The sequence below is a fragment of the Paenibacillus humicus NBRC 102415 genome, from assembly GCF_004000905.1.
GTDB lineage: Bacteria > Bacillota > Bacilli > Paenibacillales > Paenibacillaceae > Paenibacillus_O > Paenibacillus_O humicus.
Window position 1 is genome coordinate 1 of sequence record NZ_BIMD01000010.1, and the last position, 57,671, is coordinate 57,671.

Annotated in this window: 48 protein-coding genes (1 of these 48 running past the window's edge); 29 read left to right on the plus strand and 19 right to left on the minus strand. The window is 61.2% G+C overall.

Annotation, left to right across the window (positions count from 1 at the left end):
• Positions 1-503 precede the first annotated feature (503 nt).
• Complete coding sequence (locus tag PHU01S_RS26875; protein ID WP_373864531.1) at positions 504-692, plus strand: kinase/pyrophosphorylase; 189 nt, start codon at positions 504-506, stop codon at positions 690-692.
• Between the two features lie 851 nt (positions 693-1,543).
• Here PHU01S_RS26875 and PHU01S_RS08825 read toward each other — a convergent pair.
• The 3 genes from PHU01S_RS08825 to ilvA form a co-directional block, all read right to left on the minus strand.
• Complete coding sequence (locus tag PHU01S_RS08825) at positions 1,544-1,831, minus strand: hypothetical protein (protein WP_127507197.1); 288 nt, start codon at positions 1,829-1,831, stop codon at positions 1,544-1,546.
• 104 nt (positions 1,832-1,935) lie between these two features.
• Positions 1,936-2,166, minus strand: coding sequence for a hypothetical protein (locus PHU01S_RS08830; protein ID WP_021881793.1), 231 nt, complete (start codon positions 2,164-2,166; stop codon positions 1,936-1,938).
• A gap of 171 nt (positions 2,167-2,337) precedes the next feature.
• Positions 2,338-3,648, minus strand: coding sequence for a threonine ammonia-lyase IlvA (ilvA, locus tag PHU01S_RS08835; RefSeq protein ID WP_127507199.1), 1,311 nt, complete (start codon positions 3,646-3,648; stop codon positions 2,338-2,340).
• Positions 3,649-3,984: 336 nt separating this feature from the next.
• Here ilvA and PHU01S_RS08840 point away from each other — a divergent pair, with 336 nt between their 5' ends.
• Complete coding sequence (locus tag PHU01S_RS08840) at positions 3,985-4,524, plus strand: hypothetical protein (protein ID WP_021881795.1); 540 nt, start codon at positions 3,985-3,987, stop codon at positions 4,522-4,524.
• On the opposite strand, the gene PHU01S_RS26260 is transcribed toward PHU01S_RS08840, so the two are convergent.
• Complete coding sequence (locus PHU01S_RS26260) at positions 4,521-4,694, minus strand: hypothetical protein (protein ID WP_218032434.1); 174 nt, start codon at positions 4,692-4,694, stop codon at positions 4,521-4,523. The genes PHU01S_RS08840 and PHU01S_RS26260 overlap by 4 nt on opposite strands.
• A gap of 165 nt (positions 4,695-4,859) precedes the next feature.
• On the opposite strand from PHU01S_RS26260, the gene PHU01S_RS08850 reads away from it, so the two are divergent.
• Both PHU01S_RS08850 and PHU01S_RS08855 read left to right on the plus strand, forming a co-directional pair.
• Positions 4,860-5,672: a hypothetical protein gene (locus PHU01S_RS08850; protein ID WP_127507203.1), complete on the plus strand. Its 813-nt coding sequence runs from the start codon at positions 4,860-4,862 to the stop codon at positions 5,670-5,672.
• Positions 5,669-6,109: a flavodoxin gene (locus tag PHU01S_RS08855; RefSeq protein ID WP_048749234.1), complete on the plus strand. Its 441-nt coding sequence runs from the start codon at positions 5,669-5,671 to the stop codon at positions 6,107-6,109. The genes PHU01S_RS08850 and PHU01S_RS08855 overlap by 4 nt, the downstream gene beginning before the upstream one ends.
• Positions 6,110-6,196: 87 nt before the next feature.
• Here the strand turns inward: PHU01S_RS08855 and PHU01S_RS08860 are convergent, their stop codons facing one another.
• Positions 6,197-11,104: an endo-1,4-beta-xylanase gene (locus tag PHU01S_RS08860; RefSeq protein WP_127507205.1), complete on the minus strand. Its 4,908-nt coding sequence runs from the start codon at positions 11,102-11,104 to the stop codon at positions 6,197-6,199.
• Between the two features lie 227 nt (positions 11,105-11,331).
• On the opposite strand from PHU01S_RS08860, the gene PHU01S_RS08865 reads away from it, so the two are divergent.
• From PHU01S_RS08865 to PHU01S_RS08880, 4 genes are all read left to right on the plus strand, one after another.
• The gene (locus tag PHU01S_RS08865) at positions 11,332-12,111 is read left to right on the plus strand and encodes a kanamycin nucleotidyltransferase C-terminal domain-containing protein (protein ID WP_127507207.1); all 780 of its coding nucleotides are present in this window, start codon (positions 11,332-11,334) and stop codon (positions 12,109-12,111) included.
• Complete coding sequence (locus PHU01S_RS08870; protein WP_127507210.1) at positions 12,108-12,626, plus strand: GNAT family N-acetyltransferase; 519 nt, start codon at positions 12,108-12,110, stop codon at positions 12,624-12,626. The genes PHU01S_RS08865 and PHU01S_RS08870 overlap by 4 nt, the downstream gene beginning before the upstream one ends.
• Positions 12,627-12,801: 175 nt before the next feature.
• Positions 12,802-13,422 carry a deoxynucleoside kinase gene (locus PHU01S_RS08875; RefSeq protein ID WP_021880112.1) on the plus strand — a complete coding sequence of 207 codons (621 nt, stop codon included), beginning with the start codon at positions 12,802-12,804 and terminating at the stop codon, positions 13,420-13,422.
• Position 13,423: 1 nt separating this feature from the next.
• Positions 13,424-14,059 carry a deoxynucleoside kinase gene (locus PHU01S_RS08880; protein WP_127507212.1) on the plus strand — a complete coding sequence of 212 codons (636 nt, stop codon included), beginning with the start codon at positions 13,424-13,426 and terminating at the stop codon, positions 14,057-14,059.
• Between the two features lie 457 nt (positions 14,060-14,516).
• On the opposite strand, the gene PHU01S_RS08885 is transcribed toward PHU01S_RS08880, so the two are convergent.
• Entirely contained in the window at positions 14,517-14,900 is a 384-nt protein-coding gene (locus tag PHU01S_RS08885) for a VOC family protein (protein ID WP_164763027.1), read from the minus strand.
• Positions 14,901-15,118: 218 nt separating this feature from the next.
• Entirely contained in the window at positions 15,119-16,186 is a 1,068-nt protein-coding gene (gene rsgA / locus PHU01S_RS08890) for a ribosome small subunit-dependent GTPase A (protein ID WP_373864532.1), read from the minus strand.
• Between the two features lie 1,004 nt (positions 16,187-17,190).
• On the opposite strand from rsgA, the gene PHU01S_RS08895 reads away from it, so the two are divergent.
• Together PHU01S_RS08895 and PHU01S_RS08900 are read left to right on the plus strand one after the other, a co-directional pair.
• A complete protein-coding gene (locus PHU01S_RS08895) occupies positions 17,191-18,531 on the plus strand; it encodes a serine hydrolase domain-containing protein (RefSeq protein WP_164763028.1) in 1,341 nt (446 codons plus the stop codon).
• Between the two features lie 785 nt (positions 18,532-19,316).
• Positions 19,317-22,268 (plus strand): glycoside hydrolase family 3 C-terminal domain-containing protein, encoded by a 2,952-nt coding sequence (locus tag PHU01S_RS08900; RefSeq protein ID WP_127507218.1) that lies wholly within the window; start codon positions 19,317-19,319, stop codon positions 22,266-22,268.
• A 166-nt stretch (positions 22,269-22,434) separates the two neighbouring features.
• Here PHU01S_RS08900 and PHU01S_RS08905 read toward each other — a convergent pair whose 3' ends face one another.
• Complete coding sequence (locus PHU01S_RS08905) at positions 22,435-22,725, minus strand: DUF3817 domain-containing protein (RefSeq protein WP_048748481.1); 291 nt, start codon at positions 22,723-22,725, stop codon at positions 22,435-22,437.
• A gap of 128 nt (positions 22,726-22,853) precedes the next feature.
• Positions 22,854-23,768 (minus strand): AraC family transcriptional regulator, encoded by a 915-nt coding sequence (locus PHU01S_RS08910; RefSeq protein ID WP_127507220.1) that lies wholly within the window; start codon positions 23,766-23,768, stop codon positions 22,854-22,856.
• Positions 23,769-23,910: 142 nt separating this feature from the next.
• Between PHU01S_RS08910 and yicI the strand changes: the two genes are divergently transcribed.
• Positions 23,911-26,325: an alpha-xylosidase gene (gene yicI, locus PHU01S_RS08915; RefSeq protein ID WP_127507222.1), complete on the plus strand. Its 2,415-nt coding sequence runs from the start codon at positions 23,911-23,913 to the stop codon at positions 26,323-26,325.
• Between the two features lie 131 nt (positions 26,326-26,456).
• On the opposite strand, the gene PHU01S_RS08920 is transcribed toward yicI, so the two are convergent.
• The 4 genes from PHU01S_RS08920 to PHU01S_RS08935 form a co-directional block, all read right to left on the minus strand.
• Positions 26,457-27,371, minus strand: coding sequence for an ABC transporter substrate-binding protein (locus PHU01S_RS08920; protein ID WP_048748482.1), 915 nt, complete (start codon positions 27,369-27,371; stop codon positions 26,457-26,459).
• Positions 27,372-27,394: 23 nt separating this feature from the next.
• Entirely contained in the window at positions 27,395-28,414 is a 1,020-nt protein-coding gene (locus PHU01S_RS08925) for a FecCD family ABC transporter permease (RefSeq protein WP_127507224.1), read from the minus strand.
• Positions 28,415-29,419, minus strand: coding sequence for a FecCD family ABC transporter permease (locus PHU01S_RS08930; protein ID WP_127507227.1), 1,005 nt, complete (start codon positions 29,417-29,419; stop codon positions 28,415-28,417).
• 131 nt (positions 29,420-29,550) lie between these two features.
• Positions 29,551-31,194 carry a helix-turn-helix domain-containing protein gene (locus PHU01S_RS08935; protein ID WP_164763029.1) on the minus strand — a complete coding sequence of 548 codons (1,644 nt, stop codon included), beginning with the start codon at positions 31,192-31,194 and terminating at the stop codon, positions 29,551-29,553.
• A 438-nt stretch (positions 31,195-31,632) separates the two neighbouring features.
• Between PHU01S_RS08935 and PHU01S_RS08940 the strand changes: the two genes are divergently transcribed.
• From PHU01S_RS08940 to PHU01S_RS08970, 7 genes are all read left to right on the plus strand, one after another.
• Positions 31,633-32,613 (plus strand): ABC transporter permease, encoded by a 981-nt coding sequence (locus tag PHU01S_RS08940; RefSeq protein ID WP_048748489.1) that lies wholly within the window; start codon positions 31,633-31,635, stop codon positions 32,611-32,613.
• A gap of 14 nt (positions 32,614-32,627) precedes the next feature.
• Positions 32,628-33,530 carry a carbohydrate ABC transporter permease gene (locus tag PHU01S_RS08945; protein ID WP_048748486.1) on the plus strand — a complete coding sequence of 301 codons (903 nt, stop codon included), beginning with the start codon at positions 32,628-32,630 and terminating at the stop codon, positions 33,528-33,530.
• A 182-nt stretch (positions 33,531-33,712) separates the two neighbouring features.
• The gene (locus PHU01S_RS08950) at positions 33,713-35,452 is read left to right on the plus strand and encodes an ABC transporter substrate-binding protein (RefSeq protein WP_246029181.1); all 1,740 of its coding nucleotides are present in this window, start codon (positions 33,713-33,715) and stop codon (positions 35,450-35,452) included.
• Positions 35,453-35,692: 240 nt separating this feature from the next.
• Complete coding sequence (locus PHU01S_RS08955) at positions 35,693-37,489, plus strand: sensor histidine kinase (RefSeq protein WP_246029179.1); 1,797 nt, start codon at positions 35,693-35,695, stop codon at positions 37,487-37,489.
• Positions 37,490-37,492: 3 nt separating this feature from the next.
• Positions 37,493-39,121, plus strand: coding sequence for a response regulator transcription factor (locus tag PHU01S_RS08960; RefSeq protein ID WP_127507231.1), 1,629 nt, complete (start codon positions 37,493-37,495; stop codon positions 39,119-39,121).
• A gap of 188 nt (positions 39,122-39,309) precedes the next feature.
• Entirely contained in the window at positions 39,310-40,164 is an 855-nt protein-coding gene (locus PHU01S_RS08965; RefSeq protein WP_049868304.1) for a helix-turn-helix transcriptional regulator, read from the plus strand.
• Positions 40,165-40,440: 276 nt separating this feature from the next.
• Positions 40,441-41,115 carry an SOS response-associated peptidase gene (locus PHU01S_RS08970; protein WP_021881182.1) on the plus strand — a complete coding sequence of 225 codons (675 nt, stop codon included), beginning with the start codon at positions 40,441-40,443 and terminating at the stop codon, positions 41,113-41,115.
• A 178-nt stretch (positions 41,116-41,293) separates the two neighbouring features.
• Here the strand turns inward: PHU01S_RS08970 and PHU01S_RS08975 are convergent, their stop codons facing one another.
• Entirely contained in the window at positions 41,294-41,977 is a 684-nt protein-coding gene (locus PHU01S_RS08975) for a hypothetical protein (RefSeq protein ID WP_127507233.1), read from the minus strand.
• Between the two features lie 268 nt (positions 41,978-42,245).
• On the opposite strand from PHU01S_RS08975, the gene PHU01S_RS08980 reads away from it, so the two are divergent.
• The 7 genes from PHU01S_RS08980 to fumC all read left to right on the plus strand — a co-directional run bounded on the left by PHU01S_RS08980 (position 42,246) and on the right by fumC (position 50,209).
• Positions 42,246-45,800, plus strand: coding sequence for a chemotaxis protein CheB (locus PHU01S_RS08980; protein ID WP_127507235.1), 3,555 nt, complete (start codon positions 42,246-42,248; stop codon positions 45,798-45,800).
• A gap of 386 nt (positions 45,801-46,186) precedes the next feature.
• On the plus strand, positions 46,187-46,384 hold the full coding sequence (locus tag PHU01S_RS08985; protein WP_021881179.1) for a hypothetical protein: 198 nt from the start codon (positions 46,187-46,189) through the stop codon (positions 46,382-46,384).
• Between the two features lie 159 nt (positions 46,385-46,543).
• Complete coding sequence (locus PHU01S_RS08990; protein WP_021881178.1) at positions 46,544-46,732, plus strand: hypothetical protein; 189 nt, start codon at positions 46,544-46,546, stop codon at positions 46,730-46,732.
• A gap of 168 nt (positions 46,733-46,900) precedes the next feature.
• Complete coding sequence (gene map, locus PHU01S_RS08995; protein ID WP_048744944.1) at positions 46,901-47,647, plus strand: type I methionyl aminopeptidase; 747 nt, start codon at positions 46,901-46,903, stop codon at positions 47,645-47,647.
• 246 nt (positions 47,648-47,893) lie between these two features.
• On the plus strand, positions 47,894-48,025 hold the full coding sequence (locus PHU01S_RS26880) for a hypothetical protein (protein WP_281279747.1): 132 nt from the start codon (positions 47,894-47,896) through the stop codon (positions 48,023-48,025).
• 27 nt (positions 48,026-48,052) lie between these two features.
• Positions 48,053-48,721, plus strand: coding sequence for a bifunctional 2-keto-4-hydroxyglutarate aldolase/2-keto-3-deoxy-6-phosphogluconate aldolase (locus PHU01S_RS09000; protein WP_048744943.1), 669 nt, complete (start codon positions 48,053-48,055; stop codon positions 48,719-48,721).
• Positions 48,722-48,823: 102 nt separating this feature from the next.
• Positions 48,824-50,209 carry a class II fumarate hydratase gene (fumC, locus tag PHU01S_RS09005; protein WP_048744942.1) on the plus strand — a complete coding sequence of 462 codons (1,386 nt, stop codon included), beginning with the start codon at positions 48,824-48,826 and terminating at the stop codon, positions 50,207-50,209.
• Positions 50,210-50,399: 190 nt separating this feature from the next.
• Here fumC and PHU01S_RS09010 read toward each other — a convergent pair whose 3' ends face one another.
• Positions 50,400-51,398, minus strand: coding sequence for an ABC transporter substrate-binding protein (locus PHU01S_RS09010; protein ID WP_127507237.1), 999 nt, complete (start codon positions 51,396-51,398; stop codon positions 50,400-50,402).
• 292 nt (positions 51,399-51,690) lie between these two features.
• Here PHU01S_RS09010 and PHU01S_RS09015 point away from each other — a divergent pair, with 292 nt between their 5' ends.
• The 3 genes from PHU01S_RS09015 to PHU01S_RS09025 are packed head-to-tail and all read left to right on the plus strand — an operon-like array spanning position 51,691 to position 54,559.
• Positions 51,691-52,674: a FecCD family ABC transporter permease gene (locus tag PHU01S_RS09015; protein ID WP_048744941.1), complete on the plus strand. Its 984-nt coding sequence runs from the start codon at positions 51,691-51,693 to the stop codon at positions 52,672-52,674.
• Positions 52,671-53,714 (plus strand): FecCD family ABC transporter permease, encoded by a 1,044-nt coding sequence (locus PHU01S_RS09020; RefSeq protein ID WP_021881101.1) that lies wholly within the window; start codon positions 52,671-52,673, stop codon positions 53,712-53,714. The genes PHU01S_RS09015 and PHU01S_RS09020 overlap by 4 nt, the downstream gene beginning before the upstream one ends.
• 20 nt (positions 53,715-53,734) lie before the next feature.
• Positions 53,735-54,559: an ABC transporter ATP-binding protein gene (locus PHU01S_RS09025; RefSeq protein WP_127507239.1), complete on the plus strand. Its 825-nt coding sequence runs from the start codon at positions 53,735-53,737 to the stop codon at positions 54,557-54,559.
• Positions 54,560-54,709: 150 nt separating this feature from the next.
• Here the strand turns inward: PHU01S_RS09025 and PHU01S_RS09030 are convergent, their stop codons facing one another.
• The 4 genes from PHU01S_RS09030 to PHU01S_RS25725 all read right to left on the minus strand — a co-directional run bounded on the left by PHU01S_RS09030 (position 54,710) and on the right by PHU01S_RS25725 (position 57,349).
• Positions 54,710-55,030, minus strand: a complete 321-nt coding sequence (locus PHU01S_RS09030) for a potassium channel family protein (protein ID WP_048744939.1) — start codon at positions 55,028-55,030, stop codon at positions 54,710-54,712.
• Positions 55,031-55,341: 311 nt separating this feature from the next.
• On the minus strand, positions 55,342-55,962 hold the full coding sequence (locus PHU01S_RS09035; RefSeq protein WP_049868300.1) for a ferric reductase-like transmembrane domain-containing protein: 621 nt from the start codon (positions 55,960-55,962) through the stop codon (positions 55,342-55,344).
• Positions 55,959-56,936 carry an FAD:protein FMN transferase gene (locus PHU01S_RS09040; RefSeq protein WP_218032435.1) on the minus strand — a complete coding sequence of 326 codons (978 nt, stop codon included), beginning with the start codon at positions 56,934-56,936 and terminating at the stop codon, positions 55,959-55,961. The genes PHU01S_RS09035 and PHU01S_RS09040 overlap by 4 nt, the downstream gene beginning before the upstream one ends.
• Before the next feature lie 35 nt (positions 56,937-56,971).
• A complete protein-coding gene (locus PHU01S_RS25725) occupies positions 56,972-57,349 on the minus strand; it encodes a hypothetical protein (protein ID WP_164763031.1) in 378 nt (125 codons plus the stop codon).
• A gap of 301 nt (positions 57,350-57,650) precedes the next feature.
• Between PHU01S_RS25725 and PHU01S_RS09045 the strand changes: the two genes are divergently transcribed.
• On the plus strand, positions 57,651-57,671 hold the 5' portion of the coding sequence (locus tag PHU01S_RS09045) for an ABC-F family ATP-binding cassette domain-containing protein (RefSeq protein ID WP_127507243.1). Its footprint extends 1,923 nt past the window's final position; 21 of the gene's 1,944 nt are visible here — the first part of the coding sequence; its start codon is at positions 57,651-57,653; the stop codon falls past the right edge of the window.

Below are 57,671 nucleotides of genomic sequence, written 5' to 3' on the forward strand. Positions count from 1 at the left end.
AGAGAAGAGAAGAGAAGAGAAGAGAAGAGAAGAGAAGAGAAGAGAAGAGAAGAGAAGAGAAGAGAAGAGAAGAGAAGAGAAGAGAGAAGGGTTGACAATTCGCGCGCCTCGCGAGGTTTCAAGGACTCTGGGGCCGAATTTGCTATGGAATGGGCGCAATGACATGAACTTGCACGTACTGGCGAGTATGTGCGTTAATGCCGTGAAATAACGCCGATGTGGCAATGGATGGAGGGGAGATAAGAGGGATCGCTGGTTTCGGCAACTTTCAACCTTGATAATGCTCATGCTCAAGCAACCTCATTTTCCTTCGGACATAGGATCCCTTATTTCCGAGGATTTCGTTCATTGACGCATTTATCGGACATAGGATCCGCTATTTCTATAGTTTATATTGCTATATAGCTAATTGTTCACAAATAACGGATCGTATGTCCGATCCGCATAGGAATGTGATGATTTTCGGCCAAATAACGGATCGTATGTCCGATCCGCAAAGGCAAGTGAGGTTTTCAAGCAGACTTCCGTCCAGCGTCAGCTATGCCAGCCTCGAGCGGGTGGCGGAGGAGCTGGAGCATGCCCGCAGCCTATTCCGCCGGCTCGGCTGCCTCGTCGTCGACGTGACGGACCGGGCCATCGAGGAGACGGCCGGCATCATTCTCGATGCGCGCAAGCATCGGATCCAGCCTTAAGTCATGTCGACAAGCCTGATGATCGGATCCGATTGTAGACGGGTTTGAGATTTCTGCTTATATCGCAGTAAAGCCTCCGCAGTAATTTCGGGGGCTTACTCTGGCTGAATGAGACGGCGGAATCTGCAAGCATAAGCTCTTTTAGCAGATGTGACTCAACAACAGAGCGAGATTGCGATAGGGATTTTATTATTTAGGAGCAGGAGCAGGAGCAGGAGCAGGAGCAGGAACAGGAACCAGAGCCAGGGTCAGAGTCTCGAGTTGATCGGACATGAGATCCGTTATTTTAATAAATATCTAGGTTATGCCTTGGTATCGGACATAGGATCCGTTATTTATATGAATTCTATTGATATACAGATGAAAAATCTGGAATAGCGGAACGTATGTCCGATAGAGCTGGAAAAAGGGACAAATCTCTCAGATAACGGAACGTATGTCGCATAGAGTTCAAATCTGGCCTTTCCTAAAAGCCGCCGCCTTCCTGCCATGCGGTTCCGCTTCAAGCATAGACCTGGAAATGGGCAAACAGCCCTTTCATGAGGCGCGGTCGGCAAGAAGCCTTGAAGCGAGTCCTGGCTCCGTAAAATTGGCTCCGCCAAGGCTCGGCTCGACGTGTTCCTATGCCAAGCGGGTCGTGCGTGCCTCAGCCGACTGGGAAGAGGATGGCAGTGTGCGAGCTCGGCTCGGAATGGACCTGTTCGCCGTTCATCGCGATTTCAAAGCAATCAACGCCGCAGTAACGCAATAAATTTCTCGTTTTTCATGGACTCGAAGACTTCTTCTCCTACCGTTCCTTGATGGAATCATTTTCACTCCATTTTGAAATAGAAAGCTGCGAGAGCCGCCATTCATCTTCGGTGTTTCCAAATCATTTCCAACAGCAGAAGCATGAGGCGATAGAGCAGGGCCGAAGCGGCAAAGGTCCAGTAGACTTCATATGCCCGCTCCCCGACGGCGATGGCCGGAAGCAGCCCGGCCGCAGGATACAGAAGGAGCAGTTCCGAGATGAGCCGTATGGAGGAGGGGAGAATTCCGGCGCTCAGGCTGCCGATGGCCCAGGAAGCGGGAATGCCGTAGAAGAGATGGAACGGCAGGGCATAGATGAAGACCAGGACAGCTCCAATAAGCCGCATCATCCAGGCTCCTTGGATAGGGGATTCTTCTGCCCAAAGGCTCGCCATGACAATGCCCGTCGCTGCAGCGGATAGAAATGCCGCGCCCAAGCGGAGGAGAAAACCTCTCATCGCGCCGCTCCCCGCTTTGCTCTCTCCATCCATTCCGGCAGCCGCAGCATAAGCAGGACATGCTGATAAATCCAGGCGGCGGCAGCTCCGAGAATGAGGAAGACGAAGTCATATACGTTCGGCTCTCTGGCTTCCAAGATCGTCGTATATAGGGACCAAGCAAAGAGGATGCCGAATGCCAGCGCGGACAGGGGGGCTGCAGCAAGGCGAGGCAGGAAGTCTTTCATGGAATCATCTCCTCGTTCAGGAATGGGATGAGTCCAGTTTGCCGCATCCGTCGCCGCTGCGTCAGGCCCTTCTTTTATAGAACCCCTCCTCAAGCCTGGGCGTAAAAAGACATCAAAGCCGAAAAGGCCGCTGCAATCGCAGCGGCCTTGCTTGTCTAACCTCAAGAAAGCTCAGATCAGAAGATCGAACAGCACCGGATCCTTGTTGAGTTCCATGAACTGGTAGCCTCTGGCGTTCATCCGGCTGACCAGGCTGCCATAGTCCTCGCGGTTCTTCAGCTCGATGCCGACGAGGGCGGGGCCGTTCTCCTTGTTATGCGTCTTGGTGTACTCGAATCTCACGATGTCGTCGTCCGGCCCGAGCACCTCGTCGAGGAATTCGCGCAGGGCGCCGGCACGCTGCGGAAAGTTGACGGTGAAGTAATGCTTGAGCCCCTCGTACATAAGGGAGCGCTCCTTCATCTCCTGCATCCGGTCGACGTCGTTGTTGCCGCCGCTGATGATGCAGACGACCGTCTTGCCCTCGAGCTCGTCCCGGTACATGTCCAGCGCGGCGACAGGCAGCGCGCCGGCCGGCTCGGCGACGATGGCGTTTTCGTTGTACAGGCTCAGCAGAGTCGTGCAGGCCTTGCCTTCCGGCACGAGCACGACATCGTCGAGCAGGTCGCGGCAGATCGCAAAGGTGAGGTCGCCGATCCGCTTGACGGCGGCTCCGTCGACGAACTTGTCGATGGAGTCGAGCGGCGTGACCTGCCCGCTGCGCAGCGAGGCATCAAGGGAAGGCGCGCCCTTGGGCTCGACGCCGATGATGCGCGTGCGCGGCGAGACCGCCTTGATGTAGGAGGCGACTCCGGCCGCAAGCCCGCCGCCTCCGACGGTGACGAAGATGTAGTCCGGCATCGCCTCGGCCGCATCCATGATTTCCTTGCCGACCGTGCCGTTGCCCGCGATGATGGCCCGGTCGTCGAACGGATGGATGAAGGCGGCTCCGGTGCGGGCGCATTCCTTCATCGCTTCGTCATAGGCGTCGTCGTAGGTGTCGCCGGTCAGCATGATCTCGACCTGATCACCGCCGAAAAACTGGACCTGCGTCACCTTCTGGCGGGGAGTCGTGCTGGGCATGTAAATCTTTCCGCGGATGCCGAGCGTCTGACAGGAGTAAGCGACGCCTTGGGCGTGATTGCCCGCGCTGGCGCAGACGACGCCCTTCTCCAGGTCCTGCGGCGGCAGCGTGCGGATGCGGTAGTAGGCCCCGCGGATTTTGAACGAGCGCACGACCTGCAGATCCTCCCGCTTGAGCAGCACGTTGCAGTTGTAACGGCTGGAGAGGACGCGGTTCGGCTGCAGCGGGGTCCGGGTAATGACTTCATTCAGCGTCAGCTGGGCATGCATGATCTCCTCGAGAGGGATGCGTACCGCTTCCTCCTTGGCTTTGCCCGCTTCGGGCAGCTGACCGGGGGACTGGGGCGTGCTGGAATTCATACGCGTTCTCTTCCTTTCCGTTTGGCAAGATGATGGGGGAGGGCTAAAATAAGAAAAAACGTCCCGGTGCGGGACGTGCGTCCTGATCACGTTCGTACGGCTGCCTGTCCATCCCGGGCCGCGTCTTGGAGACGCGGCCCTTCAAGAGAGTGCCGGCCGGGAGCGGAGACTCTGCCGCCGCTTGCAGCGTCGGCGCGGCTTGGCGGCATCCGATAGGTAGTTTTGTTATACTCCCCGCACGTTCCTTTGTCAATGGAAGCCAGACAGCTGGCAGGACAGGCCGCAGAAGGCCTGCGCAGGATAAAACGGTTACGGCCGAATGGAGGTGCGTCTGAGATGCGCAAAATCATAGGGGGATTCATTGTTTCGCTGCTGGTCGTGGCGCTGCTGGCGGGAGGAGCGGCGGTCTGGTACGTCAGGCCGGCGGAGAAGCTGACGCTGGACCACACTCCTCTGGATTTCAGAAGCAAAGCCGCCGAAATGATCCAATCCGGCAAAGCCGAGGTGTTTCTCTCCCAGGAGGATATCACCAATCTGGTCCGCGCCCAGCTCGCGGAAAACCCGCAGGTCAGGCCGGAGCTGAGAATCGAGGGCGTGCGGATTCAACTGGACGGAGAACGCATGGCTGCGGATATAAGTGCCAAGTACAAAAACCTGCTGACGGTAGGCGCCAAAGCGGGCTACAAGCTGGAATGGAGAAGTCCCGATCTGATTCTCACTCCTCAGTCGCTTTCCATCCGCTCTCTGGAGCTGCCGGAGACGATGCTGGATGAGATCGTCATCCCGGTAGGGAGCCAGCTGCCGCCTCTTGTCGGCATTCGCTCCGTAACGTTCCGGGATCATGGCGCCGCTGTCGGGCTGAAGCTTCGGCTCTAAGCCGTTGCCTGATTCGATTTTTGCTCGTAAAAGAGTTCCTCCCTGTTCATCGGGAAGGACTTGTCCAGCTCTCTTGCAGCCATGCCGCCATTACTGGCGGCATGGCTTTTTTGAGCCGAAGAGAGAGGATTCAAGTTGAAATTGACATCATAATTGAGAATGGTTATCATACTTATAGTGATATTGAGAATCATTATCAAACAATGAGATGCTTTTGCATTCGACTGACGCAGATCAGATCCATACTTCCGCGCTTAACGGAGGGCAAGCCGCGCGAGGCTTGCTTGGATCGGCCGCAAAATGAAGCGGGAAGAAGAGGCTTGAAGGAGGAAAACATGGAAAACCGAACCGGAACTCAGAGCGGGCCGCTGTCCTGCTCATCGGTGCTCGCAGGAAGCCGATGCCTGTACGCCGCGGCGATGGGCGGAGCCATCTACGGAAAGCATGGGCAAGGGGAATGGGAGAGGATCAGCGCGCCGGATGAGCCGCATGCCGTCGTGAACCGCATGGTCATGGCAGGAGAGACTCTGTATGCCTGCACAAGCCGCGGGCTGATGGTCTATGACGGAGCCGAGTGGGACCAGGAAGAGCTGGAGCTGCCCTGCTACCAGTTCCGGGCGTCCGCAGGCTGCCTGTATGCCTGCACCTCCCAGGGTTTGTGGTGCTCCCACGGCGCTTCCTGGGGGGCGGCCGCCAAGAACGACCGCAAGGTTTACGATCTGCTCAACGTTCCGCAATACCTCATTCTGGGCTGCGAGAGCGGAATCGCGCTGTATGACCGGATGAGCGCTGAATGGATGGAATTCGATCTCGGCACCGGCGTGACCAGCCTGGCCGTCTACTACGGACAGCTTGTGGGAGCCAGCGAGAATGGGGAGCTGGTCGTCGGCAACCGCAAGGGCGGATTCGACCGTTACCGCTACGGAGGCTTGTTCCTCTTTTCGGTTGTCGTAAAGGGCGGGCGGCTGCTGGCTTGCACCGATCGGGGACTGTATCGGATCAGCTGGCTTGGAGGCTGCCTCACGATGATGGCGGTCAGCTCCAGAGTCCCGGTCACCGATGTGGACATCAGGGACGGCATAATCTATCTGGCTACGCTGTATGACGGCATCCAACAAGTAGAAGAGCTGCCGGGAGGGAAAGCATGAACAAGGTGATCGTGATCTGCTGCAGCATGACGGGCAATACGGAGGAGATGGCGGAAGAGATCGTCGCCGGCATCCGGCATGCGGGGGTCGAGCCGGCCGTCCGGGATATCATGGACGCCAAGGCATCCGAGCTGGAGGAGTACGATGTCATTCTGATCGGAGCGTATACTTGGGGAGACGGCGAGCTGCCCGATGAATTCCTGGATTTCTATGAAGAGCTTGATGGTGTAAAGCTGCAGGGCAAGCTCGCGGCGGTGTTCGGCTCCGGGGACAGCTCTTATCCGATCTATTGCGGAGCGGTGGACCTGATCGAGGAGAAGCTGAAGGAGCGGGGCGCGCAGATCGCAGCTCCCGGCCTCAAGGTCGAGTTCAATCCTTCGGACGAGGAGAAGGAGCAATGCCGGGACATTGGGCGGAAAATGGCTGCTGCGACCTGATCCAGATAAAAGAAACCCCCTCGCGGCCGCGGCCATGAGGGGGATTTTTGGTCTTTAACGAACAGAATGGTTCGGGACGTTAGTCCTTCACTTCATGAATCCATACAAGCCGTAGATCATGACGGCCGCCTGGGCGCGAGTGGCGGAGCTTGACGGAGCGAAGCGTCCGTCCTGCATGCCTTGCACGATGCCGGCTTGCCGGAGGGCGGCGACCGCTTCGGCCGCATAACCCGCGATCGAGGAGCTGTCGAGGAACGCTCCAGTGCCGGCGGCGCCCTTCAGCTCGATGCCTGCCTTGCCGGCGGCACGGTAAAGCATCGCGGCCATTTCCTGGCGGCTGATCCGCTCGTTCACGCCGAAGGTGCCGTCCGGCCTTCCGGAGACGATGCCGAGCTGCTGCGCCGAAGCGAGCGCTCCGGCGTACCAGGCGCCGGCCTCGGCGTCGGCGAAGCTGCTGGATCCGTCGGCGCGGCCGCTCAGGCTGAGCGCATTCATCAGCATCTGGATGAATTCCGCTCTCGTTACGCCGGCGCCGGGAGCGAACGTTTCCGGCTTCATGCCGCTTACGATTCCCCTGGCTTCCAGAGCGCCGATGGCATCCTGAGCCCACGGCACGCGGTCGAGATCGCCGAAGCGGGAGGCGTAAAGAGCGGCCGCGTAGGTGCCGAAGCTCTGCGGCTTGAAGACGACCCCTTCTGCGGCAGCCGAATACCTGGAGCTGGCTGCCGGTGCCAGCGAGCCGTTGTCCATCGCCTGGAAAGCAACGGCTTGGAAAGGCTTGCTTCCCGCCTTCAGCGCAAACGGGACGGTGATGGCCGCAAGACCCTTCGTATCCGTAACGGCAGCGCCGTTCAGGCTGAGGCCGATGCGGACCAGCGGCTGTCCGGCGAGGAGGATCCGGGCGCCTTCGGTCAGCGAGCCGGAGTCCGCCAAGGCGACGGCAAGCTCCAGCGAGCCGGATGCGGATGCCAGCATCGAGGCATCCAGAGCTGCGGAAGCAAGGCCGGCATCCAGCACGAGAGAGCGCACGCGCCCTGCCGCATCCTGCAGCGGTCCGACAGGCAGCTGGATGACGATTTTCTTGAGGCCGGAGCCGGACTCGGCTTTGACCGTCACGACGGAGCCTTCAGCCGAGCCGGCGGCTTTGGCCAGATCGGCCGCCGATACCGACAGGAAGGCGGTTCCGCTTGCATCCGGTATCGCCTTGAGCGTGATGACGCTTCCCTTCACGGCTGGAGACGGAGTCGGCGAAGGAAGGACAGTCGGAATCCATGCCGGATCAGGTGTCCTGTCCGGCGACGGAGACGGGCCTGGAGTCGCCGACGGCTCCGGAGAAGCGCTCGGGCTCGCCGAAGGATCCGGCGAAGTCGGCGGACTCGGCTGCGGAGAAGGACTTGGTTCGCCGCCTTCATCCGAAGCGCCGAGCACAAGCACGCCATACTTCGATGTGTTCTGGTAGGACAGGCCGCTCGGGTCGCTCCAGTTCACGACGCTTGCGCGGGTGCCGAGACCGGCCTGGTCGTCGTTCACCTGAAGATCGAAGCCGATGAGGTCTCCGGCCTTCGCCTGGATCGAATCGAGGGAGATCGCCGCTTCCACGACGTAGCCGTCGTCCACGATGCGGGTGGCCGTTTTGAAGTTGTCCGGCGAAGCAGCGCCGTTATAGCTGCGCTCGTTGTCGAAATTCACCCTGTACTGGCCGTCGTCGGCTTCGTAGATCGGCGTCTTGCCGTTGTTCGGATCGACGAAGATCTCGACTGAATCCTGCTGGTACGCATCCGCGCTCTTCTTGCTCAGCAGCGGGTCCTTCACATGGGCATAGACGTACAGGTGGCCATCATCCCACATCGTGCGGAAGCGGGCCGTCGCTCCGGAGGTTCCTTGCACCCAGACGCCGGTCTCCAGCTCCTCGGCATCGGCCCAGGCGGCATCCTCGTCTCCGTCGACGACAGGCGTGCCGCGGAGGGATCCTGCTACCTTGAGTTCCCCAGCCAGCGTAAGGATGCCGAATTTGGACGTATCGGAATCCTGGCTGTGCGAGGCGTCGTTCCAGGACAGAGCCTGGCCGGAATCGGCATCCGTGAACCGGATATCGAAGCCGAGCCTTCTCCCCGCAGCCGCGGCATCCAGAGGCACGGCCGCTTCGACGGCATACCCGCTGCCGTCCTTCTTCTCCACGACCCGGTAGTCGACGCCTGCCGCCGCAGACTGGCCGCGGGTCAGCGTGTAGTGCTTGTCGTCCGGCTGATAAGCCGGCGTCTTGCCATTGTTGCCGTCGATGTACAGCTCGAGCTTATCCACCGGATTCACCGATGCATCCCGGACTTCTCCATACAGATACAGATGGCTGTCATCCCAGAGGGTGCGGAAGGAGGCTCCCCACGAAGCATCCCCGGCTTCGACCGGAGTCGGACCGACCGCGCGCCACAGCGTTTCGGCGCTGCCGTCTATGACCGGAGTGCCTTTGGACACATCCTTGGTCTGAATCAGAGCCGGGAGCCTGGAAGGATCCACGATGCCCCAGTAGGCGGGCTTCGCCTGCAGCTGCGCATCGAACAGCAGCGGGAAGTCGGCGCGCTCGGGCTTGCTCAGCCACGTATGGTCGTCGCCGATGCCCCAGAGCGTGACGTTGGTCAGGCGTCCCTCCGTCTTTTCCTTCCTGAAGGCATCGAAAATCTCCTTGAACTGATGCCCTTGCTTGTCGAGAGCGCTTTGCGGCGGAGTCGTGTACTTGTCGGAGCTGTTCGCGTAGATGCTCATGTCGAGCTCCGTCACCTGGTTGTCCACGCCGAGATCGGCGAACATTTTCATCGTCTGCTCGATGATTGCGCCGGACGGGCCGGTGACGTTGATGTGCATCTGATGGCCGACGCCGTCGACCGGAATGCCGCGCTGCTTCAGATCGGCGACCAGATTGTACAGGTGCTTGCGCTTGGTCGCTTCGGTCGTGCTGTAGTCGTTGATGTACAGCTTGGTTCCGGCCGGAGCGTACTTGCGGGCGTACTCGAACGCCTTGTCGATGTATTCCCGGCCAAGAATCTGGAACCACTTGCTGCGGCGGAAGCCATCCGGCTGCGACTCGTCGATGACTTCGTTGACGACATCGTAGACGTAGATCTTGTCGCCGAAATGCTCCACGACGTTTTTGATGTGGTTTTCCAGCCTTTGCAGCAGAAGAGCCTTGTTCGCCGGAGTCGGCGTCATGTCGGCCCCGTCGGCGTCCTTGAACACCCAGTCCGGAACCTGCTGGTGCCAGAGCAGCGTATGGCCGCGGACCCGCATGCCGTTCGCCTGCGCAAAGTCCACGATTTTGTCCGCCTGCTCGAACGTGAAGCTGCCCTCCGTCGGCTCGACTGCGTCCCATTTCATCGCGTTTTCCGCGACGATGCTGTTGAAATGCTTTTTCAGCAAGTCCGCGTGCAGCCCTGCCGTCTGCGAAGGCTCGATGGCGGCGCCGACCGGGAAGTAATCGGCCAGAACCTCATGCAGCGACGGGATATCCGTCTGGATCGGCAGCTGCGGCGGGGCGGTCGTCGATGCCAGCGAGAAATCGTCGATGTAGAAGGAGGACGTGCCCGCATTGGTCTCCACATACAGAACGAGGGAATCGAACGGTTCGCTGAGCGTATATTCGCCCGCGAGCCGAACCCACGTGCCGTGCGTCACATCCGTATTGCCGACGAGAGTACGGTAGTTCGTCGCGCTTCCGGACTTCACTGCCAGACTGACTCTGGCCTGGGCGGCAGGCTCGCCGGATGCCAGCTTCATCCATACCGAGACGTTGTACTTGGATCCGGTCTTCATATGGCCCGTCACGTCGATGGCGGGACCGCTGTAGGTCGCCGTTCGTCCGGCCGTCAGCAGGCTGGAGCTTCCGCCATGCTTCTCCGTGGATACGACCGTCAGCGTCTCGGTGCCCATCCGTCCTTGCCAGCCTTGGGCCGTACCGTCTTCGAAGCCCGCAGACAGCGCCGGAGGCTCGCCGGCTGGAGGATTGCCGCCGCCTGCGGAAGGAGCGGGCAGCAGCATGTCGACGGAGACGTCGTCCACATAATAGGAGGCGTTCGCCGAATCGCTCTCGATATAGAACATCAGGGCGGGATCGACCGGCTTGTAGACGCCGGACAGCAGGACCCAGTCCGTATCGCCGACGATCGCAGCGGACCCGATTCCTTCATACCCGGCGCTGCCGCCGGCAGGGGTATGCTTCATGGACATCTTCAGGCTGGAGCTTCCTGACTTCTGCTTGACCCAGGCGCTGATGCGGTAGGTCGCCCCGGCCTCCAGGTAGGACATGTCGGCGCTCGGACCGTTCCATGCCGCTGTCCGGCCGTCCGACAGGAGGGAGTAGGAGCCTCCATGGGCGGCTTCGGCGACGCTCGAGGCCGTTCCGCTGCCGCTAGGCGTCCATCCCTGCGCGGATCCGTTCTCGAAATCGTACGTCTGTAGAGTCGTGTGCTTGAACACCGTGAAGTCGTCCAGGTAGACGTCGCTGCCGGCAGGGGCTCCCTCTACGTACAGCGTAAGCCCGGATGCTCCGGCCGGCGGCGAATAGTCGCCCTGCAGCGTGGTCCAGCCGGCATCCGATGCCGGCACCGGCTCCAGCACCTGCGTATAGCTGTCCGTGCTGCCGCTTTCCTTCATGGTGAATTTCATGCTTCCCGCGCCGCTGCCGAGCTTGACCTTGGCCGAGATCGTATACGTCTGTCCCGCCTCCATCAGGCTGGCGGCACCGATGGCGGGGCTGCAGCCTGCCGTATCCCGCCCGGTCAGGCGCAGGGAGTGGGTGCCGGAGCTGTATTCGGCATCGCTGAGTGAAACCTGGGCGGCAGCGCCGCAGTTGAACGTCGTCCACCCTCCTGCGGTTCCTTGCTCGAAATCCTGGAACAAGCCGGTCGACGCATTGGCGTACGCGCGGCTGCCCGCAGCGCCTGTCGATGTCAGGGCGCCGAAGGCGAGCAGCATGGACAAGATGGCTGACAGAGATTTTCTCACTGGAATCCTCCTTTAAAATAAATGAAAACGCTTACCAACTTTAGGATACCGAGGCCAGCCTCCGGGCGGCACCCATCAAACTATAGAATGTACTGCAATAACTATAGGGGGTAAGGAGGATCCGGTCCTGCGTAACGGCCAAGGGAGAAGGGGGGAGCGAAACTTTTGTCGAATTAGGTGACGCAAGAAGACGATACCGGTGCTGTCCGTTCAAGGAGGTTGAAGCGATGCTGCCTTATCCGGCTGCGACTTCAAGAGAAGACAAATGGAACTTTATCCATCAGGTGAAAGAAGAGGTCCTGGAGCGGGACGGCGGGAGCATTCTGGCCATCGGCGTGTATGGCTCGCTGGGCCGGGAGACGGACGGACCCTACTCGGATATGGAGATTCGGATCTTGACGCCGGACGGCATCGATCTTCCCGGGCAGGAGGAGATCATCCCTCCCTTCAAGCTGGAGATCGGAGCGGTACAGAGGTCGGTTTGGCTGAAGAGAGCTTCATCCGTCGACGACAGCTGGGCCGTCAAGGCGGGCTCTTACGCCGATGTGGTCGCCCTTCACGATCCGGGCCGTCTCTTTGAGAAAGCCAGGCGCATCGTGACAAGCGCTCCCGAATCCGCCTTCCGCGAGGTCATGAGAGAGTTCATGGTCTGGGAGCCCTATGAGACGATGGGGAAAATCCGCAACGCCGCCTACGCCGGGGACGGGGCATACGCGCGCCGCGCGGCATACGATCTCTCCTGGCAGGCGGCCAAGCTGATCGGGCTGGCCAACCGCCGCTACTTCACGACGAGGGCCAGCAGCTTCGAGGAAGCTTCGGCGATGCCTTCGCGCCCGGACGGCTTCCTGGAGCTGGCGGCTATGGTCATGGACGGAGACCTGCGGGATGTTCAGGAGGTCCATGCCCGCTGCGAGCGGTTATGGACCGGCTTGAACGAATGGTTCCAGGCGATGGGCATCGAGTACCAATCGGAGACGTTCCGGTGGAAGGGGGAGAGCGGCTCATGATCATGAAGCCGATCGAAGAGCGGCATTTGCGGCAGGCGCTTCACACTTACAATCATTATGTCTTGAATACGACGATCTCTTTCCATACCGAGGCGCTGAGCCTGGAAGAAATGCGCGCCAACGTCATGGGAGGAGATCCACGCTACCGGACCTATATAATCGAAGAAGAAGGGGCCTATGTCGGCTACGCCCTGCTGACTCGGCACAAAAACAAGCAGGCCTACGATACGACGGCCGAAATCACGATCTATTTGGACCCGAATCACCGGGGCAAAGGAACGGGCAGCCGGGCCGTAGCTTCTCTGGAGGAGAAGGCGGCCGGACTCGGCTTCCATATGCTGGTCGCGACCGTCTGCACGGAGAACGAGCGCAGCATCGCCCTGTTCGAGCGGCTCGGGTACGAGAAATGCGCGCATTTCAGGCAGGTAGGCCGCAAGTTCGGCCGCTGGCTCGATATCGCGAGCTATCAGAAGATCGTCGGATCCTCCGTCTCAAGCCAGCCGAAGCGGCAATAATTTTAAGCCCGGACGGGTTCTCCTCCGCCTTCGCAGCAGATATAATGAGGAAGTCTGTTTTTGTCGGAACATGACGCGCCAGCGATGATTCCGTGCATATATGCAGGACATCCATTTCGTATGGGCAGCTGTTGGGCTCATGCATCGACTGTAATCAAGGGGGATATAAGCAACGATGAAACGCGCACCGTATATAGCCGTCGAAGGCCCGATCGGAGCCGGCAAGACGACACTCGCCACGATGCTGGCCGAGGAATGGCAGCTTCCGCTGGTCAAGGAAATCGTGGAGGAGAATCCGTTCCTGGACAAGTTCTATCAGGATATGGACGATTGGAGCTTCCAGCTCGAGATGTTCTTCCTCTGCAACCGCTACAAGCAGCTGGAGGATGCCGTCATTCCCCGCCTGAACGAAGGGCTGCCGGTCATCGCGGATTACCATATCTACAAGAACCTGATCTTCAGCGAGCGCACGTTGAAAGGAGTCAAAAGGGACAAGTACCGCCACATCTACCATGTGCTGACGGACGATCTGCCCAAGCCGGACGTCATTCTGTACATCCGGGCCGACCTGGACGTGCTGCTGGCGAGAATCGCCAAGCGGGGCCGTTCGTTCGAGGAGGAGATGTCCTCCGATTATCTGCAGCAGCTGATCCTGGATTACGATACGGCCATGGCTTCCCTGGCCGAGCGCGAGCCGGATACAGCCATCATCCCGATCGACGGCAATACGGTCGACTTTGTCGCCGACCGCGGGCAATTCGACGAGATCGTCGCCCGTTTAAAGGAGCACTTATAAAATGAATCCATTCGGCATTCCCGAGAACGCTGTTATTACTGTTGCCGGCACCGTGGGGGTCGGCAAATCGACGCTGACCTCCGCCCTGGCGAGAAGCCTCGGCTTCCGCACCTCGCTGGAGCAGGTCGATTTCAACCCTTATCTGGACAAGTTCTACCATGACTTCGAGAGATGGAGCTTCCATCTGCAGATCTACTTCCTGGCCGAGCGCTTCAAGGAGCAGAAGAAGATGTTCGAGATGGGCGGCGGCTTCGTGCAGGACCGCTCCATCTACGAGGACACCGGCATTTTCGCCAAGATGCACGCCGATCAAGGCACGATGTCCCCGATCGATTATCAGACTTATACGAGCCTTTACGAGGCGATGGTGATGACGCCGTACTTCCCTCATCCGGATGTGCTGATCTATATCGAAGGCAGCCTTCCGTCCATTCTGGCGCGGATTGCGGAGAGGGGCCGGGAAATGGAGATCCAGACCGACGTCTCGTACTGGGAGCATATGCATGCCCGCTACGCCAAGTGGATCGGCGAATTCACCGCCTGTCCCGTGCTTCGGCTGAACATCGACGAATACGACGTGAACGACGAGGCTTCCACGAAGGAGATTCTGACACGGGTGGCGCGGATCATCGGCTGACAGCTGGCTGCAGCAAGGCCGTGACAGTCATTACGAGGGTTGAACCCATCCAAGGCTGTGGATGGAGCAAGCTGGCGAAACAAAGCTTGAAAAAGTGCATGACATTGCCGAGAAAGGGCCTGAAGTGCAAGAAAATGCATGACAGTGGCATGACGTGCAAGAAAGTGCAAGAAAGCGCAAGTGCATTTGACAGCGCATGAAGTGCATGACAGTGCATGACAGCGCACGAAGTGCATGACAGCGCATGCATGACGAAAAAGCTGTTCCGAAAGCCGAAGTCCGGCCGAGGAACAGCTTTTTTGGCTTCATGCCGATCTGAAGCGGACCATCCGAAGCCGGTCTCATCGCCAGAGGCCGGGAATGGAGAGCTGGCCGGCAAGCCTTCCAGCTCAATGCCTGTTCAAGGCTCTGCTCAGGGTCCTACCCAAAGCCCTGCCCAGAGCCCTGCTCAAATTGCTCAGAGCCCTGCGTTCAGCTCGATCAAATTGCCGGCCGGATCGCGGAGGTAAGCGACCCGATGTCCCCATTCAGGGGTGTCATGCGGCTCTTTGACAAACGGGATCTTCTTGTCCCGCAGCTCTTTGTATGCCGCGTCCACATCGTCCACCTTGATGATGACGGCCATCCGGTCGCTCGCGCAAAATTCATGTCTGCGGTCCATCGCCGCCAGCCCGTCGCCGGTGAGCGGCGGTTCCAGCTCGAGCCGGATGTCCCCCGTGAGGAACTCGGCATAAGGGGTCTCTTCGGTGCCGTGGAGCACCTGCAGACCCAGAATGTCCCGGTAGAACAAAAAGCTGTCCCGGACACTGGGCACAAACAGGCGTATAGGGGATATTTTCAATGACATTCCCTCCGCGTGCTATTAATCCTGCCTGCATCTGCCTCCGGCTTCAGCTGAGCCAGGCTCCCAGGGGCGGCAAGTACGATCAGAATATCACGACTTCGACGGGGCCGTTTCTTACGGATCGCTATGCCGTTCAGGCGAAAGGCAGTACTCAGCGTCAGGGGTGTTCCTATAGCGAAAAGCAGTACGCATCGGTTGCCCCGCTCGGCGTCCGGTCAATCCCAATCGCTGGTCGCCTTCTTGGCGTTGCGTCGCTCCTGCTTGTTGCGCAGCCGGTTCTCGGCGGGCGTTATCGTCTTGCGCGCGGCGGACTGCTCCTTGCGGGCGACACGGGCGAGCTCGCGTCCGGTTTTCAAATAGTTTTCATACCGTCCGGCATCCAGCGTGCCGTCGGCAAGCGCCGACTTCACCGCGCAGCCCTGCTCGCGCTTGCTATGGGTGCAGTCGGTGTAGCGGCAGCGGGAGGCGAGCTCCTCGATATCGGAGAAGGCGCCAGCATGGCCGTCGGGGGAGCCTTCGCTGTCCCACAGCTGCAGCTCGCGCATGCCGGGGGTATCCATCAGCAGCGCGCCGCCGGGGAGCCGGAACAGCTCGCGGTGAGTCGTCGTATGCCGTCCCCTGTCGTCCCCGCCTCTAACGCCCTGCACGCGCTGCTCCTCGCTGCCGGCCAGCCAGTTGAGCAGCGTGGACTTGCCGACGCCGGAGGAGCCGGCAACCGCGATGGTCGCCCCTGGCCGCATGTACGGCCGGAGCTGCTCCAGGCCTTGATTCTCCTGCGCGCTGACGGCGTGGACCGGCACGCCGGGAGCGGCGTCCTCGACCTGCCGCACCAGATCATCCGGGTCGTCGGCGAGATCGGCCTTGGTGAGCAGGACGACCGGCGTCGAGCCGCTTTCCCAGGCCGCCACCAGGTACCGCTCGATGCGGCGCAGATTGAAGTCGTGGTTCATCGCCGTCGTGAGGAACAGATAGTCCATGTTGGCTGCGACGACCTGTCCGTCCTGCACTTGCCCGGCTTCCTTGCGGATCAGCGCGGAGCTTCGCTCGAGCAGGGCGTGGATGCTGGCGCGGGAGCTGTCGCCGGGCTTCGGCACGGAGGCCAGCACCCAGTCGCCGACCGCAGGGTAATCGGTCTTGCGTAAAGCGTCAAACGAATAGCGCCCGGTCACTTCAGCCAGATGCTCGCCGGATTCGGCAGCCAGCCGGTATAGGTGGGAGAACTGGGCGACGATGCGGGCGGGCTCCAACCCGGAGATGCCTGTTTGCTTTCGAGTCGTCTCCAGCCTTTCTTGCCAGGAGTCGTTCCAGCCGTAGCTGCGGAGCCCACGGCCTTCTTCGGATGCAGGAGATCCTTCCTGAGGGGCTTCTGGTGCAGGAGAGATATTCCCTGGATGGGTTTCCTTCCTGTCCGCGGGTAACTTCCTATCGGCTGACCCCTTCTTGCTGGCTGGCTCATTCGTTTGGGGAAAGACATGGCTATTGATCGGATCATTCGTTTCGGTTGCTTCATTCCACTCATTTGGATTCAGGTTCAAGTCGGATTCCTCTTTTCGCAGGGTATAGTCCGTTTCTGTCCAGGTTTTAGTCCGGTTGTTCATCTCGTTAGGCTCGTTTGTATTTAAGGTCAAGGCGGGTTCCTCTTTTCGTGGGTTGGATGGAAAAAGCAAAAAGCCCGCAGCGAACATGCGGGCTTGCCTTGTCAGGCATGGCACCGCGGGCCAAGATGGCATGCGGGCCTCTAACAGGCCCGCGATCTCTGTGGATCCCGCGGGCATAAAAAAACCGCAGGAGACCATTGGTCTCCTGCGGCGCCGACGATCAGCGCCCGCCTCTGCCATCATGGCAGAGGCGGGCTGCGGATCAGAGTCGGCTTGCTCCGTCAGGGACCGGCGTCGGGACAATCAGCTTGTAAGTCGCGTATGCAGTCGTCATTTGACATCGGCCTCCTCTGTTGAAAATAAGTGGCTTTAGCATAGCCTTTTTGGGTCATTTTTATCAAGGGGGAGAACAAGTAAAGGCGAATTGTACCTGCAGCCCGACTAAAGCTCGCGCGGCGTCAGCCGTTGTATGGCGGACAGAGGCATTCGGAGAGCCGATCCGCTCAGTTCCAGCCGACCCTCCTTGGAACGGATTGCCGCATTCCATTCTCTACCTGTTTTCTACCCGCCATTGTGGCCGGAACCCGGTTAGAATGAAGCCAATACGGAAGGGCGTGAATCCATTGGTATGACTCATTGATTTTCCTGACTCTCTATAAAAAACAAAATAATTAATGGGAGGAATCATCATGAGTCGACATGATCGCGCCATGGAGCGCCTGGACGCCTTGCTGGCCGGCTTCGCGGCGCAGGAGCCGCTGCCCGGACTTGCGGTGGGCATCGTTGCCCCAGATGGAGTTTTTGCCCGCGGATACGGAATCCGCGACGCCGGGACGGGCGAGCCCGTGGACGAGCACACTCTTTTTCACCTGGCATCGGTATCCAAGCCTCTGGTAGCTACGGCCGTCATGCAGCTGGCGGAGCAAGGCCGACTGAATCTGGACGCTCCTGCGAGCGACTGCGTCCCTTACTTCAAGCTCGCCGACGGCCGGGAACGCGAGGTGACGATCCGCGACCTGCTCAGCCATACTTCCGGCATGCCCGACGAGGAGGACTTCCAGTGGGACTCGCCGGAGGATGACGAGGGCAGTCTGGAGCGGTATGTACGCGCCCTCGCCGCACGCAGCCTGGACCGGAATCCCGGCGAGGAGCATGCCTACAGCAATATCGGTTTCGAGCTGCTGGGAGACGTCATCGCCAAGGTCAGCGGAATGTCCTTCGAGGCGTACATGCGGGAGCATGTGCTGCGGCCTGCCGGGATGGAAGAGAGCACCTTCCTGTTGGCGGAGGTGCCGGCGTCACAGCTGGCGGCCCCGCATATTCTCGGAGCTCCCGAAGGACGCTACGGACCGCAGAAAAGCCTCGTTTTTCCTTATCACCGGGCGCATGGACCGAGCTCGACGTTGTATATGAACGCGGTAGACAGCTGCCGGCTCATGCTGGCTTACTTGAAGCCGGAGCAGGCGGCAGAGGGGAAGGGGCTGCTTGAGGAAGGCAGCCAAGGGGAGATGTGGAGCACCCGGGTCGGCCTGGGCTATGGAGATTGGCTGGATGGAATCGCCCTCGGCTGGTTCACGGGCGCTTACCAAGGACGCAGAGCTGTATCCCATACCGGGCAAGATACCGGCTTCCGCAGTTATTTGGTGCTCTTGCCGGAGGCAGGCTTAGGCGTTACCCTCATGATGAACGACGACTATGTCGGTCTCAAGGTGCTGATGAAAGGCATTCTGGACCTGCTGCTCGGGGAAGGAACTGGCGAAGTCCAGCGCAATCTGGCCCATTATTTGACCGGCATCGCCTTGTCCGGCGGGATCGATGCGGCTTGGGACGAGTACCGGCAGATCCTCCATGACGGAGTGGAGCGGTATGCCGTCTCGGCCGACGATTTCAGCTATATCGCCTATCCGCTGGAGGAGAACGGGTATGCCGGCGAAGCGCTGCAGGTTCTGGAGCTCGGGCTCCGCCTGTTCCCGGAGTCGGAGCATCTGCGCGAGAGGCTTCGTGATTCCGTGCAGAAGATGAACCCTTAAGCTCCGAACATTGAGGCCGCCTTTTCCTGGCGGTCTTTTCGTTATCCATATCGGGTTGATGTCGCCCGCATCGGTTCTTCTCTCTTGTTAGGGAACGGGTACCGGCTATGCCATTGGGCCGGCGGCGGGAGAGTGATGGGGTCGAATGGGCCAAACGAAGCGGGCGGCGACGGGAGCGCTGATCAGAGAGGAGATCAGACAGCTTAGACAGCAGATCGGAGCCGTGATTAGACAGCAGACCGGGCAGCAGAACGAAAAGCGGGTCGGAACACTGATCAGACAGCAGACCGGACAGCAGATCGGAGCCATGATTAGACAGCGGATCGGAGCAGCAATTACGGGCATATCGGACATAGGATCCGTTATTCGGGGAAAATTCGCATTTGGACATCTGTATCGGACATACGATCCCTTATTTCTCCGATTCCTACTGCAATGGCAATATAAAATCAGGAATAGCGGATTGTATGTCCGATAAAAATTGAAACGGGATCAAAATCAGCGGAATAGCGGATCGTATGTCCGATAGCAGATAAAGGGATGGTTAGGATACGTTCGCATGATCCATAAAACCCGATACCGTCTGCCGGGTTGCTGTCCATCGAGAAGCTGGCAGAGGAGCAAAGGGCGCAGATTGGCGAAAGCTTTCATCTCTAAATCAAGCATGAAAACGCCATCAATTTGCGGGGTACCGGCAGCGTCTGTTCCCCCTTATGCTAGTCTCAGTCCTCTTTTGTCCGGGAAGGGCAGAGAGAAATCGAGACGAGACAAAGGAGCTGCCGACCATGAGCACCGGAACGTACGCGTACCCCTTTCTTAACCCCGGCCTGCCGCTGAAGGAGCGGGCCGAGAACCTCGTAGCCCTGCTGACGCTGGAGGAGAAGATCTCGCTGATGAGCCAGTATCAGGAAGAGATTCCGCGCCTCGGCATCGCCAAATACAAGCATGGAACCGAGGGGGCGCACGGAATCGCCTGGCTCGGGGAAGCGACGGTGTTCCCGCAGCCGATCGGGCTTGCCGCCACTTGGAATGACGGGCTCATGAAAGAGATCGGAGAGGTTATTTCCGAGGAGGCGAGAGTGTATTACGGCCGCGATCCGGAGCGCAACGGCCTGACGATCTGGGCTCCCACGGTCGATATGGAGCGGGATCCGCGCTGGGGACGCACGGAGGAAGCCTACGGAGAGGATCCTTATTTGACGGGCAAGCTGACCGCGGCGCTGGTGCGGGGCATGCAGGGAGACGATCCGTTCTACCTGCGGGCGGCGGCGACGCTGAAGCATTTCTATGCCAACAACAATGAGAAGGGGCGCGGCTTCTTCTCGGCGAGCATCGATCCCCGGGGCAAGCGGGAGTATTACCTCAAGGCATTCGAGCCGGCGTTCCGCGAGGGCGGTGCGGTATCCATGATGACGGCTTATAATAGCGTGAACGGAATACCGTGCAATCTGCTCGAGGACGTGAACGGCATCGTCCGGGACGAGTGGGGCATGGACGGCTTTGTCGTCAGCGATGCGGGAGATGTGCTCGGCACCGTGAACGACCACGGCTTCCTGCCTTCGTATGCCGAGGCGGTGGCGCAGTCCATCCGTAGCGGCATCGACAGCATCACCGATGACTCCGAGACGGTGCACCGGGCGGTGCGCGACGCGCTGGAGCGGGGGCTGCTGGAGGAGTGCGACCTCGATCGCGCGCTCGTCCATACGTTCTCGGTGCGGATTCGGCTGGGCGAATGGGATGCTGAAAATCCGTATGCGGACGTGCCGGAATCGAGGCTGTGCGCCCCGGAGCACGCGGCGCTGGCGCGACGCGCGGCCAGCGAGTCGGTCGTGCTGCTGCGCAACGAGGCTCCGGGCGGGACCCCGGAATCGCTGCGCAACGAGGCTTCGAGCAGGACTCCCTTGCTGCCGCTTCCGGCGAAGGGGTCCATCGCGGTCATCGGGCCGCTGGCGGACGAGGCTTTCGTGGATTGGTACAGCGGTACTCCGCCTTACCGGGTAACACCGCTCGCGGGCATCCGGGACCGGCTGGGCTCCGATGGGGAGGCGGTGTTCCATACGGGCTGCGACATCGTCCGGCTGCGCAGCCTGTCGAGCGGCCTATATGTCGGCCAAGCCCGGATATTGGCGGCTGACGAAGAGAACAGCGAGTCGGCCGAACGCTTTGAGCTGACGGATTGGGGATACGGCAATATCACCCTCCGCGCCCTTTCCAGCAGCCTCCTCGTCACGGAAGGCGAGGAAGGGCTGGAGTCCGCAGCGCAGGAAGCCCGCGGCTGGTTCGTGAAGGAGGTATTTTCCATCCTTGAGGGGGAGGAAGGCGTTCTGCTGCTGACCTGGAACGGCACCCCGGTCGGCATGACTCCTGAAGGCAGGCTGATGCCCGTCTCGCAAGAGGGCCCAGAGGCATTCGACGCTGCCGACGCCGCCAATCCCGGTGCCGCCGAGGAGGCGGCAAGGGCCGAGCGCATGAGGCTGCGGCAGAAGCCGTCCGACTCGGAGCGGTTCGCGATCGAGATTGTCAGCCGCGGTCTGGAGACGGCGGCAGCGGCAGCGGCGTCTGCATCGGCTGCCGTCGTCGTCGTCGGCAACCAGCCGTTCATCGGAGGCAAGGAGGACGCCGATCGTCCCGGCCTGGCGCTGGCGGAGTCCCAGCAAGCTCTTATCCGGGCGGTCGCGGCCGCCAATCCGCGGACGGCCGTCGTGCTCGTGAGCAGCTATCCGTTCGCGCTGCAAGGGACGGAGGAAGCCGTTCCTTCCCTTCTTCAGGTGTGCCATGCGGGACAGGAGCTCGGAAGCGCGGTGGCGGGAGCGCTGTTCGGGGATTACAGTCCGGCGGGCCGCCTGCCGATGACCTGGTACCTCTCGGAGGAAGGTCTGCCGTCGCTGTTCGACTACGATGTGATCCGGCAAGGCCGCACGTATCAATATTGGCCGGGCGAGGTGCTGTATCCGTTCGGGCACGGACTGTCCTATTCCGAGTTCCGCTACGGCGAGCTGACCGCCGACCGCGAAGCCGTCGCGGCCGGAGAGAGCGTTATCGTCTCGCTTGAGGTCGCCAACGCAGGCCAAACGGCAGCGGACGAGGTCGTTCAGCTGTATGTCCGGGTAGAAGGCTCCCGCGTCAAGCGGCCGCTTCGCAAGCTGGCCGGATTCAAGCGGGTGACGCTGCAGCCGGGAGAGACGGCGACGGTTCCGTTCGAGCTCGACAGCCGGGAGCTGGAGGTGTGGGATGTGACCCGCAGCCGCTTCTCGCTGGAGCGCGGCAGCTGCACGCTGATGGCAGGAGCGAGCTCGGCGGATATCCGCTGCACGGCGGAGCTGGAGATCGCAGGGGAGGAGATTCCGCCTCGCTGCCTGGAGACCTGGATTCCGGCCGTCAGCTACGATGATTGCGGCTCGATCCGCATCGATGCGTGCACGGACGGCGGGGACAGCGCGGCTCCTGCCGGCGGAAGCGGCTGGCTGCTGTACCGCGACTGCCTGCTGCCGGAAGGCGGAGCGGGTTTCGAGGCGTATGCCGCCGGCGCGGAAGCGGGCATGATCGAGCTGCGGCTGGACGGCCCGGAAGGGCTGCTCGTCGGCTTCTACCCGGTGCCGCGCACCGGAGGCCCGCAGGCCTGGACTCGCCTCACAGGGAAAGTGGAGCTGCCGGCGCTGCCGGAGCGAATGATCAGCAGGCCGCTTGCCATCGTGCTGCGCGGCGATGTCCGCTTATCGCGATTCCGGCTTCAATAAAGCTTGCCAAAAGGCTTGGAAAATAAGGGCTGTACCCGGGAAAGGCGCGACGCTCCGGATACAGCCCCTATTTGGTTTGCCGTCACGCCGCAATTGGAAAAAAAAGCCGCCTGCCAGCGGGAGGGCTGACAAGCGGCGTCCTGCCCCTTGCGTCGGAACAGGCAGCCTACGGATTTTTGCGGATGCGCGAGTCGAGCACGAACGTGCCGAAAGGGATGAAGGCGGCTGCGACGGCGCCGGCCACGCGCGCCAGCTTCCAGCGGGCGACGATGACGGCATGCAGAAGGGCGAACATATACAGGACGAACAGGGCTCCGTGCGCGCCTCCTACGATCGTGACTCCCGCATGCCAGTCTCCCCAATATTTCAGAGGCATGGCGATGAAGAGCAGGATCAGAAAGGACGAGCCTTCGAGCAGGCTGATGAGACGGAAGCGGCCGACGGCATTGGTAAGCATAGAGAGCCTCCTAGACGGTTTCTTGGACATAAGGCGTCCCTAGGTAACACGCTCGGAGGGGGGCGCGGTTTCGCTCTAATCGGCAGCAAATGTGACAACTGTGGGTCGGAAGGCATCGCCAGCGCGGCTTACCGCTCCGGTTCCCGCCGGCGGCGGAAATCCGATGGCGAGCTTTTCATAACCGCTTGGAAGCTGCGGATGAAGTAGCTGACGTTGTCGAAGCCGGTCTCCAGCGCGATGTCGGCGATCCGGCGGTCCGTCTCCCGCAGCAGCAGCGCGGCCTGCCTGATCCGGTACGCCTTGATGTACCCGATCGGGGTCTGGCCGGTCATACCGCGAAAAAAGCGGATGAACTGCCCTTCGCTGAGCGGGATGAGGGCGGCAAGCTCCGCGATTCGGATCGGCTGGCCGCAATGGACCCGGATATGCTCGATGACCCGCTTGAGCCGCTCGACCTTGAGCGCGTCGCCTTCGGGGGAGCGGGCCGCTTCGTGATGGATCCGCCGGTCCGCCGCTTCCCCGCCCGCATGCAGGACGGCCAGCATCATCAGCAGCCGGCCCTTCACCTCGGCCTCGTATCCGGGCTTCTGCTCCCGGCAAGCCCTGCGGATGGCCGCGAGCTCCTTCAGCAGGCTGCTTCCGAGCCCGGCATCGGGCATCGCGCGGCGGGGGAACGTCGCGGAGCGGTCCCGCAGCGGCTGGATCAGCTTCTCTTCTACAGCATCGTAGACGGCTCCGGACAGCAGCGCGGGATCGAATACGAGCGCATAGAAGCTGCATCCATGGGAACCGCTGGCATGCCCGGCATGCAGCTCACCGGCGTCCACAAACGCAGCCTCGCCGGCCTGGAGCACGAGCGTGTCCACCCCGACCTGGAACCGCACCTCGCCCTCCGCCACATAGAACCATTCCATCTCGTTGTGCCAGTGCGCGTCGACGACATGCTCGCCGGGACCGTACCGGTATTCATAGCTTCCGAACAGCCTCCCGGCTCCGTTCCGGACGTTCTCTTCCTTGAATAAGCTCCGGTCGAGCTCTTCCATGTTCCCCGCTCCTTTGAAGGGTATGGGCAAGACATCAGAATTGTGCAATAAAACGCGCGATTATATGCAAGATTCATCCTGATTGCCGCCGTATACTGTTATTATAACGCTTACAATTCACGGGATAAAGGATGGATGCGAAGTGAAATTCACGGACGGAAATTGGCTGATCCGGGAGGGCTACTCCGTAGAAAGCGCCATGCAGGTTCACGATTGCCGTGCCGAAGACGGCGTGCTGACGGCATACGCCTCCACGACGCCGCTGGCGGGACGGGGCAGCATGATCAATACCCAGCTGCTGACGATCCGCTTCCACTCCCCGCTGCCGGGAGTAATCGGGGTCAAGCTGACGCATTTCGAGGGTGCCGTCGACCGCGGGCCGCATTTCGAGCTTCATGGCGGACATATAGCCGGAGCCGGACATGAAGCCGGAGCCGACACGACAACAGGAGCCGACACGACAACAGGAGCCGACACGACAACAGGAGCCGCTGCCGGGCATGCCTCGATCACAGAGACGGACGCGTATGCGGAGCTGAGTAGCGGCGGCCTGAGCGTGCGGATCGACAAGGGCGCGCAGTGCTCGGTATCGTTCTTCCGCAGCGGCGAGCGCCTGACCGGCAGCGGCTTCAAGTCGATGGCCCATGTGACGGGTCCGGCCGGAGAAGCCTATATGCGCGAGGAGCTGGACCTGTCGGTCGGGGAGCTCGTATACGGGCTCGGCGAGCGCTTCACCGCCTTCGTGAAGAACGGCCAGGCCGTCGACATCTGGAACAAGGATGGAGGCACGAGCTCGGAGCAGGCGTACAAGAACATTCCTTTTTACCTGACCAGCAAAGGCTACGGTGTGTTCATCAACGATCCGGGCGCGGTCTCGCTGGAGGTCGCCTCGGAAAAGGTGAAGAAGGTGCAGTTCAGCATTCCCGGCGAATCGCTGGAATACTTCGTCATCGACGGACCGACGCCCAAGGAGGTGCTCGGCCGCTACACGCACCTGACGGGCAAGCCGGCGCTGCCGCCTGCCTGGACGTTCGGGCTGTGGCTGTCGACCTCGTTCACGACGGAGTATGACGAGGCGACGGTGAACGCCTTCGTGGACGGCATGGCGGAGCGGGACCTGCCGTTGTCGGTCTTCCATTTCGACTGCTTCTGGATGAAGGAATTCCACTGGACGGACTTCAAATGGGACGAGAGGGTATTCCCGGATCCGGCCGGCATGCTGGCGCGCCTCAAGGAGAAGGGACTGAAGATCTGCGTCTGGATCAATCCGTACATCGGACAGCGGTCGCGGCTGTTCGAGGAAGGGCGGCGCAGCGGCTACCTGGTGCGCAAGCCGAACGGCGACGTCTGGCAGACCAATCTGTGGCAGCCGGGCATGGGGCTGGTCGACTTCACGAATCCGGATGCCTGCGCCTGGTACGCCGGGTACCTCGACGAGCTGATGGACATGGGCGTGGACAGCTTCAAGACGGACTTCGGCGAGCGCATCCCGACGGATGTCGCCTACCATGACGGCTCCGATCCCGAGGGCATGCACAACTACTACACCTTCCTCTACAACAAGGTCGTATTCGAGGCGCTGGAGCGCAAGCTCGGCCGCGGCGGGGCCGCTGTGTTCGCCCGTTCGGCGACGGCGGGCGGCCAGCAGTTCCCGGTCCACTGGGGCGGAGACTGCTACGCGGATTACGAGTCGATGGCGGAGAGCCTGCGGGGCGGGCTGTCGCTCGGCCTGAGCGGCTTCGGCTTCTGGAGCCACGACATCGGCGGCTTCGAGAACACCGCCCCGGCGCATGTGTTCAAGCGCTGGCTGCAGTTCGGCCTGCTCTCCACGCATAGCCGCCTGCACGGCAGCACGTCGTACCGGGTGCCTTGGGCTTATGACGAGGAATCCGTCGAAGTGACGCGGACGTTCACCAAGCTGAAAATGAAGCTGATGCCTTATCTCTACAGCGTTGCCGTCGAGGCGCAGGAGCTGGGCGTGCCCGGCATGCGCGCCATGCTGCTGGAGTTCCCGTACGATCCGGCTGCGGAAACGCTGGACCGGCAGTACATGCTGGGCGGCTCGCTGCTGGTCGCGCCGGTATTCTCGGAGTCCGGCGACGTCAGCTATTACGTGCCTGAAGGCCGCTGGACCTCGCTGCTCACCGGCGAAGCCGTCGAGGGCGGACGCTGGCGCAAGGAGCGCCACGGCTACCTCAGCCTGCCGCTGCTCGTGCGGCCGAACACGCTGCTCGCGCTCGGCGCGGTCGACAGCCGTCCGGACTACGACTACGCCGACGGAGTGGAGCTGGCGCTGTACGCGCTGGAGGACGGCGCGAGCGCGGACGCGGTCATATGCGACACATCCGGAGCGGTGCAGCTGAAGGCGCAGGTCAGCCGCTCGGGCGGCCGCCTCGAGCTGCGCGCGAGCGGTGCCGGCAAGCCGCTGCGCCTCACTTTGCACGGAGGAACCGGCGAGATCGCAGAGGTTGCCGGAGAAGGGGCGCGGCTTGATGATGGAGCCGTCGTCCTGGACGGCTTCGCTGGAGAAGCGTCAGCCGTCATCATCTTGCGCTAACCATTCCATCGTGACCGGAAGAACTTTTCAGCTCCCCACGATCAGGAGTCGGAAGCCTGAGTTCATCTGACCTGTCTCCGAATGGGAAAAAGGCCCTTTAAGCGCAGAAGCACACTTAAAGGGCCTTTCGTTTATTCCGCGAACAGCTTTGCGGCGTCGTCCAGCGCCATTTTATGGCCGAGCGAGGAGTAGTCGAGCCATTTTTGCCCGTCGAGCACATAGACATGCTTGTTCTGAACGGCCTTCAGGCTCTTCCAGAGCGGATTGCTCTCGAGCAGCCCATAGTTTTTCTTGGCTTCGCTGCCTTTGCTGACGATGACCAGAATCGCGTCCGCATCGAAGTCGGGAAGCACTTCCTGGGAGATGACCTCGTAGGCTTTGTCGATCTTCTCGACGCCGTCAGCGGGCTGCAAGCCGAGATCGTCATAGAGCAGCGGGCCGACAGGACGTTTCATGCCCATTACGCGCAGCTCCTTGGCGGTCATCCGTACAGCCATGACCTTGGCATCGGCGCCGAGCCTGCTCTTGATCAGCGCGCCGACTTCGTCCTTCTGTTTGTCGTAATCAAGGATGAAGTCTTCCGCCTGCTGCTGGCGGCCGACATGGCCGGCAAGCTCCCTCAAATGATCCTTCCAGGTTCCTTTATCGGGATTGATGCTTACCGTGGGAGCGATCTGCTCGAACTTGGCGAGATCCGGACCGGAGTAGGTCTCGTCGATGAAGATCGAATCCGGCTTCAGCGCCAGCACGGCTTCCATATCGGGCTCGGTCACGACGCCGAGCTTCTGCACGCCTTCGAGCCGGTCCTTCACATGGGGCAGGAAGTCCTTGACGTCTCCGCCGACGACGGAGCCGGCCGGAGTGAGTCCGAGCGCGAGTAGATTGTTGGTGATGTGGATGGACATCGAGGCTATGCGGCCGGCTGCCGCCGGAGAAGCGGATGGAGATGGAGAGGATGCAGGCTCGTTTGCAGCATTTTGTCCGCAAGCGGTCAGCAGGATGAAGGCAAGCAGCAGAGAGAGAAAGGGAACGGCTTTTTTGAGCATGGTCGTTGTCAAACCTCCGAAAGTCACTTTTTGGGACGGAACAAAAGATAAAGGAAATAGGGGCCGCCGAGAGCGGCGGCGACGACTCCTGCCGGCACGGGGCTGGGCTGGAACAGCGAACGGCCGATCGTGTCCGCGCAGACCAGAATCACCAGGCCGACAAGGGCGGTCAGCGGCAGGAAATGCCGGTGCCGCGGCCCCGCCAGCTGCCTGGCGATATGGGGGGCGGCAAGGCCGATGAAGCCGATGCCGCCGGCCATCGCGGCGCTGGCGCAGGAGAGGGCTACCGCCGCAGCGAGCAGCAGCAGCCGGCTGCGGCCTACCCGGCTGCCGAGCCCCTTGGCCAGATCGTCCCCGAACGAGAAGGAATCGAGCGTCCGGGAGGCCATATAGATGCAGGGCACGAGCACGGCGATCCAAGGGAGCAGCGTCCAGACGTGGATCCAGTCCCTTCCCCAGACGCTTCCCGCGAGCCAGCGCGCCGTGAACGCGTAGGTGTCGGGGTCCAGGCGGAGCGAGAGGAACAGCGTCATCGCGCTCAGTCCGGCTTCAATGGAGATGCCGGTGAGAATGAGCTGGATCGGCAGCAGTCCGCGGCCGCGCTCATAGGACAGCAGGAAGACGAGGACGGCTGCGGCGGTGCCCCCGATGAAGGCGAATGCCGGGATCAGGAGCGAGACCGGCCCGTCCATCGTCCGGAAAAAAGAAACGAAGACGATCAGTCCGAGCGCGGCTCCGGCATTGATGCCGAGCAGGCCCGGATCGGCGAGCGAGTTGCGCGACGCTCCCTGGAACACGGCGCCGGCGACGCCAAGGCCGATGCCGGCCAGCATCGTGACGAGAATCCGGGGCAGCCGGTACTGGAACAGGATCAGCGATTCCTCCGCGGTCCCGCCGCCGGCGAGCGTTCTCCATACGGCTGCGGGACTCAGCGATATCGTTCCTGTGTTGAGGCTGACGGCAACGGCGACGGCCGCCAGAGCCAGCAGGCCGAGGCCTGACAGCAGCGCCCGCCGGGAGCGGCGGTCCGCAGGAAGCCCCATTTACAGCTCCCTCCTTTCCTTGCGGGACAGATAGAGGAAGAAGGGGACGCCGACCATCGCGACCATCGCCCCGATGGCGAATTCCCGCGGAGGCTGCACCATGCGGGAGGCGAAGTCGGCCCATGTCAGCAGAATCGCGCCCAGCAAGGCGGAGAAGGGCAGAATGAGCCGGTAGTCGACGCCGATGAGGCGCCGGGCGATATGCGGAACGACAAGGCCGACAAAGCTGATGGAGCCTGCCGCCGATACGGAAGAGCCGGCCAGCAGAACGACTGCCGCCATGGCCAGCACGCGGATTCTTCCGGTCCGCAAGCCCAGATTGACGGCCGCTTCCTCGCCAAGGGACATGAAGGTGATTCCCCGTCCAAGCGTGAAGCTCCAGACGAGAGCGGCGAGAATGACAGGGGCGAGCCACTGCAGCTGTTCCCAGCGGATGCCCGCCACCCCGCCGGCGTACCAGAAGGCCAGATCCTGGCTGAGCTGATAATGGATCGCCATCCCGGTGCTCAGGCTGTGGATCATGGCGGACAGGACCGCCCCGGCCACGGTCAGCTGCAGCGAGGCCATGCCTTTGCGCGCCAGCGATGCCAGCATCACGATGATGAAGGTCGCCGCCGCCGCGCCGGCGAAGGACAGGCCCATCAGCGTGCTGTAGCTCAGCATGGGCCGCCAGGCGAAGCTGAGTACGACGGCCAGCGAGGCTCCCGCATTGATGCCCAGGATGCCGGTGTCGGCGAGCGGATTGCGGGTGACGCCCTGCATGAGCGCGCCGGCGGCAGCCAGCGCGCTGCCGACGAGCATGGCGCCGAGAACGCGGGGCAGCCGCAGGCCGTGAATGATCTGATGGGAGGTCGAGGACGGATCGTACCGGAAGACGGCATCGATCGCGACCCCGGCCGTGATCGACTTGGCGCCGTAGGACACGGCCGCGATCGCCGTAACGAGCAGTCCGGCTGCGGCAGCCGCGAACCATAGGACCACGGTCAGCTTGCGTCGGAATTTCATGGGAGCGGGGAGCAAAGCCTCCTTCAGATGCAATTGATATCGAGAATCATTATCATCGATGGACTATGCCCAGTATACCAATTCCGGGAGCGGTGTACATGACACAAATTCAGGCATAAAATGGACTTTTTTTAGAAATGGGTTTTGCAGGAGCCGAGCCGCGGCAGCAGCGAGGCTAATTCCTCCAGCTGCCGGACAATCATGGAGGGGGCATACAGAATCCACATGCCCCAGTCCAAAAAAGCAAAACGGCCGGAGCGGATGGCGGGATGGGATACCCAGAACGGATTGGCGGCGATATGCTCCTCGAGCTCGATCCGGTCCTGAGGCGATTCGGTGAATAGAAACAGGAAATCGGCTTCGTAGCGGCGGATTTCGTCGGGTGTGATCGAAGTCCAGTTGTGGCCGGTACCCGGCGGATGAAGCCGCAGCTGTTCCTGGACCCGGTCCGGCGCGGCCAGCTCCAGCGAGCGGTAGAAGGCATGCCCGATATTGCGGGAGCCGTATATACGCAGCTCATGACGCCGGGCCGCGCACAGCGCTGTCGTCCCGCTGCCGATGATCTCCCTGGCTGCCCTGCGGGCCGCTTGCGCCGCCGCGTCATGGGCGTCGTGCCAGGCTTGCGCCGCCGGCTCCCGGCCGACGAGCGCCGAGATGTCCTGCAGGTGGCGGTAGATGTCGCGGCTGGCCCAGGGGATGCAGGCGATCGGGGCGATGTCGCCCAGATGCTCCCTCGCCTTCGGAAGCACGTTGTCCTTGCAGAGGATGAGATCCGGATCCAGGCGCAGGAAATCCTCCCGTTCAGCCTCCCACGGGTCGACGGCATGATCCGGCAGCCGGAGCGGCGCGATCCCCCGGGGCATGTGCCGGTGCAGCTGCCCGGCGCACGGAACGACGCCAAGCGTATATAGATGGTCGGTATACGGAGCGGACAACGAGACGATCCGCTCCGCCTTGCGGCGGGCGAACGCCTTGGGCGGACTGCCGGCCGTCGCCTTGAAGCGGCGGCTGAAGTAGAACTCGTCGGCATAGCCGATGTCGGCCGCGATTTCCCTGACCGACATTTCGCCTTCCATTATAAGCTCCTTCGCTTTGTTCATCCGCAGATGGGTCAGATAGGCGACAGGGGTCTTGCCCATCAGCTGCTTGAACACCTGCGAGTAGTAGGCGGGATGGAGGCCGGCCATGCCGGCCAGATCCTCCATGCGGACCGTCTCGCGGTAGCTGGCCCGCATATAGTCCGCCGTCTGGAGCAGGCGGGCTTCGAGGGCGTTCCGGGCCGCCGGCTTGGCGCCTTCGAGCAGAATGGCCAGCAGATCGTGCATGTGCTGCTGCGCCGCGTACCGTTCCCGTCCGCGCGCCTGTGCCCCCTTGGCCGCCAGCAGGAGCATGAGCCGGCGGATGCGGGCGGGAGCGAGCTGCAGCGGACCTTGCAGAGGGAAGCCGGTCTGGCGGACGAAGGAACGGCTGTCGCCGTTTTTGCCGCTCAGGAGGAACAGGTCGAAGGCGATCCATACCATCTCAGGCGGGGGATCGGCCTGCAGCCGCAGCTTCAACACCGTGCCGGGGGCGTACAGGAACAGCGAGTCGTCGCGCAGGGCGGTTGTGACGCCTGCCGCCTGCAGCTCTCCCTCGCCCTTGCGCACGTACAGGAGGATGAAATGCGACACCGGCCTGATTCCATCCGCCCAGTCGGGCGGGACCGGGGAGGCGCACGCCTCCTCGATTTCAAACAAAGCCCCCTTGAGGAAGCTTTTGCTCAGGGCTGCGAACATGTCGGACCGGCTCCTTTCCATGCGCGTGGATGCTTGTTGATGCTTGCGGATGCTTATGGGTGCTTGTTGATGCATGTTGATGCATGCGGATGGTTGTTGATGCTTGTTAATGCTTGTTGGGGCGTATGGATGCTTGTTGATACAGGCGGATTCTTGTTGATGCTTGCGGATGCTGCGAGGGCCATGCATCAGCCGGTAGCCGCCATAAATGCCTACAGCTTATCACATGTCCCGGGAGCGAGCCAAAGGAAGAAGGCTGGGAAGAGCGGGAATGCGCTTTCAGAAATCTCTAATTTTGACCTGATTTTCGCTCCGATCCCTCCGGTAGGAAGGCCCGGGTGAATGCGTTACCATGAATGGCATAGGGAAACAAGCAAGCGCGGAGATGCCCGGGAGCAGCTGCCGGAACGCCGCGGAAGGAAAGGAAGGATGGAGCTTGTGAAAGCGCTGACAGAAAAACATCCGGCCGCCGGTCCGGATGGAGCCGCATTAGCCGCAAGCTCGGGCCCGGCCCGGTTCTGGAAAGTAATGAAGTCCCAGAAGTACTTGTATTTCATGTCGATGCCGTTCGTGATCTGGGTGTTCGTGTTCAGCTACATGCCCCTCTGGGGTTGGACGATGGCGTTCCAGGATTTCAAGGCCGGCAAGACGTTCGGCGAGCAGAAATGGGTCGGCTTCAAGCATTTCCAGGAGCTGTTCACCGACGAGCGGTTCTATCTCGTGCTGCGCAACACCTTGGCGATGAGCCTCATGGGCCTGATCGTAGGCTTCGTCGTCCCGATTCTGTTCGCGGTGCTGCTGAACGAGGTGAAGGGCCGGCTGTTCAAGCGGACGGTGCAGACGATCTCGTATCTGCCCCACTTCGTCTCCTGGGTCGTCGTAGCCGGCATCGTGACCAAAATGCTGTCGACCGACAGCGGAGCCGTCAACAACCTGCTCATGTGGCTTCATATCACGGACGAGCCGATCCAGTTCATGGCCAAAGGCAACTGGTTCTGGAGCATCGTGACCGCCTCCGACCTGTGGAAGGAGCTCGGCTGGAGCGCGATCATCTACCTTGCGGCCATCGCGGGCATCGATCCGGAGCTGTATGAAGCTTCGAGAGTGGACGGAGCGAACCGGCTGCGGCAGATGTGGCATATTACGCTGCCGGGCATCCGCACGACGATCTCGGTGCTGCTGATCATGAGCATCGGGCATCTCATCAGCATCGGGTTCGAGAAGCAGTTCCTGCTCGGCAACAATCTGGTCAAGGATTACTCGGAGGTGCTGGACCTGTACGCCCTCAATTACGGGCTCAGCCTGGCAAGGTTCTCCTTCGGCACCGCGATCGGCATCTTCAACTCCGTCGTGAGCATCTTCCTCCTGTTCCTGGCGAACGGCGTGCTGAAGAAGGTCACGAAGGAAAGCATCATGTAAAGGGGGGACCAACGATGAACAAGGCTTTCAACGCCACCCGCGGCGAACGGGCATTCGACGTCGTCAATATTCTCATCATGCTGCTGCTCGTCGTCGTCACGCTCTATCCCTTCCTGAACGTGCTGGCGATCTCGCTGAACAACTCGCAGGATACGGTCCGAGGCGGCATCGGCCTCTGGCCCCGGCAGTTCACGCTGGAGAACTACAAGGTGATCTTTGCCTACGAGGGGCTCCTGCAAGGATTCAAGGTTTCCATCTTGAGAACGGTCGTCGGCACCGTGCTGGGCCTGCTGAGCGCCTCGATGCTGGCCTTCACGCTCAGCCGCGCCGACTTCCAGGCGCGCCGCTTCGTCTCGGTGTTCCTGGCGCTGACGATGTACTTCTCCGGCGGCCTGATTCCGGTCTACATCCTGATGCGCGACCTTCATCTGATCGGCACGTTCTGGGTGTACGTCCTGCCCGGAATGGTAGGGGCGTTCAACGTCTTCGTCATCCGCTCGTTCATCGACGGCCTGCCGTTCGCGCTGCAGGAATCGGCCAAGCTGGACGGGGCGAACGACTTCACGATCTACTGGCGCATCATTCTGCCGCTCGCCAAGCCGGCGCTCGCGACGATCGCGCTCTTCCTGGCGGTCGGGCAGTGGAACGCCTTTCTCGACACCTATCTGTACAACGGCTCCAGCGAGACTTGGACGACGCTGCAGTACGAGCTGATGAAGGTGCTTCAGAGCACGCAGCAGGGCGGCGCCAACATGCGGACCAGCAACGAGGACATGACGAAGCTGATGAACCAGGTATCGCCGGAATCGATCAAGATGGCGATCACGATCGTGGTGACGGTGCCGATCCTGGCGGTGTACCCGTTCCTGCAGCGGTATTTTGTCGGCGGCATGACGCTTGGAGCCGTCAAGGCCTAAGGCTTCGCCGGGCCTTCCGCGAAAGGCGGGCCGGCCGTTCCGGAGACACCGAAGAATGGCCGGCCGCACAGCGCTTATCGTCTTTCGGGGAGCCCGTTCTTCATAGAGCAAGATGAATGCGTTTACTTTCCATCGTTTTCAGACGGCTTTTTCAGACCACTAGGGAGGTTATGAGCTTGAAGATGTTAAAGATGAGACAAACGAGAGCGACGGCCGTGCTGGTGCTCGCCGGCGTGCTCGCCGTGACGGCAGGCTGCTCGGGCAGCAACAACAATGGCGCAGGCAATTCCAACGTCGCGGCGACATCCAATACCCAGGGCGAAGCGGCGAACGCGGATGCCGGCAAGCAGGATCTCAAGCCGGTGACGTTCAGCTTCTTCGGAGCCGATGCGAGCCCGAACTGGAACAAAATGCAGGATGAAGTCGGCAAGGTCATCACCGAGAAGACGGGTGTCACCATCAAGGCCGAGTATGCGGTATCCGGCGGAGCCACGGACAAAATCTCCTTGATGGCGGCGAGCGGCCAGTACCCGGATATGGTGTTCGCCAAGGGCGACGTCGACAAGCTGGTCGACGCCGGAGCTCTGATCGACCTGACCGATCTGATCGACAAATACGCTCCGAACCTGAAAAAGGTATACGGCAAATACATGCAGCGCCTCAAGTACAGCAAGGAAGACACGTCCATCTACGTGCTCCCGAGCAACGATTCCATCGACCAGACCTACTTCGACGCCGGCGGCGGCTTCGAGCTGCAGCAGCGAGTGCTGAAGGAGCTCGGCTATCCGCAGATCAGGACGCTCGAGGACTACGAGAACGCCCTCAAAACCTACTATGCCAAGCATCCGACGACAGACGGCAAGCCGACCATTCCGCTCACGCTGGACACGGATGACTGGCGCATCATGATTACCGGCACCAACCCGGCCTTCCTGGCTACGGGCCTGCCCGACGACGGCGAATACTACATCAATCCGGACACCTACGAGGCTTCCTTCCATATCCGCCGTCCGGAAGAGAAGGAATACTTCCGCTGGCTGAACAAGATGTTCAACGAAGGGCTGCTGGACAAGGAAGCGTTCGTGCAGAAGAGCGACCAGTACAAGTCCAAAATCGCCAGCGGACGCGTGCTCGGCCTGATCGACCAGGAATGGGGCTATGGAGACGCCGAGAACGCAATCAAGAGCAAGGATGAGGGAGCCTATACGTACGGCCACTTCCCGGTCACGATCTCCGCGGACGTCAAAGACCACAGCTTCGCTCCGACGGGCTTCATGGCGGGTTACGGCATCGCCATCACGAAGGATTGCAAGGATCCCGTCCGCGCGATCCAATTCCTCGACTGGATGGCTTCCGACGAAGGCCAAGTGCTGCGCAACTGGGGCATCGAAGGCAAGCAGTACAACGTGGAGAACGGCATCCGCGTCATTCCGGCCGATATCCAGAAGCAGAAAATCGAGGACAACACGAACTTCACCAAAAATACGGGCATCGGGCTGTACTTCGTCTTCGGGCCTCACTACGGCGACGGCGTGAAGGATCCGAGCGGCAGCTACTACACGACGAACTTCCCGGATCAGATCGTGGCGGGCTACACGAATGCCGAGAAGGAAACGCTCAAGGCATACGGCGCCACGACATGGAAGGACCTGTTCCCGAAAGAGACCGAGTTCAAGGAGCGTCCATACGGCGCGGCCTGGAACATTCCGGCTCCTTCCGATTCGGACTACAACGTCATCTTCAAGAAGGCGGAGGACATCATCTGGAAGAAGATTCCGGAAGCGGTGCTCGCCAAGCCGGCCGACTTCGACAAGGTGTATGATTCCATGCTGAAGCAGCTGGACGACGTCAACCTCGGCAAGATCGAGAAGATTTATACCCAAGCGGTCAAAGACCGAGTGGAGCAGTGGTCGGCCAAGTAATTCCGGCCGCGTCCGAGGCAGCCGTCCCGATTCGGGGAGGGCTGCCTTCGGGTCTTTTTATCCCGGGAGAGAGAGAAAGGCATGGCCCGCTGTCAGGTGAAAGCGGATCTTCGCCAGGCACGGAGAGGGCAGGCTGAGCCGCTGGCGGCGGCGGAATTTTCCGTTTACCTTTGTAAGCGGTTGCCTTACGATACGGTCTAAGACTATCTTTTTCATGGATCGAAAGAGAGGCATCCGCAAGTGAGACAAGTCATCCGGCGGATCGGATTCCGCTTCAACAACCTTCGGCTCAAGAGCCAGCTGTTCATCGCCTTCCTGATCGTCGTGCTGATTCCGGTGCTGATCGTGGGCATTTTCCTGACGGCCCAGTACCGGAACAACGTGCTGGAGCAGGCGACGCGGCAGACGACGAACAACGTGGACAAGATCGTCACGCAGACATCGGACATCCTGCGCATCCCGATGGAGCTCTCGGACGATTATATGGTCAGCACGGACTTGAGCAGCCTGGTCAATACCCGGTACGCGACCGTGTTCGACTCCACGCACGCGCTGTGGGAGTTCAACGATTTCCGCAGCGCCGTGAAGCTGTACCGCGAGGTGGACTATATCCGGCTGTACGCGGACAACGATACGCTGCTGGAGAATTGGGAGTTCCTTCACCTGACGGACGCCGTCCGCGGGACGGACTGGTACCGGGCCGCCAACGCCAAGGACGGCATCCACTGGATCTACACGTCCAACGAGACAAGGAAAGGAGCGAAGTCGCTCAGCCTCGTGCGCCGGATCCCCTTTCCGACTTACAAGACAAGCGGCGTTCTCGTCATCGACGTCAACCCGGAGCTGTTCGACACGATGTTGCGCCAGGAGCCTTACGACACGATGATCGTCGACGCATCGGATACGGTCGCCGCGGCGAAGAACCGCTCCTGGATCGGCAAGAGCCTGTCCCAGCTGGAGTTCCCGGGCCTCGCCGGCAAAAGCGAGGGAACGTACAACATGACCTTCGGCGGCGAGGAGTACCGGGTCGTCATCGAGAAGCTGAACCCGGCCTCAAGCGTCAACGGCCTGCGCATCGTGTCGGTGTTCGCGGTGGAGAGCATCGTCGGGGAAGCGAACCGCGTCGCCCGTCTCGGCATGGGCGTGCTGGCCGTGAGCATGGCGATCGCGCTGGTGCTCATCTATATCGTCGCCTCGGTGCTGACCAAGCGCACGCTCGTGCTGTACCGCAACCTGAGCCGGGTCGGCAAGGGCGATCTGCAGGTGTATTCGGACATCCAGGGCAATGACGAGATCGGCCTGTTGTCCCGGCAGTTCAACAACATGGTGGCGAGCATCCGCGAGCTGATGGCGGAGGTGGAGGATTCTCACCGGCAGCGGACCGAGCTGGAGGTGAGGCAGCGGGACATCAAGCTCAAGATGATGGCCAGCCAGATCAACCCGCATTTCCTGTTCAACGCGCTGGAATCGATCCGGATGAGGATTCATATGAAAGGCGAGAAGGAAATCGCTTCGGTCGTGCGCATGCTCGGGAGGCTGATCCGCAACAACATCGAGATCGGGCAGCGCCATATTCCTCTCGGCGAGGAGCTGGAGATCGTCCGCTACTACTTGGAGATCCAGAAATTCCGGTACGGGGAGGACCGTCTGGAATTCGTCATCGATGTGGAGGAGGAGATGTCGCTCACGCTCATCCCGCCGCTTATTTTGCAGCCGCTGGTCGAAAATGCCGTCGTGCACGGCCTGGAGGGCATCGGGGAAGGCGGGCGGATATCGATTACGGGAAGAAGATGGCAGGACGGCGGCTTGCAGCTGACCGTCGCCGACAACGGCGTCGGCATGACGCCGGAGCGGCTGCGGGACAATCGGGATGCGCTGGACGATCCCAGCGAGGACAAGGGGCATCGGATCGGGCTGCGCAACGTCCACCAAAGGCTGGTGCTGAATTACGGCTCCGGCAGCGGCCTCAGGCTCGAGAGCGCGGAAGGGGGAGGAACGCAGATCAAGCTTCTCATTCCCGGCAAGAAGGAGGAATAGCGGATGTACAGCTTGTTGATTGTCGATGACGAGCCGGCGATTCGGGAAGGCATGCAGACGCTGATCGAATGGGAGCGGCTCGGCTTCCGGGTCGCCGGGCTGGCGGGGGACGGCATGGAGGGGCTGCGTCTGTACCGGGAGCTGCGCCCGGACCTGGTCCTGGTCGATATTCGGATGCCGAAGATGAACGGCCTCGAGCTGGTCGAGGAGATCAGGAGGCTGGATTCCGGCTGCCGGATTCTGGTGCTGAGCGGCCATGCCGACTTTTCTTATGCGCAGCAGGCAATCCGCTACGGCATCGAGGGCTACCTGCTCAAGCCGGTCGACGAGGAGGAGCTGGAGCAGTATGCGGCCCGGATCGCCCGTTCGCTGGATGCGCAGAGCGGGACTGAGGCCGATCCGGCCAAGCGGCGGGAAGACGCGCTGCTGGCGCTGCTGGCGGGAGACGCGGAGGAGGCGCTTGCGCTCGCTGCGGAAGCGGGAAGGGCAGGCCTGTTCCCGGGCGCCCGTGCAGAAGCAGAAGGAACAGTCGGCGGGCGGGAAGCCGCCGCAGCGGATCTGTGGCGGCTGCTCCATGGAGGCGCTCGCGGCGGCCGCGTGCTGCTGGCGGAGTCCGGGCTGGCGGACGGCCTGGAGCAGACGGAATTCAGGCGGAGGCTGGAGGCGGGAGCCGCAGCCCGAGGGCTTGGACCGGTCTTCGAGGCAGGGGCCTCGCTGGGGCTGTTGATTCCCGGCGGGGAAGCGGCGCTGCGGGCGGCCGCCAAGCTGCTGGAGGAAAGCGCGGGCGAGGGAGGCTTCACCGCCGCTGCGGGGTCATGCAGGGAGGACCCGGCCGCAGCCGCGCGCTCGCTGCAGGAGGCGCAGGAGCTGATGGACTTGCGCTTTCTGCTGGAGCCGGGCCGCATCCATACCGAGCGGCCTGCGCTGCTGGCGGCGCAAGCTCCCGGTCATTCCGCATCCTCGGCGGCTCTCGCAGCGGACGGGAGAGATGATGATGCTCGCCTGGCCGAGCTTGCCCTGGCGCTCAGCCGCGCCGTGGAGACGGGAGGCATGGCCGGCATCGTCGCCTCCCTGGACGAGGCGGCGGCTTCGCTGGCGGCCGGAAATGCGTCGCGTCCGGCGTTCTCCTCGGCGATGGCCGAGCTGATGACGCTGGTCATGGCTGAGCTGGGGCGTCATGGCGGCACATCTGCGGATGGACGCCATGGCTCCCTCGCCGCAAGCGTCTACCGCCACGCCAAGTGGTGCACCATGCGCGAGGAGCTGGCCGCGGGCCTGTCGGCCGTGCAGCAATCGCTGGACGCGTCGGACAGCGGCAGCGTCCTGAGGCGCATGACCGGCTTCATTGAGCGCCATTACAGCGAGCCGCTGAGGCTGGAGACGCTGGCCGAGCTGTTCGGCTACAACAGCGGGTACTTAGGCAAGCTGTTCAAAAGCCATGCCGGCGTCTCCTTCAACGCCTATCTCGACCGTCTGCGCATCGAGCGGGCGATCGCCATGCTGGAGGGCGGCATGAAGGTGCGCCAGGCCGCGGAGAAGGTCGGCTACGCCAACGTCGATTATTTTCACGCCAAGTTCAAGAAATACACGGGCAAATCCCCTTCCTTCTACAAAAAAACGGGCGAAAGCTGATGGAGTCCGATCGATTTGCTACAATAGATACATCCGGGAAGCCGGGCCCCTCCAGAGGGTGCCCGGCTTCTGCCGATGCAACGGCTTTGGCGCGCGCCGATCGGGCAGATGCGCCGAAGCCTTGGACCAACAGCCGCAGCCGCCGGAAGCGGCTGCCGGTTTTCTAGAGATTTGGGAGAGATGAAGAAATGCCTGATACAAGACTGTTGACCTTCCGCTGCCCGCCGCTGCCCTTCCTGGTCGAGGCCAGGAGAGCGTCCTACGAAGCGGGAGAGGAGCATCCGAGCCGGACCGATCTGGGCATGTTCGAGCTGATTCACGTCCGGCGGGGGGCTCTCTCGGTGACAGAAGGAGACAGCACCTGGACGGTGGAGCCGGGACAAGTGCTCCTTCTGCGTCCCGACCGCCCCCGGCTTGGGGCTGGAGCATGCACCGGGGAGACGGAGTTCGACTGGGTTCATTTCCAGTTCCAGGGGGAATGGGAGGAAACGGCCGAAGGGGACGAGTCCACGCTGGTCGGAGACCATTACACGCATACGGTCAGGCTGCCCAAGCTGATCGCAGGCATATCCGGCCAGCCTGCCGCTGCAGCCTTCGCCGTGCTGAACGAGGCGGCGGCAAGCGCGGATCAAGGGGCTTTCTGGGCCCGGCAGCAGAGCTTTCTCGACTTGCTGCGGCAGCTCGAGGCTGCCGGCCGGGCAGGCGTCTACCGGGCATCCGCCTCCGCGGTCGCCGAGCAGGCTGCCGCCTATATGAAGGAAAATTACCGGGAATCGGTCGCGAACGCCGATCTGGCCAGCGCGCTCGGCTACCACGCCGTCTATATCGCCCGCTGCATGGTGGAGACATTCGGCTGCACTCCGCAGCAATATCTGCTCTATTACCGGCTGGACAGAGCCAAGCTGCTGCTGCTCACGACCGACTGGCCGATCGCCCGCGTCGCCGAGGAGAGCGGCTTCAGGCAGACGCCTCATTTCTCGCGGCTGTTCGCCGCCCATGCGGGCATCCCGCCGCATCGATTCCGCAAACGGTTCACGCCTTGACTGTTCTTGACGGTTGACGGTTGATGAAGCCAAGGATCAAGGGCGCATACCGTCAACCCCGTCAATGATTCGCAGGTTGAAGGAATCGATCTCCCTTGAGGCTTCAGCCTCGGGGAGCGCCGCAGCTGACCGGCCGCCGGATTCGCCCACGGCGATGAGCAGGAGACGGCGGTCTGCGGGATATCGTTACCGCCATCCTTCCCGGCACGCGCATAACTTCCCTCCGGTTGCAGATACTGGAAGCGAGACGAACAACCGGGAAGGTGGCCAACAACTATGTGCGTGCGTTTTTCGCTTACGTCTGACATCGAGGAGCTTGAACGCCGGTTCGCGATCCGCGATGCCGTCCGGATTCCGACGATGCGCTACAATATCGCTCCGACGCAAAACGTCCCTGTCATCCGCAACAACCGCCACGGCGTGAGAATCATGGACGATGCCAGATGGGGGCTGTTTCCGTTCTGGGCCAAGGATGCCGTCAATGCCGATGTCTCGCTGCTGGAATCCAAGCCATGCTTCAAGCAGATGCTGATCAGCGGCCGCTGCATCATTCCTTGCAGCGGGATGTACGGCTGGCAGAGGGGAGCGGAGGAGAACGGACCGAAGCAGCCTCGCGCCATGCGGATCATGGTCCAGGGGCAGCCGCTGTTCGCCATGGCCGGCTTGTATGACGAGTGGAGGACGCCAGAGGGGGCGCTGATGCGCGCGGCGACGATCGTGACCGTATCGGCTTCCGGCCCGTTGTCCCTGCTGCAGGAGCGGATGCCGATCGTGCTGGACGAGGAAGGGCTGGAGGACTGGCTCAATCCGTCGATCCGCGAGTTTTCGTTCCTGCGCCGGCATCTGCAGCCGCTCGAGCCTTTTCAGCTGCGGGCTTATCCCGTCAGCAACGCCGTGGACGACGAGCTGTATGAAGCGGCGGATTGCATCGCCGAAATCCGGATGGCTTGAACCGGCATAGGCATAGTCATGGGTATGGGCAAACGCATGAACAAAAACATAGACAAAGAAGGCCGATCTCCGGGAGATCGGCCTTCTTTGCTTCGCGGACGCTGAACAGCGGATCATTCCGGAAAAGGGGAATGCTTCAGCCTGGTCCTGGTCCGGTCCTCCGATTGCCGGAAGTCCTTCAACCCGTCGTCTCGTTGAACGCCTCGACCTCCAGCTCCCGCTCGGCCTCGGCGAGCCACAGGTCCAGCTCCAGCAGGCTGCGCACGATTGCCGCCTCTCCTCTCGCCAGGGAACGGAGGTCGGGAAGCGAGGCGGCCCGGCCGCTCAAGAGGACGGAGGGAGCCCACGGCAGGATGAGAAGCTTTTCGGCATAAGCGCGGGCGGCCGGAAGAGATTCCGGAGAATCGGCATGCAGGCAGACGGCATCCGGCGTCCATTGCATCGCGCCGAAGACGGCATGCTCCAGAGGGAGGACAGGGCCGTACATCCGGGTCGTCCATCCGCGTTCCTTGAACATGCAGGCGTCCATCCGCATGCCGAGGTCATGCGGCTCTACGTCAAGCCCAAGCAGCATGGCTTTCCGGGAAACGAGCCGGGCTCCGCTTCCCTCCAAGGGCTCCGCAGGCTCATGCCTGCATAGCAGCCACTGGCACAAGCCATAACCCAGCCGCTCTTCCGCCATTCCGATCCGCCTGGCTTCGGCCAGCAGGGCGATATGCTCGAGCGCAGGGGTGAACAATTGCTCGAACAAGGCGAGCTGGTTGGCGCCGGTTTTTTTCCAGTGGAGGACGGTCGCCTCGGCAGCCGACCGGTTGCCGGACAACAGCAGCTCCGCAAACTCTTCAATCTGCAATGGGTTCATCAGCAACCATCTCCTGTAGATCCAATCCAATCCTTGTTCAAGTTTACCTCAAGCGAGACGAGCCTTTCCATCGCAAAAAAAGACGAATATCCGATATTAATGCCGAATAAACGGAATCATTTGGAGTTTTTGCTGGACAAGAGGAAACAGACGTCCTGCGGAGAATACACTATAAGCTAATTTATCTCCGGGCAGGACGCCTGCCAGAATCGGCTTTATCCTTCGCAGCCCCATTTCCGTCCAAGCGCTCAACCAAGGAGGGACGAACATGAACAAAATACCTTCCGACAGCCAGCATTCCGAGCTTCCGCTCACCAAGGCCGAGCCGGTCCGAATCGTCGGCATCGGCGCCTCGGCGGGAGGACTGGAAGGCTTGAAGCATTTCTTTCAGCAGGCAAGTCCGGAGACCGGTCTTGCCTTTGTCGTCATTCAGCATTTGTCGCCCGACCACAAAAGCCTCATGAACGAGATTCTCTCTTTATATACGAGGATGCAGATCCATCTTGTCCGCGACGGCATGGAAGTGGAGCCGAACACGATCTATCTCGTTCCTCCGCGCAAATCGCTCTCCTTGAAAAAGAACCACTTGTGGCTTTCGGATCCGCATCCCGACGAGGTCCATTACCCAATCGACTATTTCTTCCATTCGCTGGCGGCCGATCAGGGCCAGCAGGCGATTGCCGTCGTGCTGTCCGGTACGGGCACGGACGGAACGAGGGGCATCGCAGCCGTCAAACGCAGCGGCGGAATCGTGTTCGCCCAGAACGAGGAGTCGGCGAAGTTCGACGGCATGCCTCGCAGCGCCATTGACAGCGGGCATGTCGATTTCGTGCTCGCTCCGGAGAAGATCGCGTCCAAGCTCAAATTTCCCGCTTCCTTGATTCCAAGCCCCAGCTATGCGGTGCAGGCCGCCGCCTTGAACGACTCGGAGGCGCTGCTCGCCAAGATTTTGGAGAGGGTCCGGGAGCGCACGAACATCGATTTCAGCTTTTACAAGAAGAACAGCCTGCTGCGGAGAATCGAGAAGAGGATGGCCGAGGCGGGGGCGGCAACCCTGGCCGATTATGAGCTTCTGCTGGAGTCGAGGGAGGAGGAGGTGCTGGCGCTGAGGCAGGATCTGCTCATCCACGTCACCCACTTTTTCCGCGATCCCGAAGCGTTCGACATTATCCGGGAAAAGGTGCTGCCCAAGCTGGTCCGCGCCAAGCTGCAGAACAAGAACACCGAGCTGCGGATCTGGACGGCCGGCTGCTCGACGGGCGAGGAGGCTTATTCGATCGGGATGCTTGCTCTCGAAGTGCTGGAGCAGGAAGGTCTCCAGAACCGCTTCAGCATCCGCATCTTCGCCACTGATGTGGACAAGCAGTCCATCGATTACGCCAATCACGGCGTCTATCCGCTGTCGATCGGGACCTCGGTGTCCAAGGCGCGGCTCGACAAATACTTCGTCCGCCATGGCGACACGTATCAGGTCACGCGCGAGCTGAGGCGGCTGATCGTGTTCGCCCCCCATAACCTGACGAAGGATCCGCCATTCAGCAATCTCGATCTCATCAGCTGCCGCAACATGCTCATCTACCTGCAGCCCGAGATGCAGCAGAAGGTGCTGTCGCTGTTCAACTTCGCCTTGACTCCCGGGGGCTTCCTGTTCCTGGGGCCGAGCGAGACCGTCGGCAGGCAGGACCATCTGTTCGAGCCCTCCAACGGCAAATGGAACATTTTCCGGCACAAGAGCCAGCGCAAAAACAGCGCGTCCGGCGCGACGCTGCTCATGGACGGAGCCAGGAGCCTGTCCACTCCGGGCGAGCTGAGGGAGCGGCGCAAGCAGCATGCCGGGGCGGATGCGCAGGAGAACCGCCGCCAGAGCCAGTTCTACAGTACATATGTGAATGAGCATATGGCTCCTTCCCTGCTGGTGGACGAGAAGCTCGACATCCAGCATTTGACCGGCAATGTGCAGCCGTTCCTGTCCCCGATGGAGGGCAGGCCTTCATGGAACCTGCAGAAGATGCTGGAGCCGGGGCTGGCCGTCGCGGTCATGACCGCCGTCCAGCAGATCCGCGCCGGGCTGGACGAGGTCGTATTCCGCCATCTGGTCGTGCAGACGGCGTCGGGAGAACAGCGGATCAACGTGACCGTGCGCCCGTTCTCGAAGAGCGGAGCGGCGTTCGCCGGCAGCATGCTGATCATTCTGGAGCTCGCTCCCGAGCTGGATGAAGTTCCGGTCGCTTCCATCGATCTGAACGACAGCGTCCGCAGGCAGATGGTGTGGCTGGAGCAGCAGCTCCGCTCCACCGAGGACAAGCTCCAGTCGGCGATCGAGGAGCTGGAGGCTTCCAATGAAGAGCTGCAGAGCACGAACGAGGAGCTGCAGGCGGTCAATGAAGAGCTGGTGACGATCAACAGCGAGTATCAGTTCAAAATCCAGGAGCTGACGGAGCTGAACAACGACATGGATCTATTCCTTGTCAGCACCAAGATCGGCACGATCTTCCTGGATACGCAGTTCTGCATCCGCCGCTTCACTCCCGCTGTGACCAAGGAGATCCATCTTCTCAATGTGGACATCGGACGGCCGTTCCATCATATTTCGCATCAATTCTACTACGACCAGTTCGTGGAGGACGCCTCCAGGGTGCTGCAATCGCTCCGTTCGCTGGAGAAGGAAATCAAAAGCCGCAGCGGGCGCTGGTACAAGATGCGGATGATGCCTTACCGGACGCTGGAGCATCTGACCAAAGGCGTCATCATCACGCTCGTGGACATCACCGAGCTGAAGGAAGCCAACGAGGAGCTGCTGCGCCTCTCGTATGCGATCGAGCAAAGTCCGATCCTCGTCGTCATCTCCGATCTTGAAGGCGGCATCCTCTACGCCAACAGGCAGTTCCACGACCTGACGGGCGAGACGTCGGAGAGCATCTACGGCAGGCATCTGGAGTCTCTCGATGACTGGCAGGCGAGCGGCTGCAGCTTCGCGGACATCTGGGAAAAGCTCAAGCGCGGCGAAATCTGGGAGGGCGAGCTGGCCGGCATCGGCAGGGACGGAGCCGTCTACTGGGAGCAGGCCAGGCTGCTGCCGATCGTGAAGCGCGGCGAGACGATCCATTACATGAAGATTTCCGAGAACATCACCGACCGCAAGACGACGGAGGAGATGCTCCGCAAGTCGGAGATGCTCGGAGCCGTCGGCCAGCTGGCGGCCGGCATCGCCCATGAGATCCGCAATCCGCTCACCTCTCTCAAAGGGTTCACGAAGCTGATGCAGGAAGACAACCGGCGCAACTACATCTCCATCATGGCGATGGAGCTGGAGCGGATCGAGCAGATCGTCAGCGAGCTTCTCGTCCTCTCCAAGCCGCAGGCGGTCGACTTCCATCCCGTCGCGCTGGGAGCCGTGCTCCGGGATGTCGTGATGCTGATCGAGGCGCAGGCGATCATGAACAATGTGCAGCTGGAGCTGGAAATTCCGGAGAGCGATATGCTCGTGCAGGGGGTGGACAACCAGCTCAAGCAGGTGTTCATCAATCTGATCAAGAACAGCATCGAAGCGATGGGCTCCGGCGGCGTCATCCAGGTGAAGGCTTCGGTCGGCGAGGACAACATGGCCTGGACCCGGATCATCGACCAGGGCTCCGGCATCCCCCCGGAGAAGCTGGCCAAGCTGGGCGAGCCGTTCTTTTCCACCAAAGCGAAGGGAACCGGCCTGGGCCTTGTCATGACGTACAAGATCGTCGAGAACCATCATGGCAAAATGTACTACGAAAGCGAGCTCGGAAAAGGAACGACGGGCTTTGTCGGCCTTCCGATCATCCGCAGCAGCTAACCGCGGCAGAGCCGTCATCCAAGCCGGAAGCGCGCCTTCCGGTTTTTTTCCGTTCCTCCGCTCATACAATGGGGATAGACGCTCGAAGATGGGCCAACCCATCCCTCTGGCGGCGGATGATAGAAAGGAGAGCGATGCAAAGCCGGTGATTTTCATTTCTTTCGCCAGGCAGCGTTTAAATGGCGGTTATGCAGGGTAAAAAAGCTGAAAAGCTTGTCCTTTCCTGTCGATAATCCTTGAAGGATGGGGAATTGATGCGGTTCCGGCGATCGCCGGCTGCAGAGGGAGATGAGGGAACGGCACGGGGTGCCGCTGTTGTAAGCGCCTTACCTTTCCGATATACTTTTCCGTAATGACATTTACTGGAGAAGCGGGGGGGCGGCGGCATGGTGATTGAAGGATGGGTGACGGCTCTGACGCTGGCCTTCGGCGTTGCGGCGGCTGTCGTCGGCGTCGCGGCCTACCTGCGCTTGTACCGCCGCCAAAATCCGGACCAGGCCCCGCGCAAGGCCGAGGCGTCCTTGCGGGACAGCTGGAAATCCCAGGAGGAACCGAACGATCAAGAACTCCCTCCGCAGGAATGATTGGGAATTTGCTTCCAACCTGATGCATGAAGTGATATAATAGTGTGAAAAATACAAACATTCGCTCAACTGCCATGGAGTGTCTGCACCATAGGGATACCTGCACGTTCTCGAATCCGAGGTTTCGGATGAACATCCAGCGTTAGAGGAGGAGATTTCATGGCCAAGCACAGCCAGAATGAAGTCAAGGAAAGCCTCAAGGAACTCACGAGAATTTTTCAGCCCAAGGATCCGCGGAAGTTCGTTAAGGATTACATCCGCAAATACCGCATCACCGGCGGATATGAGGATGAGCTGACGTCACTGGTTGAGCATGAAATGGGCAGAATGAATTCCTCCGTGAGCTAGAACAAGCGAGCCTATCATATACCCGGCCCGGATACTCCCCCTGCGGAGTTCCGGGTCATTTTTGCGTGCCGTGAAGCGGCGGAATGAGGCGCGGCTCTTCCGAATAGCATAGATCGAGGGAGCTTGGAAGGCGATCTTGATCTTGGACGAGGAGCGGAGGCATCAGCCATGGCGGAATGGAAGTCGGAAGAGGAAATCGGCAGGATCCGCCGCGCGGGACGAGTCGTTGCGTTATGCCACGATGCGATCGCGAAGCGGATCGCGCCCGGCGTCACGACGCTTGAGATCGACCGTTTCGTAGAACGGCTGATGGCGGAGCATGGAGCTTACCCGGCTCAGAAGGGGTACAGAGGCTATCCTTATGCGACCTGCGCGTCGGTAGGCGAGGTCGTCTGCCACGGATTCCCGGATGCGGTGCCGCTTCAGGAGGGAGATATCGTGACGATCGACATGGTTGCCGATGTGGACGGCTGGAAGGCCGACTCGGCCTGGACCTATGCGATCGGAAAGGGAGACTCCGGCGTGCAGTCGCTGATGGCGGGCGCCCGCCAGGCAATGCTGAAGGGGATCGGCCAGTGCCGGGTCGGACGCCGGCTCGGCGACATCGGCGCCGCGGTCGTCCAGTCGGCGAAGGAGACGGGGCATTCGGTCGTGTCCAGCTTCGCCGGGCATGGAATCGGACGCTCCATCCACGAGCCGCCGGAGGTGAACCATGTCAGCAGAGGCGGCAGCGGAGCGGTTCTGCAGCCCGGCATGGTGCTGACGGTCGAGCCGATTCTGACGGCTGGGGGGCCGGAAGTATGGATTGCCCATGACGGCTGGACGGCGCGGACGAGCGACCGTTCCTGGTCGGCGCAATACGAGCATACGGTTGCCATAACCGAGCAGGGACCGGTTATCCTTACTTGTTTGTAAAAGCGGGGATGTCGGCTCGAAAAAAGTTATCCCCCAATCTATGCACATATGCACAATTGATATCCACAATATCCACAGGGTTGTAGGGATAACTTGAACGGGCAGCCTGCAACCGTGAACTTATGGAATCATAAAGGCTTTTTCGGCAGTTGTTGTCCCCTTGTGGATAAAAAATGAATCGGCCTCTTCCATGCGGAAGAGGCCTTTCTGTGGATAGCTTCGATGATTGACGGTGGCGACGGGCTAGTGAGACAATGGAAGAAAGCGATCGGACAGCCTACCGTTCAGGCGGCTGTCCGATCCGGAGGCGGGGAAGCAGCCGTGCGGCGATCGCCGCACGGCCGGCAGCATGACGAGGCCGGCCGCCGAGGCTCGTAGAGCAGAAGAATCGGGGAGGAAGCTGACATGCTTAGCAAACTGAGAGTGACTCAAGCAATCGCGGAAGCGGGCGTCGTAGCCGTGCTGCGCGCGGATTCGGCGGAGGAGGTCGCCCGCATGGCGAGGCATGCCATCCGCGGGGGAATCAAGGCGATCGAGATTACGATGACCGTGCCGATGGCGCTGCAGGCGATCCAGCAGCTGGCCGCAGAGTATTCCAGCAAGGCGGATCCCGCATCGGACTCCTACGCGATCATCGGCGTCGGAACCGTGCTGGATCCCGAGACGGCCCGCGCGGCCATTCTGAGCGGCGCGGAGTTCGTCGTTGCGCCGGCTGTCAATCCCGACACGATTCGCTTGTGCAACCGTTATGCGGTGCCGGTCATGCCGGGAACGATGACGATCCGGGACATCCAGACCGCGATGGAGCTCGGAGCGGACATCGTCAAGCTGTTTCCGGGAAGCGCGTTCGGCCCGGATATGATTACGGCCGTCAAGGGCCCGCTTCCGCAAGCGAACATCATGCCGACGGGCGGCGTCTCGCTGGCCAATCTGGCGCAGTGGGTGAAGGCCGGCGCGGTCGCGGTCGGCATCGGCGGAGATCTGACCAAGGAAGCGGTGAAGCACGGGGATTACACGCTGATCGAGCGGCAGGCCCAGGCTTACGTCCAAGCTTACCGGGACGCCAGGGCCTGAGCGCGCGGCGGGCATGCCCCGCTGGCGGCAGGCGCCCGGATTGGGTAAAATGGGAGAGTGAAGGTAAGCGGTTTATCGACTTAAGAGAGGCGGAATGGAATCATGGAATACCGGATTGAGAAGGATACGATGGGCGAAATCAAGGTTCCCGCGGACAAGCTGTGGGGCGCTCAGACTCAGCGCAGCCGCGAGAACTTCAAGATCGGCTGGGAGAAGATGCCGCTTGAGGTCGTCAAAGCGATGACATATGTGAAAAAAGCGGCGGCTCAGGCCAACCGCAAGCTGGGCGTGCTGGAGCCGGAAAAGGCCGACGCGATCTGCCGCGCGGCCGATGAGATTCTCGAGGGCAAGCATGACGGGGAGTTCCCGCTCGTCGTATGGCAGACGGGCAGCGGCACGCAGACCAATATGAACTGCAACGAGGTTATCGCCCGCCGCGCGAACCAGCTGCTGGAGGCGGAAGGCTCCTCCGTGCGCATCCACCCGAACGACGACGTGAACCGTTCGCAGAGCTCCAACGATACGTTCCCGGCGGCGATGCACATCGCGGCGGTCATCGCGGTATCGACCCGCCTGCTGCCGGCGCTCGAGGTGCTCAAGGCGACCTTGCACGAGAAGAGCGTCAAGTTCGACGACATCGTCAAAATCGGCCGCACGCATCTGCAGGATGCGACGCCGATTACGCTCGGCCAGGAAATCAGCGGCTGGGAAGCGATGCTGGAGAAATCGTCCTGGATGCTGACGAGCAGCGTCGACGCCATCCGCGAGCTCGCGCTCGGCGGCACGGCGGTCGGCACCGGCATCAACGCGCATCCGGAATTCGCGGTGCAGGTAGCGGCCGAGGTGGCCGAGATTACCGGCCACAACTTCGTGACGGCATCGAACAAGTTCCATTCCCTGACGTCCCACGACCAGATCGTCTGGGTGCATGGCGCGATCAAGGGCCTCGCGGCCGACCTGATGAAGATCGCCAACGACGTGCGCTGGCTCGCCAGCGGCCCGCGCAGCGGCATCGGCGAGATCACGATCCCGGAGAACGAGCCGGGCAGCTCCATCATGCCGGGCAAGGTCAATCCGACGCAGTGCGAAGCCATTACGATGGTCGCCTGCCAGGTCATGGGCAACGATGCGGCGATCGGCTTCGCGGCCAGCCAAGGCAACTTCGAGCTGAACGTGTTCAAGCCGGTCATCGCCTACAATTTCCTGCAGTCCGTCGTGCTGCTCTCCGACTCCATGCTCTCGTTCAACGAGCATTGCGCCGTCGGCATCGAGCCGAACCTCGACACGCTGAAGCACAACCTGGATCAGTCCTTGATGCTCGTGACGGCGCTCAATCCGCATATCGGCTACGAGAATGCGGCCAAGATCGCCAAGCAGGCGCATAAGGAAGGCACGACGCTCAAGGAGAGCGCGATCAAGAGCGGCCTGCTCACTTCCGAGCAGTTCGACGAGTGGGTCCGTCCGGAGAAGATGACGGGCAAGCGCTAGGAAGAGAAAGAGCCAAGAAAGGGCAAAGCCCCGTCATGTGAACATGACGGGGCTTTTTTTGTTAGTGGGAAAGAATCAAGGGACTGTTCTTAAAGATGGAGTCGAAAACCGTTTTCAAATAAAAAACAGCTCGCCCCGTAAACCATTTGCAGGGCGAGCTTCTTCTTTTCTGCTTGAAGGTCGAGCGAGGCTACACTTCGTAGATCTGATACAGCTCGTCGAGCATCAGGTTGGCGGCCAGGATGCCGCCGGCGGTATTCCAGATGGCGTCGTCTACGCGCTTGGCCCGTCCTTCCTGGACGACCTTAAGGCTCTTCCAGAGAGGATCGCCCGTCCATTCCTGTTCGGTAGCATTGCCTTTGCCGTCGCCGGTGTCATAGGTGAAGTAGAAGAGACGGTCGGCTTCGACTTCCGGCAGGCGCTCCTTGGTGATTTCGTCGACGAACGTTTCCTTGCTGTTCTTCGTCATCGCGTTGCGGGCAATGCCGATCTGATCGAAGATGATGCCGGAGAACGTGTCGGTGTGGTAGACGCGCGTCTTGCCGCCCATGAAGCGCACCATCGATACCGTTTCATTCAGCTTGCTGCCGGCTTTGGCCTTGAAGTCCTCGATGCGCGCGTCGAAGTCGGCGATCAGCTTCTCGCCTTCGGCTTTTTTGTTCAGGGCATCGGCATAGAGAGTGAAGTTTTCCTTCCAATAGCCGCGAAGGTCTTGGGCTTCGACGGTCGGCGCAATGGCGCTCAGCTGCTCATAGATCTTCTCGTGGCGCATCTTGTTGGCGATGATGAGATCGGGCTGCAGGCCGGCGATCAGCTCGATGTTCGGCTGGCTTTCCTCGCCGAGCACGGTGACGCCTTCCATTTTGTCCTTGATGTGCTTGTACCAAGGATCGCCTGTCCAGGACTTGACCGCGCCGACTGGCTTCACGCCGAGAGCGAGCACCGCTTCGGTGCCTTCATTGGTCAGCACGACGACCTTCTGCGGCGTGCCCTTGATAATCGTTTCTCCGAGCGCATGCTTGACGACACGCTCCGCATCGCCGCCGGAGGATCCCTCTCCGGTGCCCGCGGCGGGCTGATTGGCCGCAGGCTCGCTCGCCGAGTTGTTCGCGTTATTGTTGCTGCCGCAAGCGGCCAGCAGGCCGACCAGCAGGATGGAGACCATGAAGGTCAGAAAGCGTTTGTTCATCTCTCTTAATCCCCTTTATGTCTAATATGATAACCATTATCAGTACAGGTAGAAATTCTAGAGAAGAAGGGATAGCCTGTCAATGAATATTTGAGAATGATTATCAGAATCGTTGACAGGGCCGTATTCTTCTTCTACACTTTTTCCATAGCCACTGCTGCTTTTCGAATCCGAGACGCGTTAATCCGGCTGGACGGCTTTGAAGACCCTGGAAGCGGAAGCGGAGGGCAACGCAGGTGTCGGGCAGAAGCAGCAGATGAAGAGAGTTCTATGAACAAGAAAGCAGGCCGACATGAGACTTACGGGAATAGTTCTATTTATGACGCTTCTGGCCTTCGCGGTTCTATGCAGCATCGCATTCGGGACGGCCGATATTCCGCTCCGCCATGTCATCGGCTCCTTCACCGGATACAGCGGAACGCAGGAGCAGCTCATCATCCGAACGGCCCGGGTTCCCCGGGCGCTGATCGCGGCCTCCGTAGGCGCCTGCCTCGCCGTGGCCGGAGCGCTCATGCAGGTCATCGCGCGCAATCCGATCGCTTCTCCAAGCACCTTCGGGGTGAATGCGGGGGCGGCTTTTTTTGCTGTCATCGGCGCGGGGCTGCTCGGCTTCGAGAGCATGCAGGCTCAGACCTGGATGGCTCTGGCCGGAGCGGGAATCAGCGGGCTGATCGTTTTTGTCATGGGCAGCATGGGCAAGGACGGCATGACCCCGGTGAAAATCACGCTGGCCGGAGCTTCCATCGCCGCTTTTTTCGCTTCCGTGACGCAAGGGTATATGCTGACCAGCGGGAAAATGTTCGACCAAGTGCTCGTCTGGCTGGTCGGCTCCGTCGCGGGCCGGGAGATGAATGCCCTAACCGCCGTGCTTCCCTATATGGGCATCGGGATGCTTCTGGCGCTCGTCCTGTCCCGCCATCTCAATGTGCTCGCCATGGGCGACGACATCGCGCAAGGACTCGGGCAGAGCACGGCCCGGATGAAAGGGGCTGCGGCCCTGTCCATCATCCTGCTGGCTGGAGCTTCCGTGGCTGCGGCCGGACCGGTCGCCTTCGTCGGCATCATCGTGCCGCATGTCGCGCGCCGCATCGCAGGCAGCGACTACCGCTGGATGATTCCCTACTGCGCCGTGCTGGGCGCGCTGCTGCTCGTGACGGCCGATCTGGGCTCCCGGTACATCGCGATGCCTAAGGAAGTGCCCGTGGGTGTCATGACGGCGGTCATCGGCGTTCCCTTCTTCGTGTACATCGCGCGGTCGGGGAGGGTGACACGATGAGCAGATACCGTTCCCTGCGCATGGACAGGCCGCGGCTGTCGTTCCTGCTCGAGCGCCGCACGACCTGGGTGCTCGTCATTCTCGCCTTGCTGTGCGCGGCCATGATGATTGTCAGCACCGGCATCGGCAGCCTTTATGTGTCGCCTCTAGAAGTGATCCGCTCCATCGCGGGCAAAGGGACTGCGGCTCATGAGGTCATCGTGAACAAGCTGCGGCTGCCGCGAATCGTCATCGCTGTGCTTGTCGGGGCTTCGCTGGCAGTTGCTGGAGCCATTCTGCAAGGTCTTGTCCGCAATCCGCTCGCATCCCCGGATGTGACCGGAATCACCGAGGGAGCGTCGCTGGGCGCGGTGCTGTTCCTGTTCCTGCTGGGCGGCTCCGTCCCTATCTCCTGGATGCCGGTGTCGGCCATCGGGGGCGCATTCGCGGTTACGGCGCTGCTGTATCTGCTGTCCTGGCGGGGCGGCGTCTCGCCGCTGCGCCTTGTGCTGATCGGCACGGGGCTGTCGGCGGCTTTCAAATCGCTATCCTACATGCTGATCATCTCCGGTCCGCTCATTCTGACGGTCAAATCCCTGACGTTCATGACGGGCAGCATTTACGGAGTCTCCTGGGAAAAGGATGTCTACACGCTGCTCCCATGGGTGGCGGCGCTGCTGCCGCTGGCCTGGTTCCAGGCCCGGCATGTGAACATCCAGGCGCTCGGCGACGAAGTGGCCGGAAGCGCAGGGGCGCATGTGCAGCGCAGCCGCTTGATACTGCTGCTGCTGAGCGTGGCGCTCGCGGGAGCCGCCATCGCCATTGGAGGGGCGATCAGCTTCATCGGCTTGATGGCCCCTCATATGGCGCGCAAGCTTGTCGGTTCGTCCTTCGGCGGACTGCTGCCGGCAAGCGCCTTGATCGGCGCCATCATCCTGCTCACGGCCGATCTTGCCGCGCGTACGGCTTTCTCGCCTCTCGATATTCCGGCCGGCGTATTCACGGCGGCGATCGGCGCTCCGTTTTTCCTTTACATGCTGTATCGGCACCGCAATTCATGACAGGCAGGAGGCAATCGAAGATGGGGATGCTGGAAGCGAAGGGGCTGGCGCTCTCTTATGGAGGGGCGCATGTCTTTGAAAACCTGGATCTGACCCTACCGGAGGGCAAGGTGACGGTGTTCATCGGCAGCAACGGCTGCGGGAAATCGACGCTGCTGCGCTCGATGGCCCGTCTGCTGAAGCCGCAGCAGGGTTCGGTCGTCATCGACGGCAGCGACATCTCCCGGATGTCGACCAAGGAGGTCGCTCGCAAGCTGGCTATCCTGCCGCAAGGACCGCAGGCGCCGGAGGGGCTGAGCGTGCTCCAGCTTGTCAAGCAGGGCCGCTATCCCTACCAGAGCTGGCTGCAGCAGTGGTCGCGGGAGGATGAAGCGGCGGTGGCCGAGGCGCTCGAGGCGACCGGAATGTCGGAGCTCAGCGAGCGCAGCGTCGATTCGCTGTCGGGCGGGCAGCGCCAGCGGGCGTGGATCGCCATGACGCTGGCGCAGCAGACCGGAATCATTCTGCTCGACGAGCCTACGACGTATCTCGATCTGACTCATCAGATCGAGGTGCTGGACCTGCTGGACGAGCTCAACGCCTCGGAGAAGCGGACGGTCGTCATGGTGCTGCATGATATCAACCTGGCATGCCGTTATGCCGACCATATCGTCGCCATCAAGGAAGGCTCCATCTATGCGCAGGGAGCGCCGGAGCAGGTCGTCAGCTCCGCGATGATCGAAGAAGTGTTCGGGCTCCGATGCGACATCATGGCGGATCCGCTTCATGGAACGCCGATGTGCATCCCGCACAGCCGGAGCGCCAGGAGGCTCTCCGCCGCGGAGCCGGAACCCCTGTTCTTCTGACCGGGGAGCAAGGATGGATTGGCGGCTTTTCTGAAAGCTCGGGCGATGAAACAGGCATTCAAAAAGGAACAGTCCCATAAGTCATGCAAATGACCGGGGACTGTCCCTTTTTTTCATAGGGTCAAACGAAGCACGTTTCTTGCGCGGCGCTCAGCGCCTGCCGATGCGGATATGGGAGGCGAGCGTGCGGATGAAGCCGAAGATGATGCCGATGCCGACGAATACATAAATCATGGTGAAGATTTTGCCGAAGTCGCTTTGCGGCTCCAGGCTGCTGCCTACGGTCGTCAGCGTCGTGACGCAGAAATACAGGGCGTCGACGGTGCTCCAGCCTTCGGCGGAACGGTAGAACATCGTTCCGGAGAACAAGGTGACGGCCGCAATGAAGAAGAGCGCCTGAAACTCCTTGTCCTTGAAGGCGTGGAAGAAGGCGGATACGAATCGCTTGCTGGTGAGGATGAAGGAAAGCATGATGTCAACCCCCGCTGTCTGTCCGTTGATAGGTCTTTCATGTCTATGTCTTATCTTAGCATGGACAGGCGGGGAGATGAAAATTCGATGGAAGGGAAGAGATTGCGGGAGACCGGCAATCGCTGATCGCTTGGAACATGAATGAGGAACATGAATGAGGAACATGAATGGGAAAAGCTCGGCAAGGAATAGACAGGGAGGATGGATGGGCAACAACTGCGGATAGCTGCAGCTGAGTTGGATGGATCATATCGAAATCGCGGAGGGATGTGCAGCCGGACTGTTGCCGAAGTCCGGCTGCCGGAGCATCCTCAGCTTGCATCGGAGCCGCGGGAAGCTTGCTGCCGGCGGCTTCCATCCGGCCTGCGCGGACCGGGAAGGATTTCCGCCCGGGCTGCGGGCTTGCGGGGGATGAGGCGTCCGCAGAACAGGAGCAGCGTCGCTCCTCCGGTCACGGCGTACATCCCTTGGACGACGCCAAGAGAGCTGTCCGTTCCGGCCAGCAGTCCATGCAGCAGCGCTGCTGCGAACATAGGGTACGCGAGCATGTGGATCGCGAGCCATAGAGGCCGCTTGAGGCGAGGGCGCAGATCCGTCGTGAGGATGAGGAGCAGCATGCCGTACAGGGCGAGGCTTCCGATGCCGTACAGGACAGGATGGTCATGCGCGGAGAATGGAAGGAGCAGCTCTCCCCAGGTGAACGGCGTATACGTGTCAATGACGAGCACGGCGGCATGGAGCAGGGCGATCGCCGTGCCGGCGACCGTCAGCCGGCTGTGCCAGCGGTAGACCGAGATCTTCGATGCTCCCTTCAAAAAGGGATAGCCGTACAGGATGCCCAGCGTCATGCCTCCGAACAGGGCCAGGTAAGCCGCGATGCCGGCGATTCTCGTCAGCTGCCATGTCGGCCATTCCACCATCCATTGAATCATATCGTCGCCTCCTGAATTGTCAGCGTGCCGGGCTCCCAGACGAAGCGTCCGGGATTTCGGGAAGGGATCAGAATCAGCTTGCGCTTATCCGTGATGACGGCGGCTTCGCAGCCGGGAGCGCCGAGCTTCATCCGGGCCGCGCCTTCCTCCAATCCGCAGATGCAGAAGGTTTTGGCCCACGCCTCGCATTCGGCCGCCTCCGCCCCGGCGACCGTCGCCTGGACGATGCCGCTCGCTGCGCTGCGTCCGGCAAGGGGATCGATGAGATGATGAAGGCCGGATCCGTCCTCTCCCCAGCGCCGCTTCAAGGTGGAGGAGGTTGCTGCGGCTCCACGCTTCAGCGACAGGCGCGCCGCATCCCTGCCGGTGTCCCAGGGATCCTCGATGGCGATGACCGTGGAAGGAGCTTCCTCGTCCTCCTGCCATACGCTGAGGTCGCCTCCGGCATTGACGATGCCGGCAGGGAAGCCGTGCCTCCGGCGGAGCCAGCCGGCGAGCCGGTCAGCGGCCCAGCCCTTGACGATGCCGCCGAGATCGAGCTCGCTGCCGGGGGCGAGACGCACCGCGCCCATGCGCCCGTCAAGCTCGAATGGCTCGGCGGCGGCATGACCGCCCGGATCCGGGCGGAGGAGTCCAGCCTGCCCGGAGGCTTCGGCAGGCCGGAAGGTGGCCGCATGCTCGAAGGAGCGGAGATAGCCCTCCCGCTGCAGCTGGCGGAGCAGGCCGGGGTGGAAGGCGCCGCCGGTCTGTCGGCAGCATTGCAGCGCCAGCGCGAGCACCTCCTCCATCATCGGCGATACGAGCTGCCAGGAGCCGCCGGTCCGGTTCAGGGCGCTGAGCTCGCTGCCGGGCAAAAAGCGGCTGAACCTCGCCTCGACATCGCGGAACCAGCGGCTGACCAGCGAATGATAGGCCGGCGTATCGGGAGTCCGATCGTCGGGCCAGCGGAGAATGGCCGTTATGTCCGTATTCATTGCCCTCAACGCGATTCGGGATTCGGCCGGCATGATCAGGAGCCTCCCGAGCGGGAGCTCATGCCCCCGCCGCTGTCGGATTGGCTCCAGCCGCCGCTTGGAGATCCGCCGCCTGCCGCTCCGTCGGACGGGAAGGAGCCGCCTCTCCGGCCATGCCTGCCCGTACGGCTGCCGGTGTCCCCGTCGAAAGCTCCGCCGTTGTCCATGCTGCCGGATCGCCAATCGTCCATGAGCCTGTCCCGATCGGCGGCAGAGGCATCCGATTCCGATGCCGGGCCGGATCCGTTTCCTCCGGACTGGATCTTTTCCTGAAAGGCGGTGCTGTTTTGCACGGTGCTGAACAAAACAAACAGGGCCGCCGCTCCGCCGGCGCCGATTTGCCACTTTCTCCATTTGCCGATTCGCTGTTTCATCGAATCCACCTCGTTTCAAGGATTGCTCCCTATCCTACGCTTTCAAAATGAACAGAAAATGAAGATAGAGCTGACTTGGAAATGATTTTTTAAAGAAGCGCGGTTCGGCAAAAGGCGGGGGGCTGTGCCGATAAGCCTCCCGTACAGGAGCCACCCTTCGGACAAGACGGGTGAAGGGGGATGTCCGGACCGAACCGGCTTATGCTTCGGGTTCTGAACTTCCGGAACCGGACGGCGGCTGCGCAGCCGCCAAGTTGTGGTATGATGGAAGGACGAGAAAACAAGAAAGCCGGGGCCTGATATGCATCTGTTATCGGTAGAG

Coding starts and splice junctions, on each gene's coding strand:
- PHU01S_RS08825 (WP_127507197.1), bottom strand. CDS start 1,831: ATGATGCGGCTTATTGGAGCTGTCCTGGTCTTCATCTATGCCCTGCCG.
- PHU01S_RS08830 (WP_021881793.1), bottom strand. CDS start 2,166: ATGAAAGACTTCCTGCCTCGCCTTGCTGCAGCCCCCCTGTCCGCGCTG.
- ilvA (WP_127507199.1), bottom strand. CDS start 3,648: ATGAATTCCAGCACGCCCCAGTCCCCCGGTCAGCTGCCCGAAGCGGGC.
- PHU01S_RS08840 (WP_021881795.1), top strand. CDS start 3,985: ATGCGCAAAATCATAGGGGGATTCATTGTTTCGCTGCTGGTCGTGGCG.
- PHU01S_RS26260 (WP_218032434.1), bottom strand. CDS start 4,694: ATGATAACCATTCTCAATTATGATGTCAATTTCAACTTGAATCCTCTC.
- PHU01S_RS08850 (WP_127507203.1), top strand. CDS start 4,860: ATGGAAAACCGAACCGGAACTCAGAGCGGGCCGCTGTCCTGCTCATCG.
- PHU01S_RS08855 (WP_048749234.1), top strand. CDS start 5,669: ATGAACAAGGTGATCGTGATCTGCTGCAGCATGACGGGCAATACGGAG.
- PHU01S_RS08865 (WP_127507207.1), top strand. CDS start 11,332: ATGCTGCCTTATCCGGCTGCGACTTCAAGAGAAGACAAATGGAACTTT.
- PHU01S_RS08870 (WP_127507210.1), top strand. CDS start 12,108: ATGATCATGAAGCCGATCGAAGAGCGGCATTTGCGGCAGGCGCTTCAC.
- PHU01S_RS08875 (WP_021880112.1), top strand. CDS start 12,802: ATGAAACGCGCACCGTATATAGCCGTCGAAGGCCCGATCGGAGCCGGC.
- PHU01S_RS08880 (WP_127507212.1), top strand. CDS start 13,424: ATGAATCCATTCGGCATTCCCGAGAACGCTGTTATTACTGTTGCCGGC.
- PHU01S_RS08895 (WP_164763028.1), top strand. CDS start 17,191: ATGAGTCGACATGATCGCGCCATGGAGCGCCTGGACGCCTTGCTGGCC.
- PHU01S_RS08900 (WP_127507218.1), top strand. CDS start 19,317: ATGAGCACCGGAACGTACGCGTACCCCTTTCTTAACCCCGGCCTGCCG.
- PHU01S_RS08905 (WP_048748481.1), bottom strand. CDS start 22,725: ATGCTTACCAATGCCGTCGGCCGCTTCCGTCTCATCAGCCTGCTCGAA.
- PHU01S_RS08910 (WP_127507220.1), bottom strand. CDS start 23,768: ATGGAAGAGCTCGACCGGAGCTTATTCAAGGAAGAGAACGTCCGGAAC.
- PHU01S_RS08920 (WP_048748482.1), bottom strand. CDS start 27,371: ATGCTCAAAAAAGCCGTTCCCTTTCTCTCTCTGCTGCTTGCCTTCATC.
- PHU01S_RS08925 (WP_127507224.1), bottom strand. CDS start 28,414: ATGGGGCTTCCTGCGGACCGCCGCTCCCGGCGGGCGCTGCTGTCAGGC.
- PHU01S_RS08930 (WP_127507227.1), bottom strand. CDS start 29,419: ATGAAATTCCGACGCAAGCTGACCGTGGTCCTATGGTTCGCGGCTGCC.
- PHU01S_RS08935 (WP_164763029.1), bottom strand. CDS start 31,194: ATGTTCGCAGCCCTGAGCAAAAGCTTCCTCAAGGGGGCTTTGTTTGAA.
- PHU01S_RS08945 (WP_048748486.1), top strand. CDS start 32,628: ATGAACAAGGCTTTCAACGCCACCCGCGGCGAACGGGCATTCGACGTC.
- PHU01S_RS08950 (WP_246029181.1), top strand. CDS start 33,713: ATGTTAAAGATGAGACAAACGAGAGCGACGGCCGTGCTGGTGCTCGCC.
- PHU01S_RS08960 (WP_127507231.1), top strand. CDS start 37,493: ATGTACAGCTTGTTGATTGTCGATGACGAGCCGGCGATTCGGGAAGGC.
- PHU01S_RS08965 (WP_049868304.1), top strand. CDS start 39,310: ATGCCTGATACAAGACTGTTGACCTTCCGCTGCCCGCCGCTGCCCTTC.
- PHU01S_RS08970 (WP_021881182.1), top strand. CDS start 40,441: ATGTGCGTGCGTTTTTCGCTTACGTCTGACATCGAGGAGCTTGAACGC.
- PHU01S_RS08975 (WP_127507233.1), bottom strand. CDS start 41,977: ATGAACCCATTGCAGATTGAAGAGTTTGCGGAGCTGCTGTTGTCCGGC.
- PHU01S_RS08980 (WP_127507235.1), top strand. CDS start 42,246: ATGAACAAAATACCTTCCGACAGCCAGCATTCCGAGCTTCCGCTCACC.
- PHU01S_RS08985 (WP_021881179.1), top strand. CDS start 46,187: ATGGTGATTGAAGGATGGGTGACGGCTCTGACGCTGGCCTTCGGCGTT.
- PHU01S_RS08990 (WP_021881178.1), top strand. CDS start 46,544: ATGGCCAAGCACAGCCAGAATGAAGTCAAGGAAAGCCTCAAGGAACTC.
- map (WP_048744944.1), top strand. CDS start 46,901: ATGGCGGAATGGAAGTCGGAAGAGGAAATCGGCAGGATCCGCCGCGCG.
- PHU01S_RS09000 (WP_048744943.1), top strand. CDS start 48,053: ATGCTTAGCAAACTGAGAGTGACTCAAGCAATCGCGGAAGCGGGCGTC.
- fumC (WP_048744942.1), top strand. CDS start 48,824: ATGGAATACCGGATTGAGAAGGATACGATGGGCGAAATCAAGGTTCCC.
- PHU01S_RS09010 (WP_127507237.1), bottom strand. CDS start 51,398: ATGAACAAACGCTTTCTGACCTTCATGGTCTCCATCCTGCTGGTCGGC.
- PHU01S_RS09015 (WP_048744941.1), top strand. CDS start 51,691: ATGAGACTTACGGGAATAGTTCTATTTATGACGCTTCTGGCCTTCGCG.
- PHU01S_RS09020 (WP_021881101.1), top strand. CDS start 52,671: ATGAGCAGATACCGTTCCCTGCGCATGGACAGGCCGCGGCTGTCGTTC.
- PHU01S_RS09025 (WP_127507239.1), top strand. CDS start 53,735: ATGGGGATGCTGGAAGCGAAGGGGCTGGCGCTCTCTTATGGAGGGGCG.
- PHU01S_RS09030 (WP_048744939.1), bottom strand. CDS start 55,030: ATGCTTTCCTTCATCCTCACCAGCAAGCGATTCGTATCCGCCTTCTTC.
- PHU01S_RS09035 (WP_049868300.1), bottom strand. CDS start 55,962: ATGATTCAATGGATGGTGGAATGGCCGACATGGCAGCTGACGAGAATC.
- PHU01S_RS09040 (WP_218032435.1), bottom strand. CDS start 56,936: ATGAATACGGACATAACGGCCATTCTCCGCTGGCCCGACGATCGGACT.
- PHU01S_RS25725 (WP_164763031.1), bottom strand. CDS start 57,349: ATGAAACAGCGAATCGGCAAATGGAGAAAGTGGCAAATCGGCGCCGGC.